The organism is Pseudomonas sp. P1_F1_2, from assembly GCF_056405815.1.
The window spans coordinates 1-57671 of the sequence record NZ_JBFUBK010000012.1; the positions used below are offsets into that span (position 1 = coordinate 1).

At 59.5% G+C, this 57671-nt stretch carries 53 protein-coding genes (1 of these 53 running past the window's edge); 41 read left to right on the plus strand and 12 right to left on the minus strand.

The genetic code is table 11. From position 1 onward, the window contains the following. Positions 1–89: 89 nt before the first annotated feature. From AC1D2P_RS05470 to AC1D2P_RS05495, 6 genes are all read right to left on the minus strand, one after another. Complete coding sequence (locus AC1D2P_RS05470) at positions 90–1430, minus strand: sensor histidine kinase (RefSeq protein ID WP_109786376.1); 1341 nt, start codon at positions 1428–1430, stop codon at positions 90–92. Positions 1431–1543: 113 nt separating this feature from the next. Further along, entirely contained in the window at positions 1544–1993 is a 450-nt protein-coding gene (locus tag AC1D2P_RS05475) for a Spy/CpxP family protein refolding chaperone (RefSeq protein ID WP_109786377.1), read from the minus strand. Between the two features lie 301 nt (positions 1994–2294). After that, on the minus strand, positions 2295–2972 hold the full coding sequence (locus AC1D2P_RS05480) for a response regulator transcription factor (RefSeq protein ID WP_223522567.1): 678 nt from the start codon (positions 2970–2972) through the stop codon (positions 2295–2297). A 7-nt stretch (positions 2973–2979) separates the two neighbouring features. After that, positions 2980–3393 carry an SH3 domain-containing protein gene (locus tag AC1D2P_RS05485; protein ID WP_477811338.1) on the minus strand — a complete coding sequence of 138 codons (414 nt, stop codon included), beginning with the start codon at positions 3391–3393 and terminating at the stop codon, positions 2980–2982. A gap of 122 nt (positions 3394–3515) precedes the next feature. Then, complete coding sequence (locus AC1D2P_RS05490; protein WP_007984134.1) at positions 3516–3815, minus strand: YciI family protein; 300 nt, start codon at positions 3813–3815, stop codon at positions 3516–3518. A 1-nt stretch (position 3816) separates the two neighbouring features. Further along, entirely contained in the window at positions 3817–4413 is a 597-nt protein-coding gene (locus AC1D2P_RS05495; protein WP_046032779.1) for a septation protein A, read from the minus strand. An 87-nt stretch (positions 4414–4500) separates the two neighbouring features. On the opposite strand from AC1D2P_RS05495, the gene AC1D2P_RS05500 reads away from it, so the two are divergent. The 7 genes from AC1D2P_RS05500 to arfB all read left to right on the plus strand — a co-directional run bounded on the left by AC1D2P_RS05500 (position 4501) and on the right by arfB (position 12211). Continuing rightward, a complete protein-coding gene (locus tag AC1D2P_RS05500) occupies positions 4501–5364 on the plus strand; it encodes a PHP domain-containing protein (protein ID WP_477758180.1) in 864 nt (287 codons plus the stop codon). Between the two features lie 13 nt (positions 5365–5377). Continuing rightward, positions 5378–6007 (plus strand): L-threonylcarbamoyladenylate synthase, encoded by a 630-nt coding sequence (locus AC1D2P_RS05505; RefSeq protein ID WP_477811339.1) that lies wholly within the window; start codon positions 5378–5380, stop codon positions 6005–6007. Beyond that, complete coding sequence (locus AC1D2P_RS05510; protein WP_046032782.1) at positions 6008–6829, plus strand: segregation and condensation protein A; 822 nt, start codon at positions 6008–6010, stop codon at positions 6827–6829. It begins immediately after the preceding gene. Positions 6830–6840: 11 nt separating this feature from the next. Then, positions 6841–7818 carry an SMC-Scp complex subunit ScpB gene (scpB, locus tag AC1D2P_RS05515; RefSeq protein WP_223522570.1) on the plus strand — a complete coding sequence of 326 codons (978 nt, stop codon included), beginning with the start codon at positions 6841–6843 and terminating at the stop codon, positions 7816–7818. Between the two features lie 292 nt (positions 7819–8110). Beyond that, positions 8111–9376 carry a 23S rRNA pseudouridine(2605) synthase RluB gene (gene rluB / locus AC1D2P_RS05520; RefSeq protein ID WP_046032784.1) on the plus strand — a complete coding sequence of 422 codons (1266 nt, stop codon included), beginning with the start codon at positions 8111–8113 and terminating at the stop codon, positions 9374–9376. 786 nt (positions 9377–10162) lie between these two features. Beyond that, positions 10163–11575 (plus strand): amino acid permease, encoded by a 1413-nt coding sequence (locus tag AC1D2P_RS05525; RefSeq protein WP_109786380.1) that lies wholly within the window; start codon positions 10163–10165, stop codon positions 11573–11575. A gap of 222 nt (positions 11576–11797) precedes the next feature. Next, positions 11798–12211: an alternative ribosome rescue aminoacyl-tRNA hydrolase ArfB gene (gene arfB, locus AC1D2P_RS05530; RefSeq protein ID WP_046032786.1), complete on the plus strand. Its 414-nt coding sequence runs from the start codon at positions 11798–11800 to the stop codon at positions 12209–12211. Here the strand turns inward: arfB and AC1D2P_RS05535 are convergent. From AC1D2P_RS05535 to phhA, 6 genes are all read right to left on the minus strand, one after another. Next, complete coding sequence (locus AC1D2P_RS05535) at positions 12208–13407, minus strand: MFS transporter (protein WP_077430674.1); 1200 nt, start codon at positions 13405–13407, stop codon at positions 12208–12210. The two genes, arfB and AC1D2P_RS05535, sit on opposite strands and share 4 nt — an antisense overlap. Positions 13408–13512: 105 nt before the next feature. Continuing rightward, positions 13513–13695 carry a hypothetical protein gene (locus AC1D2P_RS05540; protein ID WP_077430673.1) on the minus strand — a complete coding sequence of 61 codons (183 nt, stop codon included), beginning with the start codon at positions 13693–13695 and terminating at the stop codon, positions 13513–13515. A 77-nt stretch (positions 13696–13772) separates the two neighbouring features. After that, positions 13773–13907: a hypothetical protein gene (locus AC1D2P_RS05545; RefSeq protein WP_256577151.1), complete on the minus strand. Its 135-nt coding sequence runs from the start codon at positions 13905–13907 to the stop codon at positions 13773–13775. A 293-nt stretch (positions 13908–14200) separates the two neighbouring features. Further along, positions 14201–15394, minus strand: coding sequence for an amino acid aminotransferase (locus tag AC1D2P_RS05550; protein ID WP_477811340.1), 1194 nt, complete (start codon positions 15392–15394; stop codon positions 14201–14203). Further along, positions 15394–15750, minus strand: coding sequence for a 4a-hydroxytetrahydrobiopterin dehydratase (locus AC1D2P_RS05555; RefSeq protein WP_046032790.1), 357 nt, complete (start codon positions 15748–15750; stop codon positions 15394–15396). The genes AC1D2P_RS05550 and AC1D2P_RS05555 overlap by 1 nt, the downstream gene beginning before the upstream one ends. A 104-nt stretch (positions 15751–15854) precedes the next feature. Next, the gene (gene phhA, locus AC1D2P_RS05560; protein WP_027922317.1) at positions 15855–16640 is read right to left on the minus strand and encodes a phenylalanine 4-monooxygenase; all 786 of its coding nucleotides are present in this window, start codon (positions 16638–16640) and stop codon (positions 15855–15857) included. A 415-nt stretch (positions 16641–17055) separates the two neighbouring features. Between phhA and AC1D2P_RS05565 the strand changes: the two genes are divergently transcribed. The 34 genes from AC1D2P_RS05565 to fliD form a co-directional block, all read left to right on the plus strand. Continuing rightward, positions 17056–18615: a sigma-54-dependent transcriptional regulator gene (locus AC1D2P_RS05565; RefSeq protein WP_109786383.1), complete on the plus strand. Its 1560-nt coding sequence runs from the start codon at positions 17056–17058 to the stop codon at positions 18613–18615. A gap of 166 nt (positions 18616–18781) precedes the next feature. Then, positions 18782–18949, plus strand: coding sequence for a periplasmic nitrate reductase, NapE protein (locus AC1D2P_RS05570; RefSeq protein WP_046032791.1), 168 nt, complete (start codon positions 18782–18784; stop codon positions 18947–18949). Positions 18950–18988: 39 nt separating this feature from the next. Then, positions 18989–19255 carry a chaperone NapD gene (locus tag AC1D2P_RS05575; RefSeq protein ID WP_109786384.1) on the plus strand — a complete coding sequence of 89 codons (267 nt, stop codon included), beginning with the start codon at positions 18989–18991 and terminating at the stop codon, positions 19253–19255. Then, positions 19246–21750 (plus strand): nitrate reductase catalytic subunit NapA, encoded by a 2505-nt coding sequence (napA, locus tag AC1D2P_RS05580; RefSeq protein WP_109786385.1) that lies wholly within the window; start codon positions 19246–19248, stop codon positions 21748–21750. The genes AC1D2P_RS05575 and napA overlap by 10 nt, the downstream gene beginning before the upstream one ends. An 11-nt stretch (positions 21751–21761) precedes the next feature. Further along, entirely contained in the window at positions 21762–22253 is a 492-nt protein-coding gene (locus tag AC1D2P_RS05585; protein ID WP_046032794.1) for a nitrate reductase cytochrome c-type subunit, read from the plus strand. A 9-nt stretch (positions 22254–22262) separates the two neighbouring features. Further along, complete coding sequence (locus AC1D2P_RS05590; protein WP_046032795.1) at positions 22263–22859, plus strand: cytochrome c3 family protein; 597 nt, start codon at positions 22263–22265, stop codon at positions 22857–22859. Between the two features lie 214 nt (positions 22860–23073). After that, positions 23074–23814, plus strand: a complete 741-nt coding sequence (locus AC1D2P_RS05595) for a flagellar basal body rod protein FlgF (protein ID WP_109786386.1) — start codon at positions 23074–23076, stop codon at positions 23812–23814. Positions 23815–23859: 45 nt separating this feature from the next. Beyond that, the gene (gene flgG / locus AC1D2P_RS05600; RefSeq protein ID WP_109786387.1) at positions 23860–24645 is read left to right on the plus strand and encodes a flagellar basal-body rod protein FlgG; all 786 of its coding nucleotides are present in this window, start codon (positions 23860–23862) and stop codon (positions 24643–24645) included. Between the two features lie 52 nt (positions 24646–24697). After that, entirely contained in the window at positions 24698–25393 is a 696-nt protein-coding gene (gene flgH, locus AC1D2P_RS05605) for a flagellar basal body L-ring protein FlgH (RefSeq protein ID WP_109786388.1), read from the plus strand. A 27-nt stretch (positions 25394–25420) separates the two neighbouring features. Beyond that, positions 25421–26509 (plus strand): flagellar basal body P-ring protein FlgI, encoded by a 1089-nt coding sequence (locus AC1D2P_RS05610; protein ID WP_109786389.1) that lies wholly within the window; start codon positions 25421–25423, stop codon positions 26507–26509. Between the two features lie 12 nt (positions 26510–26521). Then, on the plus strand, positions 26522–27817 hold the full coding sequence (gene flgJ, locus AC1D2P_RS05615) for a flagellar assembly peptidoglycan hydrolase FlgJ (protein WP_223522571.1): 1296 nt from the start codon (positions 26522–26524) through the stop codon (positions 27815–27817). Positions 27818–27840: 23 nt separating this feature from the next. Continuing rightward, positions 27841–29907, plus strand: coding sequence for a flagellar hook-associated protein FlgK (gene flgK / locus AC1D2P_RS05620; protein WP_109786390.1), 2067 nt, complete (start codon positions 27841–27843; stop codon positions 29905–29907). 13 nt (positions 29908–29920) lie between these two features. Further along, positions 29921–31486, plus strand: a complete 1566-nt coding sequence (locus AC1D2P_RS05625; RefSeq protein ID WP_477758178.1) for a flagellar hook-associated protein 3 — start codon at positions 29921–29923, stop codon at positions 31484–31486. Between the two features lie 93 nt (positions 31487–31579). Then, positions 31580–35152, plus strand: a complete 3573-nt coding sequence (locus AC1D2P_RS05630) for a glycosyltransferase (protein ID WP_477758177.1) — start codon at positions 31580–31582, stop codon at positions 35150–35152. A gap of 1802 nt (positions 35153–36954) precedes the next feature. Next, positions 36955–37728 carry a glucose-1-phosphate cytidylyltransferase gene (gene rfbF, locus AC1D2P_RS05635; RefSeq protein WP_046032804.1) on the plus strand — a complete coding sequence of 258 codons (774 nt, stop codon included), beginning with the start codon at positions 36955–36957 and terminating at the stop codon, positions 37726–37728. Then, entirely contained in the window at positions 37710–38792 is a 1083-nt protein-coding gene (gene rfbG, locus AC1D2P_RS05640) for a CDP-glucose 4,6-dehydratase (protein ID WP_477758176.1), read from the plus strand. Before rfbF ends, rfbG begins: the two co-directional genes overlap by 19 nt. Next, the gene (locus AC1D2P_RS05645) at positions 38789–39349 is read left to right on the plus strand and encodes a dTDP-4-dehydrorhamnose 3,5-epimerase family protein (RefSeq protein WP_477758175.1); all 561 of its coding nucleotides are present in this window, start codon (positions 38789–38791) and stop codon (positions 39347–39349) included. The genes rfbG and AC1D2P_RS05645 overlap by 4 nt, the downstream gene beginning before the upstream one ends. Further along, entirely contained in the window at positions 39346–40572 is a 1227-nt protein-coding gene (locus tag AC1D2P_RS05650; RefSeq protein ID WP_477758174.1) for a methyltransferase domain-containing protein, read from the plus strand. Before AC1D2P_RS05645 ends, AC1D2P_RS05650 begins: the two co-directional genes overlap by 4 nt. Next, positions 40569–41426 carry an NAD-dependent epimerase/dehydratase family protein gene (locus AC1D2P_RS05655; protein ID WP_477758173.1) on the plus strand — a complete coding sequence of 286 codons (858 nt, stop codon included), beginning with the start codon at positions 40569–40571 and terminating at the stop codon, positions 41424–41426. Before AC1D2P_RS05650 ends, AC1D2P_RS05655 begins: the two co-directional genes overlap by 4 nt. After that, positions 41416–42486 carry a class I SAM-dependent methyltransferase gene (locus tag AC1D2P_RS05660; RefSeq protein ID WP_477758172.1) on the plus strand — a complete coding sequence of 357 codons (1071 nt, stop codon included), beginning with the start codon at positions 41416–41418 and terminating at the stop codon, positions 42484–42486. The genes AC1D2P_RS05655 and AC1D2P_RS05660 overlap by 11 nt, the downstream gene beginning before the upstream one ends. A 17-nt stretch (positions 42487–42503) precedes the next feature. Further along, the gene (locus AC1D2P_RS05665; protein ID WP_007948882.1) at positions 42504–43241 is read left to right on the plus strand and encodes a cephalosporin hydroxylase family protein; all 738 of its coding nucleotides are present in this window, start codon (positions 42504–42506) and stop codon (positions 43239–43241) included. Positions 43242–43292: 51 nt separating this feature from the next. Continuing rightward, entirely contained in the window at positions 43293–46226 is a 2934-nt protein-coding gene (locus tag AC1D2P_RS05670) for a TIGR00180 family glycosyltransferase (RefSeq protein WP_477758171.1), read from the plus strand. A gap of 30 nt (positions 46227–46256) precedes the next feature. Then, a complete protein-coding gene (gene pseB / locus AC1D2P_RS05675; protein ID WP_109786398.1) occupies positions 46257–47258 on the plus strand; it encodes a UDP-N-acetylglucosamine 4,6-dehydratase (inverting) in 1002 nt (333 codons plus the stop codon). Continuing rightward, complete coding sequence (gene pseC / locus AC1D2P_RS05680; RefSeq protein WP_109786399.1) at positions 47255–48412, plus strand: UDP-4-amino-4,6-dideoxy-N-acetyl-beta-L-altrosamine transaminase; 1158 nt, start codon at positions 47255–47257, stop codon at positions 48410–48412. The genes pseB and pseC overlap by 4 nt, the downstream gene beginning before the upstream one ends. A gap of 31 nt (positions 48413–48443) precedes the next feature. Next, positions 48444–49064 (plus strand): pseudaminic acid biosynthesis-associated methylase, encoded by a 621-nt coding sequence (locus AC1D2P_RS05685; protein WP_109786400.1) that lies wholly within the window; start codon positions 48444–48446, stop codon positions 49062–49064. Then, positions 49061–49762: a pseudaminic acid cytidylyltransferase gene (gene pseF, locus AC1D2P_RS05690; protein WP_109786401.1), complete on the plus strand. Its 702-nt coding sequence runs from the start codon at positions 49061–49063 to the stop codon at positions 49760–49762. Before AC1D2P_RS05685 ends, pseF begins: the two co-directional genes overlap by 4 nt. Beyond that, entirely contained in the window at positions 49759–51264 is a 1506-nt protein-coding gene (pseG, locus tag AC1D2P_RS05695) for a UDP-2,4-diacetamido-2,4,6-trideoxy-beta-L-altropyranose hydrolase (protein WP_477811341.1), read from the plus strand. The genes pseF and pseG overlap by 4 nt, the downstream gene beginning before the upstream one ends. Next, entirely contained in the window at positions 51257–52309 is a 1053-nt protein-coding gene (pseI, locus tag AC1D2P_RS05700; protein WP_223522582.1) for a pseudaminic acid synthase, read from the plus strand. Before pseG ends, pseI begins: the two co-directional genes overlap by 8 nt. A 229-nt stretch (positions 52310–52538) precedes the next feature. Next, the gene (locus AC1D2P_RS05705) at positions 52539–53465 is read left to right on the plus strand and encodes a ketoacyl-ACP synthase III (protein WP_109786403.1); all 927 of its coding nucleotides are present in this window, start codon (positions 52539–52541) and stop codon (positions 53463–53465) included. A gap of 96 nt (positions 53466–53561) precedes the next feature. Beyond that, complete coding sequence (locus tag AC1D2P_RS05710) at positions 53562–54854, plus strand: motility associated factor glycosyltransferase family protein (protein ID WP_477758170.1); 1293 nt, start codon at positions 53562–53564, stop codon at positions 54852–54854. Further along, positions 54851–55120, plus strand: a complete 270-nt coding sequence (locus tag AC1D2P_RS05715; RefSeq protein WP_109786405.1) for a hypothetical protein — start codon at positions 54851–54853, stop codon at positions 55118–55120. Before AC1D2P_RS05710 ends, AC1D2P_RS05715 begins: the two co-directional genes overlap by 4 nt. 254 nt (positions 55121–55374) lie before the next feature. Further along, a complete protein-coding gene (locus AC1D2P_RS05720; protein ID WP_109786406.1) occupies positions 55375–56226 on the plus strand; it encodes a flagellin domain-containing protein in 852 nt (283 codons plus the stop codon). A gap of 74 nt (positions 56227–56300) precedes the next feature. After that, on the plus strand, positions 56301–56666 hold the full coding sequence (locus AC1D2P_RS05725) for a flagellar protein FlaG (protein ID WP_477758169.1): 366 nt from the start codon (positions 56301–56303) through the stop codon (positions 56664–56666). Between the two features lie 82 nt (positions 56667–56748). After that, positions 56749–57671 carry the 5' portion of a flagellar filament capping protein FliD gene (gene fliD / locus AC1D2P_RS05730; protein ID WP_109786408.1) on the plus strand. 484 nt of this gene lie beyond the right edge of the window, so only the first 923 of its 1407 coding nucleotides appear in the window; it begins with the start codon at positions 56749–56751; its stop codon lies beyond the right edge, outside the window.

The window sequence follows — 57671 nt, forward strand, 5'->3', positions numbered from 1 at the left end:
TCACTCGACAGCTGCTACAGAGATATGTGTACACCTGTAGCAGCTGTCGAGTGAAACGAGGCTGCGTGCTTTTTGCATCATCACTGCATTTATGGCTGGACGACAGCACCCGGCACCAACGGCAGCTCCAGGCTGGCAATAAACCCGCCCTGCGGATGATTGGCCAGCACCAGGCTCCCGCCGTGCCGTTCTGCCGCGCGGCGCGCAATGGCCAATCCAAGGCCATGCCCGGCGGCTGTCTGCCCCGGAGCCCGATAAAACGGCTCACCCAACTGGTTCAAATACTCGGCGCTTACACCCGGCCCATGGTCACGCACGCTGACCACAATCCGCTCGCCCTGACGCACGGCCTGCATTTCAATCGACTGCCCAACCGGGTTAAAACGCTGAGCATTGCGCAGCAGATTGTCGAGGGCGCGCTCGATCATCGTCGGCCAGCCTTTGAGGTTCAGTTGCGGCTCAGCCTCAAGACGCACGTTCTGCTCCGGCGAGCCCAGTTGCGCATCTTTGTGTAGCGTATTGAGTAGCGCGCTGAGGTCGACCTCTTCGGCGCTGGCGTTGTCGGCGTCGACCCGCGCCAGCACCAGAATTTCGCTGATCAACGCTTCCAGCCGGTCACATTCTCGGGTCAGGCGCGGCCAGAGTTTCTCCCGTTCTTCAGGGGTGGCCCGTTCAGCCAGCGCCAGTGCAATGCGCAGCCGGGCGAGCGGAGAGCGCAATTCGTGCGATACATCGCGAAGGAGTTGCCGTTGGCTACCGATCAGACTTTGCAGGCGTGAGCCCATGCGATTGAAGTCGTTGGCCAGTACGCCGAATTCATCGCGGCGATTGGCCAGTTTCACCAGGCTGTTCTGCTGATAGGTGGTTTGCCCCAGGTCATGCACTGCGCCGCGCAGACGACTGAGCGGGCGGGTGATCGACAGCGTGACGAACAAGCTGAACAAGGTCAGCACCACCAGCGCTATGCCCAGCGCACTCAACGGCCACAACAGGCTTTCGCGGTGCCATGAATCCAGTTCGGGGTGCGGGATGCGATAGATCAGCAGGTAGGTATCGCCGGTCTTTTCGCTGGTGTATTCCGCGGTCAAACGACGCCATGGCAGGCGCCGGTCATCGTTGTTCTGCCGCGCTTCGAACGCCGCAGCACGACGAGGGAAGGTGCCTCGAACTACCGGGTCACCGCTCTCGTTCAGCACCTGAACGTCAATGTGATATTGACGTTTACGCTGTTCCAGAATGTCCTGAGCGGCTTCTTCACCCTGGGATTCGTAGGTTTGTGTCCATTGTTCGGCCAAGGTATTGAGGCCCGGATGGCGACTGAGAATCCACGCGTCCTGGTTGAGCATATGCCCCAGCAGAATGGAAAGCCCTGCCACCAGAGCGATGGCCAGCCAGAAACTGGCCAGGATACGCCAGAACAATGAGCGCACAGAAAATCCTCAAACAAACGCAAATCCATGTGGGAGCGAGCAAGCCCGTTCTCACATTTGACTAAATGGAGCAGACCCAACGGGGTTGAGCCGTTGGGTCCGGGGTTAGCGCATTATTGCGCTTTTTGCGGTTGTTGCGCTTTCCAGGCCTTGAATTCGGCCCATTCGGCGCGACGCTCAGCCTGCTTTTTCTGGATCTCGTCGAATTTCTTCTGTTGATCCGGCTTCAGTACGGCGCGCACATCGGCTTCGGCTTTCTGATGTTTGGCGGTCATTTCGTCTTTCAAGGCTTTCTGGTCAGCCGGGGAGAGTTTCTCCAGGTATTTGTCGACCAGTTGCTTACGCTCGTGCATCTGTTCGCCCATGATCTTGCGGATCTGCTCGCGCTGTTCGCGGCTCAGGTCCAGCTGGCTGTACGGGCCTTTACCGTGCATGCCGTGCATCTGACCGCCGTGGCGCGAGCCGTCCATCGAGCCATCCATCGGGCCGGTGCCTTCAGGCATGGCCATGGCAACGGTCGGCAGGGCGGCAGCAAACATCAGAGCGATAAGAGTCTTGCGCATGGTGAATCTCCTTGTCTCGTTCCCGGTACGTTCCGGATGAGTACAGATTACGCAGATCAAGGTCAGCGGCGGTCAGCGGAACGTAAAGCTTGGGTAAAGACGGGGTTGTACTGACCTGACAACTCCACCACCTTTTGCACACGCACGCCCCGTGTAGCAGCTGTCGAGCCTGCGAGGCTGCGTTCGGCGGCGTAGCCGTCGTGAAATCAGGCGCTACATTTTTCAGGTAAACCGCGTTGTCGGGTTTACGACTGCTGCGCAGCCGAACGCAGCCTCGCAGGCTCGGCAGCTGCTACACGCTTCAGAGGCTGTAGTAGTAGCCGCGGCTACGCAGGGCAACGATGCGAGGACGGCCGTCGGGGTGTGGGCCGATTTTTTTACGCAGGTTACTGACGTGCATGTCCAGACTGCGGTCGTACAGGGTCAGCTTGCGGCCCAGGGCAATCTGCGCCAGCTCCTGTTTGTCCAGCGGCTCGCCGGGTTGCTTGAGCAGGGCTTCAAGCAGGCGGCTTTCGGAGACGGTGAGGGTGAACTCCTGTTCATCGATGCTGACCACGCCACGCACCGGGCTGAAACACAGATCTCCCAGTTCCATCTGGCTGGACACGGCCGCCGGATGGCTGCGGCGCAACACGGCGCGCAGACGGGCTGTCAGTTCTCGTGGGTCGCAGGGTTTGGCCAGATAATCATCGGCGCCCAGTTCCAGGCCGAGAATGCGGTCCAGTGGCTCACCGCGTGCTGAAAGCATCAGCACCGGCAAGTCCGGGTGATCGCTGCGCAATTGCTTGAGCAATTCCAGACCGCTGCCGTCCGGCAGCATGACGTCCAGCACCACGGCGGCCGGGGAGGTTTCGGCCAGCGCGCGGCGGGCACTATGGCCATCGTGGCAAGCGCGGACCTGAAAGCCTTCCTGGCTCAACCAACTGACCAGGAGCTCGCACAGTTCCTGGTCATCATCAATTAGTAACAGCTCGCTCATGAATCACTCAATTCAGCCATTGCCGACGTTTTCTGGTGGCACCACTGGCGAAGATACCGCAGAGCAGGGCCAATAGCGCTACTCCACCGCCGATAACAAACCACTGCTGCTGATCAGACAGAAAGCGTGGCAGCGGACTGCTGGCCTGCGCTTCCTTGAGTTGCAGCTTGAGGCGCTGATTCTCCTGGYGCAACCGGCTCAGTTGAGCGCTTTCGCGTTCGCCATCGGTAGTTTGCAATTGTTTGCTCAGTTCTTCTCGTTGTTGTTCGCTTGCCTTCAAGCGCTGCTGCAACTCGCTGATCTGGCTGCCGGCGCTCAGGGACAGCGGCGTCGAATTACCGCCCTCGACGCCTTCTTCACCATGAGCCGGGGCCATGATCGACAACGTCACCAACAACAGACACAACGGACCCTTGCGCATCGCGACTCCTGATTCCAATCGAGTAATTGGGCAGGTTATCGGCAGGCAAACGAGAATAATGAGCGATTGAGAGCGCGATGAACCGACAAGGTTCACCGCGCGGGGGCATTTGTGGGGGAAAGTTACGGCAGGACTTGCTTGAACGGCTTGACCAGAACGTTGGCGTAGACGCCTGCCGCGATGTACGGATCTGCGTCGGCCCAGGCCTGTGCGGCGCTCAGGGAATCGAATTCGGCAACGATCAGGCTGCCGGTAAAACCCGCCGCGCCCGGATCATTGCTGTCGACCGCCGGGTGTGGACCGGCCAATACGATGCGGCCTTCGCCCTTGAGCACTTGCAGGCGCTCAAGGTGGGCAGGGCGCGCGGCCAGTCGGGCTTCCAGGGAGTTGGCGACGTCTGTGGCAATGATTGCGTAAAGCATGTCAGTCCTCGGTTTTTGGCGTTGTGGTATCGGCGTCGTGCAGGTGGCGGGACAGGTAAATGCCCTGGCCGACCAGGAACAGCAGCGTCATGCCCAGGCTGCCGAAGACTTTGAAGTCGACCCAGTAGTCCTGATAGGTAAACGCGACGAACAGGTTGGCGGCACCGCAAAACAGGAAAAAGGCGATCCAGGCGATGTTCAGACGCGTCCAGACCGGTTCCGGCAGGGTCAGCGCGTGGCCCATGATGCGTTTGATCAACAGGCTGTCACCGATGAAATGGCTGCCAATGAATGCCAGGGCAAACAACCAGTTCACCACCGGCGCTTTCCACTTCAGGAAGGTTTCGCTGTGGAACGCCAGGGTCAGGCTACCGAAGACCAGGCAGGCGATGAGCGTCAGCCACTGGCTCTTTTCAAGCTTGCGCTGCTTGATGAACAGCGTGCCGTAAACCACCAGGGAGCTGATGATCAGCATCGCGGTGGCGCTGTAAATACCGCCTACAGTCAATTCATGACCGCCGATGTCGACGACCCGTGGATCGAGTTTGAAGACGATGAAAAACAGCAGAAGCGGGATGAAATCGATGAATTGTTTCACAGTGGCAGCCAGAAGCAGGATGTGGCGGCATAATAACAAACATATGGGCGCGCGATAGCGCCAGCTGATTTGAGGTAACAAAGTCCTGTGAATGTTGATTTGCACTGCCATAGCACGGCCTCCGATGGCGCCCTGGCGCCTGCGGTACTGGTTGCGCGTGCGTTCGAGAAAGGCGTGCGAGTCCTGGCCTTGACCGATCACGATACCCTCGAGGGCCTTGATGAGGCCCGCACCGCGGCGACGGCGCTGGGGATGCAGCTGGTCAACGGCGTCGAATTGTCCTGCACCTGGGGCGGCGCGACCATTCACGTATTGGGTTACGGGTTTGATGTAAACGCGCCGGCGTTGGTCGAGGCGATTGCAAAGTTGCACGATGGCCGATGGCTGCGATCCGAGGAAATTGGCCGAAAACTCGCATTGAAAGGCATGCCGGGCGCGCTGGACGGTGCCCGGGCTATACAGCAGGAACTGGGCGACAGCGGCAACGCGCCGGCCCGCCCGCACTTCGCCGACTGGATGGTGCGTGAAGGGTATGTAAAGGATCGCGCCGAAGCCTTCCGCAAATGGTTGGGCGCCGGCAAGCTGGGCGACGTCAAGCAACACTGGCCGACCCTGGAAGAGACCGTCGAAACCCTGCGCGCGGCGAAGGCCTGGGTCAGCCTGGCGCATCCCTGGCATTACGATTTCACACGCAGCAAGCGTCGTCGGCTGATTTCTGACTATATTCAAGCCGGGGGCCATGCGATTGAAGTGGTCAATGGCCATCAGCCCGCCGAGCAAGTGGGCAGCCTGGCGATTCTTGCTCGCGAGTTCGGTCTGCTGGTCAGCGCCGGCAGTGATTTTCATGGCCCTGGAGGCTGGTCCGAGATCGGTGAATACCGACCTCTGCCGGAGGATCTGCCACCACTGTGGTGTCGATTCAAACATGACCCAATTATTGCCGCCGTCTGAACAGGTAGAAAATGTGAGTCAATTTTTCCAGATTCATCCGGAAAATCCGCAAGTGCGCCTGATCAAACAGGCGGTCGAGATCATCCGCAAGGGCGGGGTGGTGGTTTATCCCACGGACTCTTCCTACGCCATTGGTTGCCAGATCGGCGACAAGGTGGCCGTAGAGYGCGTGCGCCGTTTACGCGGGCTGGATGAAAAGCACAATTTCGCGCTGATTTGCTGCGACCTGTCGCAACTGGGCCTGTTTGCCAAAATCGATACCGGCACGTTCCGCCTGCTAAAGGCTCATTTGCCAGGGCCGTACACCTTTATTCTCAACGCCACCCGCGAAGTCCCGCGGCTGTTGTTGCACCCGAAAAAACGCACCATCGGCCTGCGTGTGCCAAGCCATCCGATTGCCCTGGCGCTGCTGGAGGAGCTCGGTGAGCCGTTGATGAGTGTGAGCCTGATCATGCCCGGTGAAACCGACCCGATGTTTGATCCCTATGAAATGCGCCAACTGCTTGAACATCAGGTCGACCTGATCATTGACGGCGGTTTCGGCGGGATCAAGGCGTCCACCGTGATCAATCTCGCCGACGGCGAGCCGGAAGTGATCCGCGTCGGTTGCGGCGACCCTGTGCCGTTCATGGCCGAGGCGTAGATGTCTGCAGTAGAACCTGTTGTCGACAGTCAAGCCGGAGCCCAGCAAGAGCTGCCCTTCGCGATGGTCTATGGCCAGGCAGTTCTGGAAATGCCGCTGGACCTGTACATCCCGCCGGATGCGCTCGAAGTGTTTCTCGAAGCCTTCGAAGGCCCGCTCGACTTGTTGCTGTACCTGATCCGTAAACAGAACATCAACATCCTCGACATCCCGGTGGCGGAAATTACCCGTCAGTACATGGGGTATGTCGAGTTGATGCAGTCGGTGCGCCTGGAACTGGCCGCCGAATACCTGGTGATGGCCGCGATGCTGGCCGAAATCAAGTCGCGGATGCTCTTGCCCCGCGCCGAAACCATTGAAGACGAAGAAGACGACCCGCGCGCCGAGCTGATCCGTCGTTTGCAGGAATACGAGCGCTTCAAGGCGGCCGCCGAAGGCATCGACGGCCTGAGCCGGGTCGGTCGCGATGTCGTCGTGCCCAAGCTGGATGCCCCCGAAGCCCGGGCGCGCAAGCTCTTGCCGGACGTGCGTCTGTCGGAGTTGCTGTTGTCCATGGCCGAGGTCCTGCGCCGGGGCGACATGTTCGAAAGCCACCAGGTCAGCCGCGAGGCGTTGTCTACCCGCGAGCGCATGAGCGATGTGCTGGACCGGCTCAAGGGCGGTGGTTTCGTGCCCTTTGTCGAGCTGTTCACGGCGGAGGAAGGGCGGCTCGGGGTAGTGGTGACCTTTATGGCAATCCTCGAACTGGTCAAGGAATCCTTGGTCGAGCTGGTGCAGAATGAGCCGTTCGCAGCGATCCATGTGCGGGCCCGAGCCGAATAACGAGTTGAATCATGAACCTGACTGAACCCCGCGAGCTGGCGCCACTGCTTGAAGCCTTTCTGTTGGCCTCGGGAAAACCGCAATCGCTTGAACGTCTGTTCGAACTCTTCGAAGAGGGCGAGCGACCAGAGCCGCCGGTCTTCAAGAAAGCGCTGACGATTTTGGCCAAGTCCTGTGACGGCCGCGCTTTCGAGCTGAAGGAAGTGGCGTCGGGCTACCGCCTGCAAATCCGCGAGAAATTTTCGCCGTGGGTCGGGCGCTTGTGGGAGGAGCGCCCGCAGCGTTATTCCCGCGCCATGCTCGAAACCATTGCCCTGATTGCCTATCGCCAGCCGATCACCCGGGGCGAAATCGAAGACGTGCGGGGCGTGGCGGTCAACAGCCAAATCGTCAAGACGCTGCTGGAACGTGAGTGGATTCGCATTGTTGGCTACCGCGATGTGCCCGGCAAACCGGCGATGTTTGCCACCACCAAGGCATTTCTCGACCACTTCAACCTGAAAAACCTCGACGATCTGCCGCCGCTGGCCGAACTGCGTGAGCTTGAACCGGACCCGGTTCTCGATTTCGACGACGCACCCGTGCCTGCCAGCCTGCAGGAATTGGCGGACGCCAGCGCCGAGCCGGAAGAACCCAAGGAAGAAACCAGTTTCCACACGTTGTTGCTGGAACTGGACACCATGGAGGAGGGGCTCAAGACTGATTTCGATGATTTGTTGCGTGACGGCGAGATGACCGCGGTTGAGCCGCTAATCGACAATGAGCTTCAGGTAGGGCCAGAAGCCACAGTCGAAGAAGAGCCGGAGCCGGAGCCAGAGCTTGAAGACGACGTGCTAGGCGTCGCCGAAGCTCGCGAAAAACTCCTGGCTGCCGTCGCGGCCCTTGAACAGCCGAAACCCGAGCCTGAGCCCGAGTTGAGCGACGAAGAAGCCGAAGCCCGGGCACTCGCCGAAGCCATCGAAGCCGAACGCCGCGAATTCGACGACTGACCCCAGTCCTGTAGGAGCCGAGCTTGCTCGCGATGACGTCAGCACATTCAACATCAAAGTGAATGGACGTCCGCTATCGCGAGCAAGCTCGGCTTCTACACAAGCTCAATACGCGTACGGTGCCACCGGTCGGCGGAAAAACCAGTAACGCTGTGATCATCAGCTAGTCTCTGATGCGAAATCGCCCGCATGAGCGTATGATTCGCGACCCTTCGGCGATCCCTTCGCCCAAGTGCACAGATTTACATCGCTTCAGGCAAAGCCTGAACAGACCACACCGGGAGGTGCCCAGATGAGTATCAACGACCAGAAAGACGACCAGGAAATCGGCCCAGCAGGCGAAAAACTGCAGAAAGTCCTCGCCCGTATCGGCGTCGGCTCGCGCCGTGACGTGGAAGCCTGGATCAGCCACGGCCGCATCAAGGTCAACGGCAAAGACGCCACGCTCGGTCAGCGTGTCGACATGCATGACGCCATCACCATTGATGGCAAGGTGATCAAGCGCGAAGAAGCCGCCGAGTCGGTACGCCGCGTGATCATGTACAACAAGCCCGACGGTGAAATCTGCACCCGTGTCGACCCCGAAGGCCGTCCGACCGTATTCGACAAGATGCCGCGCCCGAAAGAAGGTCGCTGGATCAACATCGGTCGCCTGGACATCAACACCACCGGCTTGCTGATGTTCACCACCGACGGTGAATTGGCCAACCGCCTGATGCACCCTTCCTATGAGATGGATCGTGAATACGCGGTACGTGTACGTGGCGAAGTTGATGACGAGATGATCGAGCGTCTGAAAGCAGGCGTTGTCCTCGAAGACGGCCCGGCCAAGTTCACCGACATCAAGCAAGCGCCAGGTGGTGAGGGTTTCAACCACTGGTACCACTGCGTGGTGATGGAAGGTCGCAACCGCGAAGTACGTCGCCTGTGGGAATCCCAGGGCCTGGTGGTCAGCCGTCTGAAGCGCGTGCGCTTCGGTCCGGTGTTCCTCAACTCCGACCTGCCGATGGGCCGCTGGCGCGAAATGAGCCAGTACGAAGTCGACATTCTGAGTGCCGAGGTTGGCCTGACGCCGGTCGCGATGCCACAGTTGAACGCCAAGAGCAAAGACAAGCTCGATCGTATGCAGCGTAAATCGTCGCGTCCGATGGGCAAGACCGAGCGCGTGCGTACGTTGCGTCCAGCGGCGGGTGCCCCGGCCACGGCGCGTGATTCTCGCGAGCCGCAGATCGAAGGCGAGCGCCCGGCCCGCAAACCTGCTGCACCTCGTGCAGACGGCGAGCGCGGTCCACGCACTCCACGCCCGGCCAACGGCCGCACTGAACGTGGCGAAGGCCGTGGTGCGCCAAGCGGCGGCCGCAGCGATCGCGGTGCTCCAGCCGGTCGCGGAACGCCAGTGGCAGACCGTCCTGCTGACACCAAGCGCCCGGCCAAGCCTGCGCCGAAGAAACGCCCGGGCATCGTCCTGGTCGACAAGGACGCACCATCGGGCAAGCGCCGCGGCGCGCCAGCCGGTTCGGGCCAGCGTCCGGGTTTCGGTCGTCGCAAACCTGAGTAATCGGTAAGCGCTGCATAAAAACGCCATCCCTCGGGATGGCGTTTTTTTTTGGCTGACTGATCGTTCCCACGTTCCGCGTGGGAATGCAGCCCGTCCCTTCAAAGCCGAACGCGGAGCCTCCGGTGAGCCATTCCCACGCGGAGCATGGGAACGATCGCGCCAATTGTGGGAGCGGGCTTGCCCGCGAAGGCGTCAGCTCAGGCTCCGCCATTTCCAGAATGGAAAACCGTCGTTACGCCCTGTAACGAATACTTTACGAAAACCACCCATTAACCCCATGAAACTCCCATCTCCCGGGAACTGTAAGAAAATTCTTCCATTTCGTGACCGCTCCATTCTCGCTCCAAGGCTCTCCCCCGCTTGTTTCAGCACGCCATGCAGGGTCAGATGCGCCGCATGCCTGTCGTGCAGGTGCATAACAAGAAGGAGGCGCAATGTACGCCGTGATTCATCTCCATCTCTCCCCGTGGGGCGATTTTTCAATCGTTCCCGTCGATGGCCCGCAAGGGTCTGACTCTCTATTTGCAGCCGCCCGGGACACTCGGGGCGGACACAGGCAATCCCGGCTTACAACACGCTGATCCAGCGGGTCTGGCAGCAGGGGGTTACGGGTGTACAATGCGCCGCGTTTTAACTGTGACCTCCTGCGCAAATGCGCAAACCTCAAGGCTACCCGTCTTGTTCACTCCGCCACGCCACGAGTGTGTCGGGTTCGATTTCGTCACAGATAAAAACAAACAGGTGACGCATGACCGTTGTAACTATGCAGAACGTGAGAGCCTTTTCATGAGTGGACAAAACTCGAATTCAGGCGAGCTGAAGCGCGGCCTGAAAAACCGCCACATTCAATTGATTGCCCTCGGTGGCGCGATCGGCACCGGTTTGTTCCTCGGCTCGGCCGGGGTGCTGAAGTCCGCCGGCCCGTCGATGATCCTCGGCTACGCCATCTGCGGCTTCATTGCCTTCATGATCATGCGCCAGCTCGGCGAAATGATCGTCGAAGAGCCCGTGGCCGGATCCTTCAGCCACTTCGCGCACAAATACTGGGGTGGTTTCGCCGGCTTCCTGTCGGGCTGGAACTGCTGGATCCTGTACATCCTGGTGGGCATGTCGGAGCTGACCGCAGTCGGCAAATACATCCACTACTGGGCACCGGACATCCCGACCTGGGTTTCGGCAGCCGGGTTCTTCGTCCTGATCAACCTGATCAACCTGGCTAACGTCAAAGTCTTTGGCGAGGCCGAATTCTGGTTCGCGATCATCAAGGTTGTGGCCATCGTGGGCATGATTGCCCTGGGCAGCTACTTGCTGGTCAGCGGTAACGGCGGCCCGCAAGCGTCGGTCAGCAACCTGTGGTCCCACGGTGGTTTCTTCCCGAACGGTGTCAGCGGTCTGGTGATGGCCATGGCGATCATCATGTTCTCCTTCGGTGGCCTGGAAATGCTCGGTTTCACCGCAGCAGAAGCGGACAAGCCGAAAACCGTGATCCCGAAAGCCATCAACCAGGTGATCTACCGGATCCTGATTTTCTACATCGGCGCGTTGGTCATTCTGTTGTCGCTGACGCCATGGGACGCCCTGCTGACCACCCTGAATGCATCAGGTGATTCCTACAGCGGCAGCCCGTTCGTACAAGTGTTCTCGATGCTCGGCAGCAACACCGCCGCGCACATCCTCAACTTCGTGGTATTGACCGCGGCGTTGTCGGTGTACAACAGCGGCACCTATTGCAACAGCCGCATGCTTCTGGGCATGGCCGAGCAGGGCGATGCGCCGAAAGCCTTGTCGAAGATCGACAAGCGCGGCGTGCCGGTGCGTTCGATCCTCGCTTCGGCCGCGGTGACGCTGATTGCGGTGTTGCTGAACTACCTGATCCCGCAAAATGCGCTGGAACTGTTGATGTCACTGGTCGTCGCGACCCTGGTCATCAACTGGGCGATGATCAGTTTCTCGCACTTCAAATTCCGCCAGCACATGAACAAGACCAAACAAACGCCGCTGTTCAAGGCGCTGTGGTACCCGTACGGGAACTACATCTGCCTGGCGTTCGTGGTGTTTATCCTGTGCGTGATGCTGCTGATTCCGGGGATCCAGATCTCGGTGTACGCGATTCCGGTGTGGGTCGTGTTCATGTGGATTTGCTACGGCATCAAGAACAAGCGCAGTGCGCAGCATGCGCTCCAGGCTTCAGTGAAATAACGCCGTACGCAAAAACAATAAACCCGGCCAATGTGCCGGGTTTGTTGTTTTCAGGGTTCACACAAAACCCCTGTAGGAGCATGGCTTGCCCGCGATTCAGGCACTGCGGTTTACCAGGTACACCGCGTTTTCGTTCATCGCGGGCAAGCCATGCTCCTACAGGGGCGCGTTGCACCGGTCTATTCGCGGTATCCTGCGCACTCTGAACCCGGACGCTTTTACATGCTGGTAATTTCCAACAACGTGCATCTGCCGGATGCCGAGATCGAGTTGACGGCCATTCGCGCTCAGGGTGCCGGCGGGCAGAACGTCAACAAGGTTTCCAGCGCCGTGCATCTGCGTTTCGACATTCCGGCCTCGTCCTTGCCCGAGTTCTACAAGGAGCGGTTGCTGGCACTGCGCGACAGTCGCATCACCAGCGAAGGTGTGTTGATCATCAAGGCCCAGCAATACCGCACGCAGGAGGCCAATCGCGCCGATGCGCTGGAACGGCTGACCGAACTGATCCTCAGCGCGACCAAAGTCGAAAAGAAGCGCCGCCCGACCAAACCGACGCTGGGTTCAAAAAAGCGTCGGCTCGAATCGAAGAGCCAGCGCGGGAGTATCAAGGCCGGACGCGGCAAGGTCGATTTTTAACGCGACTCACGCGCTTCGCGTTGCTTCGGTGCTTGCCGGTACAAGTAAATGCTCAGCATCAAACCGCTCAACGCGGCGAGGGCGGCGAACAGGAAGATCGAGGCAAAACCAAATCCGGCCGCAATGGCCCCCGCCAGCGGTCCGGTAATCCCCAGCGACAAATCAATGAACAACGAATAAGCACCGACGGCCGCGCCACGGCTGGAGGCCGGCACCAGGTTGACCGCTTCCACGCCCAGCGCTGGAAACACCAGCGAGAACCCGAAACCGCTCAGCGCCGCGCCAGCCAACGCCCAATGGGCGTCCGGTGCCAACCACAGTAGCAACAAGCCCAGGGTTTCCACGGACAGGCAGGCAATCGCCACGCGAAAGCCGCCGAGGCGGTTGATCAAGTTGCCGAACAGCAAGCGTGCACCAATGAAGCTGGCGCCAAACAAACTCAGGCACAACACCGCGTTGTCCCAGTGTTGCGTGGCGTAATACAAGGTGATGAAGGTGGCGATGGTGCCGAAGCCAATCGAGCCCAGCGCCAGGCCGCAACCATGCGGCAACACGCGCCCCAGCACATGCATGAACGGCAGGCGTTCGCCGACCACGATCGGCGCAGCGGTTTTTGGCCAGGCCAGTGCCAGGCCAAGAATGGCCAGCAGCACAATGCTCACGCCCATGCTCCACAAGCCCAATTGATGGACCAACAGCACACCCAACGGCGCGCCGACGGCCAATGCGCCGTAGCTGGCGATGCCGTTCCAGGAAATCACCTTGGCGGTGTTCGCCGCGCCAACCCGGCCGATGCCCCAGCCAATCGAGCCTGAACCGACCAGGCTTTCCGCGCTGCCGAGTACCAGGCGGCCGATCAGCAGGCTGATCAGGCTCAGGGTCGGCAAGCTCTGGGTCCAGGCCGAAATCAACATGAACACGCCGCTCAAGCCGCAACCGGCGAGGCCGTACATCACCGCCAGTTTGCTGCCCTTGTTGTCGATGATTTTCCCGGCGTAAGGGCGGCTGAGCAGGGTGGCCAGGTATTGCACGCTGATTACCAGGCCGGCGATGACTGCGCCGAAACCCAGGTCGCTGTGGACGTAGCCGGGCAATACGGCCAAGGGGATGCCGATATTCAGGTAGCCGATGAAGGTAAACAGAACGATGGAAACGACTTGCAGCGTGACCGCCAGGGGGCGCTGGTTTTCAGACATGGGTAAAGGTCCACGGGGAAAGCAGGATAGATAGGCTGCTTATGATAGCGGCGCGAGCGGCTGCGGGTCGTGGAAAAAGTAAAACTATTTGCCGGGCGGGGTGAATCAGGGCTTGGCGGGGGCAACCAGTTGCGTCGTGACCAGGGCGGCCAAGGCGTTTTCTTCGCTGCCGAAACGGGCGAGCAACGCGGCTTGTTTCTCGGGGGAAAGGCGATTCCAGATCTCGATCATCTTCTCGGCGGTGCCGATCAGGACGCTGGCTTGGGTCTCGCTGAATTCATCGGTCATGGTGTGCGGCTCAAGGGTTCAGGCGGTGTGGAAAGCGCATGTTAGCGCTTTCCACACGGTCTGGCATTGCAGGTGTTTCAGTCTTCGCTGTCGGCCTGGCGGCGTTCAGTGGCTTCTTTTTTTGGCTCGGGCTGTTGGGCGCCGGCTTGTTGCGTGGTTGTCTGCTCAGTTTCGTGCAGGCTTGGGAAGGGGAGATTAGGAATCTCGTGCATGTTTCGCGCTCCTCGCAAAGTCTGTTGATAGATCTGGTAGATCCGCGCTTTTAAAAAGCTTGGGCAGAATACAGCAGTAAAAATGACAATCGGACTTTTATATCCAATTGTTGCGACGGAAGGGGTTGTCTAGACAGGTCTGTGTAGGAGTTGGCGCAGCCTGCGCTGATCGTTCCCACGCCCTGCGTGGGAATGCCTCAACGGACGCTCCGCGTTCGGCTCTGGAAGGGACGCGGAGCGTCCCGGGCTGCATTCCCACGCAGAGCGCGGGAACGATCAGCGTAAGGCGGGGGTTATTTGCAAACCTTGGCGATTGCCTCGGCCAACAGATCCAGACGCGTAGCATCGATGCCCGCCACGTTCGCCCGGCCCGAGTTGACCATGTACACGCTGTGATGGTCCCGCAGGTTTTTTACTTGCTCCGGCGACAGCCCGGTGTAGGAAAACATCCCGCGTTGCACGCCGATGTGGGCAAAGCGCTCGCGCAAGCCATGTGGCTCCAGCGCTTCGACCAGGCCGCTGCGCAATTGGGCGATGCGCAAACGCATGGCTTCCACTTCGTCGGCCCAGAGGCTTTTCAGCTCCGGATCGCCAAGAATGGTCGCGACTACGGCCGCGCCGTGATCCGGTGGTGTCGACCACAGGTTGCGCGCGAGGTTGGCCAGCTGGCTGCGGATGTCCACGAGTTTGTCAGCGGTTTTTGCACAGACAATCAGTGCCCCGGTGCGGTCGCGGTACAAGCCGAAGTTCTTCGAGCAGGAACTGGTGATCAGCACTTCCGGCAACGCCGCGGCGAACAACCGGGTCGACCAGGCATCCTGCTCCAGGCCATCGCCGAAGCCCTGGTAAGCGAAGTCGATCAACGGCAACAGGTCTCGACTGCGCACCACGTCCAGCACTCGGTGCCAGTCGTCGTGGGACAAGTCGAAACCGGTCGGGTTGTGGCAGCAGGCGTGCAGCAACACCACGTCGCCCTTCGGCGCTTCGCTGAGTACCGCGARCATGGCGTCGACGTCGAGGCGGTTGTCGCTGCCCACGTACGGGTAGTGACGGACCTTGACCCCGGCCGCCGCGAAAATCGTTTCGTGGATCGGCCAGGTCGGGTTGCTCAGCCACACGCCACGGCCCGGCAGGCACTGGGCGATGAAGTCGGCGCTCAAGCGCAATGCACCGGTGCCGCCCGGGGTCTGGGTCGCCCCGGCCCGTTGCCCGGCGATCAAGGCGGAATCGGCACCCAACACCAGCTCATTGATGGCTTTGCCGAAGGCCGGTTCGCCGTGACCGCCAATGTAGGTCTTGGTGGTTTGACGATCCACCAGACGCTGCTCGGCAAGCTTCACCGACTGCGGAATCGGCGTCAGACCCTGGGCATCTTTATAGACGCCCACGCCGAGGTCGAATTTGCGCGGGTTGGGGTCCTGCGCATAAGCCTCCATCAAGCCGAGAATCGGGTCGCCGGGGACTCGACCTATGGCGTCGAAATGCATTATTTGCGGCCCTCGGCGTCCTTGGCCACTTCGTCAGTGCGCGCAGCCATGATGAAGTCGTTGCGGTGCAGGCCCTTGATGGAGTGGCTCCACCAGGTGACGGTGACTTTGCCCCATTCGGTCAGCAGGCCCGGGTGGTGACCTTCGGCCTCGGAGATCTCGCCAACGGCATTGGTGAACGCCAGCGCGTGTTTGAAGTTTTTGAACAGGAACAGCTTTTCCAGCTGCATCACGCCGTCGCGTACTTCGATGTTCCAGTCTGGGATCTGCTTGATCAGTACCGGCAACTCTTCGTCGCTGACCTGAGGGGCACCGGCTTGGCAGGCTTCGCAGTGGGCTTGGTTCAATGTGGACATGATGTGTACCTGAAATCGAATGATTGGAAATCGGCCGTCAGTAACACCACGCTAAACCAAAGCGTCGGTTCCTGACAGGCTCACTTGTTTCTAAAAGCAGCGGATCACGCAGCCTTTGGCGGAAATTTCGGGGTGTGCAAGCCCAGCTGCATGCCTTGTTTGACCATGCTCATGATGTCTTCATGAGCCACATCAAACAGACGCTTGAGGTTCGGCAGGACAAAGTACAGCGGTTGCAGGATGTCGATGCGATACGGCGTGCGCATGCATTCCAGCGGATCGAACGCCTGATGCTCAGGTTCGTTCGACAGGCAGTAAACGGTTTCTTTTGGAGAAGAAAGAATGCCGCCGCCGTAAATGCGCAGGCCTTCAGCGGTATCGACCAGACCGAATTCGATGGTCATCCAGTACAGGCGCGCCAGGTAAACGCGTTCTTCCTTGGTCGCTTGCAGGCCCAGTTTGCCGTAGGTGTGGGTGAATTCGGCAAACCAAGGGTTGGTCAGCAGCGGGCAGTGCCCGAAAATCTCGTGGAAAATGTCCGGCTCTTGCAGGTAATCCAGCTCTTCGCGGGTACGAATAAACGTCGCCACCGGAAACTGCTTGTTGGCCAGCAACTCGAAAAAAGTCTGGAAGGGGATCAGCGCCGGAACCCGGGCCACTTGCCAGCCGGTGGTTTCACCGAGGACTTTGTTGATCTCGCCCAGTTGCGGAATGCGGTCGTGGGGCAGGCCGAGTTTTTCGATACCGTCCAGGTACTCCTGGCACGCACGACCCTCGATCACTTTCAGTTGACGAGTAATCAGCGTGTTCCACACCGCATGCTCTTCAGCGGGGTAGTCGATAAAACCTTGCGCATCGGGCTCGCGAGCCACGTATTGCGTCTGCTTCATGCTGCTCTCCTGCGAGGGGATTCGTTCTTGTTATGTACTGCTATGGACCTAGAAATACCCCAAGGATTGCGGCGTTGCAGCAGGGTGACGGCTTGCTGCGTAGGAAAATTCGCCATTTTTCGTAAAGAATTCGTTACGGATTGGCGGCTATGGCCTAGCTGTTGAGATTCGCGGGTTTGAAATGGTGCAAAGGTGTCACATAATCTTGACGACTATCTTCACGCGCGACAGAAAAATTCTGCCGGCACGTTCAGTTGAGCGCTGCGATTCCCCTGTAGGCGCTGAGCTTGCTCGCGATGAGGGGGCCACATTCAGCATGGATGTCGGCTGGTACACCGCTATCGCGAGCAAGCTCGGCTCCCACAGGGAATGTGTGCAGGCACTGACCTCATTTATCGTTTTTCGGGCCATTTATATGCGTATCAAAGTCCACTGCCAGAACCGTATCGGTATCCTGCGCGACATTCTCAACTTGCTGGTTGAGTACGGGATCAACGTCGCCCGCGGTGAGGTCGGCGGCGAACATGGCAACGCGATCTACCTGCATTGCCCGAACCTGATCAACATTCAGTTCCAGGCGCTGCGTCCGAAATTTGAATCGATTGCCGGCGTATTTGGCGTCAAGCGCGTAGGGCTGATGCCCAGCGAGCGTCGGCACATGGAACTCAATGCGTTGCTCGGTGCCCTGGAGTTTCCGGTGTTGTCGATCGACATGGGCGGTTCCATCGTTGCGGCCAACCGCGCGGCGGCGCAGTTGCTCGGGGTGCGGGTGGATGAAGTGCCGGGGATTCCGCTGTCGCGTTATGCCGAGGATTTCGATTTGCCGGAACTGGTGCGCGCCAACAAATCGCGAATCAACGGGCTGCGGGTCAAGGTTAAGGGCGACGTGTTTCTGGCTGATATCGCGCCGCTGCAATCGGAACATGACGACAGCGAAGCCATGGCCGGCGCGGTCCTGACGCTGCACCGCGCGGACCGGGTAGGGGAGCGCATCTATAACGTGCGCAAGCAGGAACTGCGTGGGTTCGACAGCATCTTCCAAAGCTCGAAAGTCATGGCGGCCGTGGTGCGCGAAGCCCGGCGCATGGCGCCGCTGGATGCGCCGCTTTTGATAGAAGGCGAGACCGGCACCGGCAAGGAATTGTTGGCCCGGGCCTGTCATTTGGCCAGCCCGCGCGGGCAATCACCCTTGATGGCACTCAACTGCGCCGGGCTGCCGGAGTCGATGGCCGAGACCGAATTGTTCGGCTATGGCCCCGGTGCCTTCGAAGGCGCACGCGCCGAAGGCAAGCTCGGGCTGCTGGAACTGACGGCGGGCGGTACGCTGTTTCTCGATGGCGTGGGAGAAATGAGCCCGCGCTTGCAGGTGAAATTGCTGCGCTTCCTGCAGGACGGCTGCTTCCGTCGTGTGGGCAGTGATGAAGAGGTCTACCTCGATGTGCGCGTGATCTGCGCGACCCAGGTGGATTTGTCCGAACTGTGCGCGCGGGGCGAGTTTCGCCAGGACCTTTATCACCGCTTGAATGTGTTGTCGCTGCACATCCCGCCACTGCGTGAATGCCTTGATGGTTTGACGCCGCTGGTGGAGCACTTCCTCGATCAGGCCAGCCGGCAAATCGGATGCCCGCTGCCGAAACTGGCACCGGCCGCGATGGAGCGGCTCAGTCATTACCACTGGCCGGGTAACGTCCGGCAATTGGAAAACGTGTTGTTCCAGGCGGTTTCGTTGTGTGAGGGCGGGACGGTCAAGGCCGAACATATTCGTCTGCCGGATTACGGTGTGCGTCAGCCGCTTGGCGATTTTTCGCTGGAGGGCGGGCTTGACGAGATCGTCGGGCGTTTCGAGAAAGCGGTGTTGGAGCGACTTTATTCGGAGCATTCCAGCAGCCGGCAATTGGGCAAGCGCCTGGGTGTTTCTCATACAACCATTGCCAATAAGTTGCGTGATTATGAAATTGGCAAACTTGAGCGTTAACGTTATTCGGCGAGCAGCCAAGACAAGAATAATTATCGGCTGTTAGTTGTTCTCTAGCGCCTCTAAATCGCATTGGAAGCGCTTTACCCTTACCGTTGATCCGAATCGTAGAGCTTCCCAGGCAGGCCATCTAGGCTCAATTCAAAGTTTGGCAGGAGCGATCACCATGCCATCAGCGGATGACTCTACCCAGCAAGTGCGCAAAGAAACTCGCCTGTTCTTTTTTCTGATTGTTGTTCTTTTTCCAGTGCTGTCGGTGGCGATAGTGGGTGGTTACGGTTTCTTTGTCTGGTTTCTGCAAATGCTGCTTGGCCCTCCCGGACCACCCAATTGATTGTTGTCCCTCTTAGTGGCATGACGGGGAGTACTGATCATGGAAAAGACGCTGCATATTGCCAGTCTGGTAGTGCTTGCTCGTCCTGAGTTGTTCAAGGCGGTGAAGGCCAATTTACGTTTGCTCAATGGCGTTGAACTGCATCAGGAAAGTCCCGCCGGCAAACTGGTGGTGGTGCTGGAGATGGAAAAAGAAAGCGAGATTTCCCAGCGCATAAACCAGATCAACAACTTGCCGGGTGTGCTCAATGCCTCCCTCGTTTATCACGAGATTCTCGATGTGACGGGAGAAAGCACATGCCTATGACGCGGCGAGAATTTGTCAAAGCCCAGGCTGCCGGGATTGCTGCGGCGGCTGCGGGACTTCCGGTATTTACCTCTGCCAGTAATCTCATCACCGAAGAAGACCGGGTGGCCCTGGACTGGAACAAGGCACCCTGCCGTTTTTGCGGTACCGGGTGCAGCGTGATGGTGGCGACCAAGGACAATCGGGTGGTCGCCACTCACGGTGATGTGAAAGCCGAGGTCAATCGCGGGCTGAACTGCGTCAAAGGCTACTTCTTGTCAAAGATCATGTACGGCGTTGATCGCCTGACTCAGCCACTGTTGCGCATGACCAACGGGCAGTATGACAAGCAGGGCGAGTTTCAGCCGGTGTCCTGGGATCAAGCGTTTGATGTGATGGAATTGAAGTTTAAGGAAGCGATAAAAAACAAAGGGGCCGAATCAATCGCCATGTTCGGTTCTGGCCAGTGGACTGTCTGGGAAGGGTATGCGGCCAACAAGTTGATGAAGGCCGGGTTTCGCTCAAATAACATTGATCCCAATGCACGTCATTGCATGGCGTCTGCGGTCATGGGGTTTATGCGTACGTTCGGTATCGATGAGCCGATGGGCTGTTATGACGATATCGAAGTCACCGACGCGTTCGTGTTGTGGGGTTCAAACATGGCGGAGATGCATCCGATTCTTTGGAGTCGGGTGACGGATCGCCGATTGAGCCAGCCCAACGTCAAGGTCGCGGTGCTTTCTACCTTCGAGCATCGCAGTTTTGAGTTGGCCGACATTCCCATGGTGTTCAAGCCACAGACTGACCTGTTTATCCTCAACTACATTGCCAATCACATTATTGAAAGCGGCTCGGTCAACAAGGACTTTGTCAGCAAGCACACTAAGTTCGCCAAAGGTACGGATGACATCGGCTACGGCCTGCGTGCCGATAATCCGCTGGAGATGAAGGCGCGCAATGCCGCCAAGGCGAATACCTGGACCGATATCGATTTTGAGCAATTCGCGGCGTTCGTAAAACCTTACACGCTTGAGCGCACGGCCAAGGAAACCGGCGTGCCGGCCGAGCGCCTCAAGGCGTTGGCCGAACTGTATGCCGACCCCAAGCGCAAAGTGGTTTCGTTCTGGACCATGGGCTTCAACCAGCACACGCGTGGCGTGTGGGCCAATAACCTGATTTACAACATCCACCTGTTGACCGGAAAGATCAGCGAGCCGGGCAACAGTCCATTCTCCCTGACGGGCCAGCCTTCGGCCTGCGGGACGGCGCGCGAAGTGGGCACGTTCTCCCATCGCTTGCCCGCCGACCTGGTGGTCACCAACCCGGCGCATCGCGCCAAGGCCGAGCAGATCTGGAAAGTGCCGCCGGGCACCATCAATGAAAAGGTCGGGTTTCACGCCGTGCAGCAGAGCCGCATGCTCAAGGACGGTGTGCTCAACGTGTATTGGACGATGGCCAGCAACAACATGCAGGCCGGCCCCAACATCATGCAGGAAGTGTTGCCGGGCTGGCGCAACCCCGAGAACTTTGTGGTGGTCTCGGACGTGTACCCCACGGTCTCCGCCCAAGCGGCCGATCTGATTCTGCCCACCGCGATGTGGGTCGAGAAAGAGGGCGCTTATGGCAATGCGGAGCGGCGTACGCAGTTCTGGCATCAGTTGGTTTCGGCGCCGGGTGAGGCCAAGTCTGATCTGTGGCAACTGGTCGAGTTTTCCAAGCGCTTTAAAACCGATGAGGTCTGGTCGGCAGAGGTGTTGACCACGTCACCGCAGTACAAGGGCAAGACCCTGTATGAGGTGCTGTTCAAGAACGGTCAGGTCGATCAGTTCCCACTGGATCAGATGGCGGCGGGTTATCAAAACGACGAGGCCCGGGATTTTGGCTTTTACCTGCAAAAAGGGCTGTTCGAAGAATATGCCCAGTTCGGCCGTGGCCACGGTCATGACCTTGCCCCGTTTGATCGCTATCACACCGAACGTGGATTGCGCTGGCCCGTCGTCGAGGGCAAGGAAACACTCTGGCGTTTCCGGGAGGGGTATGACCCTTACGTGGAGAAGGGCAGCGGTGTGCAGTTTTATGGCTATCCCGACAAGAAAGCGATCATCTTCGCGCTTCCTTACGAGCCGCCAGCAGAGTCCCCGGACGCGGACTTCCCGTTCTGGCTCAGCACCGGCCGGGTCCTTGAGCACTGGCACACCGGGACCATGACGCAGCGCGTTGAGGAACTCTATAAAGCGGTCCCCGACGCCTTGGTCTACATGCATCCGGCGGATGCGAAAGCCTTGAATGCCCGCCGTGGCAGCGAAGTGAAACTGATCAGTCGGCGCGGTGAGATGCGTGCGCGCATCGAAACCCGAGGGCGTAACAAGCCACCCGAAGGCCTGGTGTTTGTACCGTTCTTCGATGCCAACAGGCTGATCAACAAAGTCACGCTCGATGCGACGGACCCTATCTCCAAACAAACTGATTACAAAAAATGCGCGATCAGGATTGAAGTGATCAAGACGGCATAAGGAGAGCTCTGATGAATTGTCGTTCGCTGTCCTTGCTTGCTGCTCTGCTGGTTGGGTTGCCAGCGGCATTCGCGGCGCAGCCGGGTTACCCGCTGGACGCCCCGGCGCCGGATGGTCGGCGACCCGGAGGGACCTTGACGCAGGAGTTCCCGGCCCCGCCGATAGCTGAAGACGAGAACAAGGACCTCAAGCGCGAGCGCAATTATCCCGAGCAACCGCCCACCATCCCGCACAGCACTCGGGGATACCGCATCGACAAGAACAGCAACAAGTGCCTGTCTTGTCATAGCCGCGCCAATAGCGCTCGCACTCAGGCGCCGATGATCAGCATCACCCACTACATGGATCGTGATGGTCAGGCGCTGGCCGCGGTATCGCCACGCCGGTATTTCTGCAATCAGTGCCATGTGCCGCAAAAAGACGTGAAACCTCTGGTGAACAACAGCTTCAAGAACATTGACCAGGTGCTGCAAGACGAAATCAACGGCCAGTCGAAACCCTGAGGAGAGGACATGAAATCGTTGCTTGCCCTGCTCAAGGATTATTGGGGTGTTCTGCGTCGGCCCAGCGTGCATTACAGCCTGGGCTTCCTGACGCTTGGCGGGTTTATTGCCGGGGTGATTTTCTGGGGCGGTTTCAACACCGCGCTGGAAGCGACCAATACCGAGAAGTTCTGTATTTCCTGCCATGAAATGCGCGACAACGTTTTTGTCGAGTTGCAGGAAACCATTCACTACACCAATCGCTCCGGCGTTCGAGCCACGTGCCCGGACTGCCATGTTCCCCATGAATGGACGCACAAGATTGCCCGCAAGATGCAGGCCTCCAAGGAAGTGTGGGGCAAGGTGTTCGGCACGATCGATACCCGTGAAAAGTTTCTCGATATGCGGCGTGAGTTGGCCGAACACGAGTGGGGGCGGCTCAAGGCCAACGACTCCCGGGAGTGCCGCAATTGCCATAACTTCGAATTCATGGATTTCACCCGTCAGGGCAAACGCGCCGCCAATATGCACTCCACGTCACTGGCCAGCGGCCAGGCGACCTGTATCGACTGCCACAAAGGCATTGCCCACCAGTTGCCCGACATGAGCGGAGTCAAAGGCTGGTAGCAAATCCGGCCGAGGGCTTTCACCGTATTGCCGCGAAGCGGCATATCCGCGCCGGTTTTTCGACTTTGACACAATCCGTCATCCTCCCCTGATAACCCTCAAGCCCAGTGTTTTAAAGGGCTTTGAGCCTCTGCGTGCAAGTTGGTCTGCAAATTGCTACAGCCTGCGAAGTACAGCGGTGGGCGGCAAACGTCCGGCATGCAGAGGAAAGAGTGTGGACAAGTACCTTTATGTGGCAATGACCGGCGCCAGCCAGAATGCACTGGCGCAGAAGGCTCATGCCAACAACCTGGCAAACATCTCCACCAACGGTTTTCAGAAGGACCTGGAACAGGCCCGTTCGATGCCGGTGTTTGGTGACAGCTTTCCGGCGCGTGCGTTTGCCATGACCGAACGCCCGGCCACCGACTTCTCCCCTGGCTCGCTGGTCGAGACCGGCCGCGACCTCGATGTCGCCGTGCAAGGCAATGGCTGGATCGCCGTGCAGAACCCTGGGGGTCAAGAAACCTACGTGCGCACTGGCAGCCTGAACGTGGACGCCCTGGGCGTGCTGCGGGCTGGCAACGGTATGCCGGTGATGGGCAATGGCGGACCGATCGCCGTGCCGCCCGAGCAGCAAATCGAGGTGGGCGAGGACGGCACCATCAGCATCCGTGCGATGGGCGAAGGCCCGCGCGTGATGGCTGAAGTCGACCGCATCAAGCTGGTCAACCCGGACATGAAGAACATGACCAAAGGCCTGGATGGTTCGATCCACACCAAGGACGGCAAGCCGGCGCAAGCCGACTCCGGCGTCAAACTGGTGTCCGGGTTCCTGGAGTCGAGCAACGTCAACGCCGTGGAAGAAATGACCTCGGTGTTGGCTTTGTCCAAGCAGTTCGAGCTGCACATCAAGATGATGAACACCGCCAAAGACGATGACCAGGCCATGGCTCGGGTCTTGCAGATCAGCTAATTATCAGAACGTCGCGCCGTAAAACAGGCGCACGAGGAGAATCGAATGCTTCCGGCTCTATGGGTTGCCAAAACAGGTCTGTCCGCCCAGGACACCAACCTGACCACCATTTCCAACAACCTGGCCAACGTGTCGACCACGGGTTTCAAACGTGATCGTGCCGAATTCCAGGACTTGCTCTATCAGATCAAGCGCCAGCCAGGCGCCCAGTCGACCCAGGACAGCGAACTGCCGTCGGGTCTGCAAGTGGGTACCGGTGTGCGCATCGTCGGCACCCAGAAAAATTTCACCGCCGGCAGCCTGCAAACCACTGAACAGCCGCTTGACCTGGCGGTCGACGGTCGCGGTTTCTTCCAGATTCTGCAGCCGGACGGCACTACGTCGTACACCCGTGACGGTACGTTTCACCTCGACTCCAACGGTCAGGTTGTGAACGCCAGCGGTTTCGCCCTTGAGCCAGCCATTGTCATTCCCAGCAACGCGCAGACCTTCACGGTCGGTCGCGACGGCACCGTGTCCATCACCGTTCCGGGTAACCCGGCCAACCAGGTGATCGGCAACCTGCAAACCGCCGACTTCATCAACCCGGCCGGTCTGCAAGCAGTGGGCAACAACCTGTTCCTGGAAACCGCGGCCAGCGGAGCACCGCAAGTCGGTACCCCGGGCCTGAACGGTTTCGGTACCACGCTGCAGAACACCCTGGAAACGTCCAACGTCAGCACTGTTGAAGAGATGGTCAACATGATCACCACTCAGCGTGCTTACGAGATGAACTCCAAGGTGATCTCCACCGCCGACCAGATGCTCTCGTTCGTAACGCAGAATCTGTAATCAAGTCTATGAGGCGGCCATGAGGTCGCCTGCAACACCGTGAGGTAGGGTCATGAATCGCTTTGTATCTGTTCTGGCACTGAGTGGGGCTGTTGTGCTCGCGGGCTGCGTCCCAACGACGCCCAAGCCCAATGACCCTTATTACGCCCCGGTGTTGCCGCGCACGCCGTTGCCGGCGGCCGCGAACAATGGCTCGATTTATCAGGCCGGTTTCGAACAGAACCTGTACAGCGACCGCAAGGCGTTCCGGGTGGGTGACATCATCACCATCACGCTGAACGAGAAGACCCAGGCCAGCAAAAACGCCAACTCGCAAATTGGCAAGAACAGCAAAACCAGCATCGGCCTGAGTTCGCTGTTCGGCTCTACCCCCAACACCAACAACCCGTTTGGCAGTGGTGACTTGAGCCTGGACGCCAGCTATGAAGGCGACCGCGCGACCAAGGGTGACAGCAAGGCGGCGCAGGGCAACACCCTGACCGGCTCGATCACCGTCACCGTTGCCGACGTGTTGCCTAACGGCATCATCGCCGTACGTGGCGAGAAGTGGATGACCCTTAACACGGGCGATGAGCTGGTGCGGATTGCCGGACTGGTGCGCGCCGATGACATCTCGACCGATAACACTGTGTCGTCGACCCGTGTTGCCGATGCGCGCATCACCTACTCGGGCACCGGTTCGTTTGCCGATGCGAGTCAGCCAGGCTGGTTCGACCGTTTCTTCCTCAGCCCGCTGTTCCCTTTCTAGGTGGCTACGTTGAATTTCAAAAGCCTTATGGTGGCTGCGTTTTTGCTGTCGGCAGCCTTCAACGTTCAAGCCGAGCGGCTGAAGGACATCGCCAGTATTTCCGGCGTACGCTCCAACCAATTGATCGGTTACGGTCTGGTGGTGGGGCTTAACGGCACCGGTGACCAGACAACGCAAACCCCGTTCACCCTGCAGACCTTCAACAACATGCTCTCGCAGTTCGGCATCAAGGTGCCGCCGGGTTCGGGCAACGTGCAGTTGAAGAACGTGGCCGCGGTATCGATCAGCGCGGACCTGCCGCCGTTTGCCAAGCCGGGTCAGCAAGTCGATATCACCGTGTCGTCCATCGGTAACTCCAAGAGTCTGCGCGGCGGTACCCTGTTGCTGACGCCGCTCAAGGGTATCGACGGCAACGTCTATGCCATCGCCCAGGGCAACCTGGTGGTGGGCGGTTTTGATGCCGAAGGCCGTGACGGTTCGAAGATCACCGTCAACGTTCCGTCGGCCGGTCGTATCCCTGGTGGTGCGTCGGTCGAGCGTTCAGTGCCGAGCGGTTTCAACCAGGGCAACAGCCTGACGCTGAACCTCAACCGTTCGGACTTCACCACCGCCAAGCGCATCGTCGACAAGATCAACAACATGCTCGGCCCGGGCGTTGCCCAGGCCATCGACGGCGGTTCGATCCGCGTCAGCGCACCGCTTGATCCAAGTCAGCGGGTCGACTACCTGTCGCTCCTGGAAAACCTTGAAGTCGATCCGGGGCAGGCGGTGGCGAAAGTCATCATCAACTCGCGTACCGGCACCATCGTGATCGGCCAGAACGTCAAGGTTTCGCCGGCCGCCGTGACGCACGGCAGCCTGACCGTGACCATTACCGAAGACCCGATTGTCAGCCAGCCCGGCCCTCTGTCCAATGGTCAGACGGCGGTTGTGCCGCGCTCGCGGGTTAACGCACAGCAAGAAGCCAAGCCGATGTTCAAGTTCGGTCCGGGCACCACTCTCGACGAAATCGTGCGTGCGGTGAACCAGGTCGGCGCGGCACCGGGCGACTTGATGGCGATCCTCGAAGCACTGAAACAGGCTGGCGCATTGCAAGCCGACCTGATCGTGATCTAAGGGACCGTCGTCATGGATATGCGCAAGAGCGGTCTGGTCAGCAGTAGCGACTCCGGTTCCTATTCGGACTTGAATCGCTTGAACCAGCTCAAGGTGGGCGACAAGAACAGTGACGGCAACATGCGCAAGGTTGCGCAGGAATTCGAGTCGCTGTTCCTTGGTGAAATGCTCAAGTCCATGCGCTCGGCCACCGAAGCGTTGGGCAAGGACAACCCGCTCAACACGCCGGCGGCCAAGCAGTATCAGGAAATGTACGACCAGCAGTTGGCCATTTCCATGTCCCGTGAGGGCGGTGGTATTGGTCTGGCAGACGTGCTGATGCGTCAGATGTCGAAGAACAAACCACTGGCGCCGGGTGAGGCGGCAGCGGCATCCGCGGCCAAGCAGGAAGCGGCGAAAGCCGCCGTGCCGACGCCGATTGCAGCGGGCACCGTGGCCACCGACGGTCCGCTGTCGCGGCTCAATGGTCAGCGTCCGTTGTGGGCTTCGCGCTCGGTGAAAGCGCCGGCAGGCGAGGGCACGCATCGCAATGACATGGAGCTGATCAATCAGCGTCGTCTGGCCTTGCCACCGAAACTGGCGGATCGCTTGCTCGCCGGTCTGGTGCCTTCGGCAACGACTGCTGCGACCGCCAACAAACCGTTGTTGCCTGAGCGTGGCGTCGCGACGCCTGCGGCAGCGACCGGTGCCGGTCCGCTGTTCAATGGTGACTGGCTGGCCTCGCAAACGGACACGAAATCGAGCGGACGCCTGCAGATTTACGGCCGTGCCATGGCGCAGATTCCCCTGGCACCGCCGAAGAAAGCCTTCAGTTCCGCCGACGAATTCGTCAACACCATGCTGCCGATGGCCAAGGAAGCCGCCGAGCGCATTGGCGTCGATCCGCGTTACCTGGTGGCCCAGGCGGCGCTGGAAACCGGTTGGGGTAAATCGGTCATGCGCGCCCAGGATGGCAGCAGTAGCCACAACCTGTTCGGCATCAAGGCCGGCACCAGTTGGAAGGGCGATTCGGCGCGGGCCATCACCAGTGAATTCAGGAATGGCGAGATGGTCAAGGAGACGGCCGAGTTCCGTTCCTACGACTCGTACAAAGACAGCTTCCATGACCTTGTGACTTTGCTGCAAACCAACAATCGCTATCAAGATGTTGTGAAGTCGGCCGATAACCCAGAACAGTTTGTACGCGAGTTGCAGAAAGCCGGGTATGCAACCGACCCGGATTACGCAAGCAAGATCTCGCAGATAGCCAAGCAGATGACGAGTTACCAAAACTACGCTGCGGCGGGCGCTTCCACCACGCCTCTATAGGCACAAGGCATAAGGTCTGAACCATGAGTTTGCTCAATATCGGGATGTCGGGTCTGGCCGCTGGCCAATCCTCGTTGATGACTACCGGCAATAACATTGCCAACGCCGACACCGCCGGTTATTCGCGTCAGCAAACCGTGCAGAGCAGCAAAGCCTCGAATCAATTCGGCAACGTCTACATCGGCACCGGCACGACCCTGGCCGATGTGCGTCGGGTGTACAACAGCTACCTCGATGCACAACTGCAGACCACCACCTCGCTCAACAGCGATGCGGCCGCGTACGCCGGGCAGATCAGCCCGCTCGATGCCTTGCTGTCGGACAGCGGCACCGGCCTCAACGGCGCGCTGACCAAGTTCTTCGCCTCGGTGCAGAACGTCAACGCCAAGCCGGGTGACGATGCGTCTCGTCAATTGCTGCTCAGCGATGCTCAGGCCTTGAGCGCCCGTTTCAACTCGGTGTCCAGCCAGTTGACCGCGCAGAACGCGAGCATCAACGGCAACCTGACGAACATGGCCGACCAGATCAACAAACTGGCCGCCACCGTGGCCCAGATGAACCAGAAAATCTCCGAGGTTTCCAAGGCCGGCGGCATGCCGAACGAGTTGCTCGATGCGCGCAACGAAACCGTGCGTCAGCTCTCCACCTTCACCGGCGCGCAAGTCATCGAGCGCGACGGCAACCTTGATGTGTATCTGGGCAGCGGCCAGCCGCTGGTCATGGGCGGCACCGCCAGCACCCTGCAAGTGGTGCCGAGCCTGGCCGATCCTTCGCGCATGGGCATTCAGCTCAACCGTGGCGGTAGCACTGTCGACATCACCTCGGTGATCACCGGTGGCGAGATTGGCGGTCTGCTGCGCTACCGCAGCACCGTGCTCGATCCGGCCATGAACGAGCTGGGGCGCGTGGCGCTGGTCGTCGCCGATCAGATGAACGGCCTCCAGGCCCAGGGCATCGACAAGAACGGTGCGTTCGGTTCCAACCTGTTCAACAGCGTCAACAGTGCCGCACAGATGGCCGATCGCAGTGTTGCCACCGTCGGCAACAGCGCCGGTTCAGGCGACTTCGATGTGAGCATCGAGGACAGCGGCAAACTGACCATCAACGATTACAAAGTCACCTTCACCAGCGGCACCAACTACACCGTACAACGTCTGCCGGACGGCACGTCCATGGGCGCATTCAGCACCCTGACCACGCCGCCGCCAGTGATTGACGGTTTCTCGTTGACGCTCAGCGGCGGTACTGCTGCCGCCGGTGACACGTTCAAGATCACCCCGACCCGCAACGCGGCGGCGAACATCAAGACCGAGATGACCGACTCCAAGCGTCTGGCGATCGCGGCACCGTTGAGCGCGGCCATTGCGCCGGGCGGCAGCGGTACCCTGACCATTTCGTCCAGCGGTCAGCCAACCGTGACCACGAAGTTCGACATCTACGACACGGCCACCACCGCACTCATCCAGAACGGCATGAAAACCTCCATGCCGGTCAAAGTGGTGTTCGGTGCCCCGGCGGCCGGTGGTGCCAGCCAGCCTTACCAGTTGCTCGATGCCAAAGGCGTGCAGATCAGCACCGGCACCATCATACCGAACCAGAACAACACCCTGAGTCTGACCGTGCCGCTGCAAGATGGCACGGGTGCGCCGATCATGGATCCGGGCCCACCTGCCGTGCAGCGTACGGTCAGCTTCGACATGACCGTGGCCGGTTCGCCGGCCACTGGCACTGCGGTGGACATCAACATCGCGCAACCAGGCACGATGGATAACCGTAACGGCACCGCACTGGCCGGCTTGCAGACCAAGCAGGTGGTCGACACCGGCTCCGCGAGCAAAGGTATTTCCCTGACCGACGCCTACGGCAAACTGGTCGAGGGTGTGGGCGCCAAAGCTGCTCAGGGCAAGCTCGACAGCGCCGCGACCGGCGCCATCCTGGACAACGCCAAGGGCGCTCGCGATTCGCTGTCCGGTGTCGACCTCGATGAAGAAACCGGCAACCTGGTCAAGTATCAGCAGTACTACACCGCCTCTTCGCAGATCATTAAAGCTGCGCAAGAAATCTTCAGCACACTGATCAACAGTCTTTAAGGAGTCGTAGCCCATGCGCATTTCTACCGCCCAGTTTTACGAGTCCTCTGCTGCCAACTATCAGAAGAACTTCTCCAACGTGGTCAAGAGCAGCGAAGAGGCCAGCAGCCTGGTTCGCATCAACACTGCTGCGGATGATCCGGTTGGCGCTTCGCGTTTGTTGCAGCTCGGCCAACAGGCTTCGATGCTCGACCAGTACAAAGCCAACACCAATACCCTGAAGTCGACCCTGGGTCAGACCGAATCGGTCATGACCAGCATCACCAACGTACTGCAGCGCGCCCAGGAATTGGCGATCGGTGCCGGCAACGCCGGTTACACCGACGCCGACCGTCAGGCTAACGCTTCGGAGCTGGGGCAGATCGAAGAGCAGTTGCTGAGCCTGATGAACAGCCAGGACGAGAATGGCAAGTACATCTTCTCCGGCTCCAAGGGCGACACCGTGCCGTTCACTCGCAACGCCGATGGTACCTACAGCTACAACGGCGACCAGGTCACCCTCGACCTGAAAGTGGGCGACACCATGTCGATGGCCACCAATAGCACCGGTTGGGAAGTGTTCCAGCAGGCCATCAACACCAGCCGCAGCCAGGTCACCATGACCGCGCCGGCCGTGGATGACGGTCGCGTGGTTCTGTCCAATGGCCAGGTGTCGTCGAGCGTGACCTACAACAGCAAGTTCCGTTCGGGCGAGCCGTACACCGTCGATTTCGTCAGCGGCACCCAGTTGAAAATCACCGACTCGGGCGGTAACGACGTGACCGCTGAAGCCAGTCAGGGTGGCGCGTTCAACCCGGCGACCACGGTTGGCCAGACCGTGTCGTTCCGTGGCGTCGACCTGAACCTGAACATCAATCTGGCGGTCGGTGACAACGCAGCCACCGTGCTGCCGGGCCACAGTTTTACGCTTGCGGCCAAGCCTGACACCTTCACGGCAACCCGCAGCCCGGGCAACCCGACAGCCACTCAGGTCACTGGCAGCAGCATCACCAACCCAGTGGCTTATCACGCCAGTTTCCCTACGGGATCGGCAGTGATGAAGTTTACCAGCGCCACGGCGTTCGACCTGTACGCAGCACCTTTGACCGCCAACAGCCAGCCAGTGTCTTCCGGCACTGTAGCGGCTGGCATCGCCACCGCTTCGGGCGTGAGCTTCACCCTGGCCGGTACGCCGGGCGCGGGCGATCAGTTCAGCGTGGCCGTCAATACCCACGAAACCCAGAACATCCTGGATACCGTGAACCAGTTGAAGACTGCGCTGAATACGCCAATCAGCGGCAATCCGATCCAGATTCAGAAATTTCAGGCTGCGTTGGCCTCGGGCATCGGCAACCTGGCGAGCGGCAGCGATCAGTTGTCCAGCTCCCTGAGTTCGGTGGGCGGTCGTGGTGCAGCCCTGACTACCCAGAGCGAAACCAATCAGAGTCTGGTCATGGCCAACACCCAGACCCAGTCGGCGATCCGCGATTCTGATCCAGCCGAAGTCATGACCCGCCTGACCTTGCAGCAAACCATGTTGCAAGCGTCGCAACTGGCTTTCAGCAAGATTGCTCAACTGGGCTTGTTCAACAAAATCTGAGTCTGTGGCTGCCGAGCTACCAGCCGTCTTTTCCTAAGCGGTTCCGCAGCCTCTGCCTGAAAGGGCAGAGGCTCGCCGCTCGAGAGTTCTGTCGTGAATCAACGCCCTCTAGTCAGTATCGTCATCCCTGCCTTCAACCCGCGCTTCTTCAGTCAGGCGCTGGAAAGCTCGCTTGCTCAAACTTACGAGAACGTTGAAATCGTCATTTGTGACGATTCGTCCTCCGCCGAGATTCAGCGCATCGTCGAGTCGTTTGCCGACCCTGCACACACCGTTCGTTACTTGCGCAACCCAAAGCGTCTGGGCCTGCAAAAGAACGTATTGCGCTGCGTCAAGGAAGCTCGAGGCGAGTTCATCAAAGTGCTGTGCGACGACGACCGTCTGTTTGCGCCGAGCATCGAGTTGCAGGCCCGGGTACTGATCGATCATCCCGAGGTCAACCTCGTTTGCGGTCTGCGCATGTTGAGCGATGCCGGTAACTTCATCCTGCCGCCGCGGCTCGATAACTGCCGTTTCACGTATGGTGATGCGTTGCTCAAGGGCGATGACATGTTGGCCATTTTCGAGAACACGACGAAGAATTTCATCGGCAACTTCAGCTCGACCCTGATGCGCCGTGCCGATGTGCTGGAAGTGTTGCCTGCGCTGGTCCAGGAAGGCACCGGTTTTGTCGCGATGCTCGATTTCGCTTTATTCGTGTGCCTGCTGCGACGCGGCAATATGGCAGCGCTCAACACGGTAATGAGCACCGAGCGTATGTACCCGGAACGTCTGAGCAAGACGTCGGAAATGGTCCGCGCCGGCGCTCAGGAACTGGAATGGTTGATTCAAATGCTCATCTCGCGAGGGGGGGAGTCGGCACCGGCCTCGGGTTGGGTGCGCATGGTTGATTTAAACAAGGCTGCTGATGAGCCTCGTCAGTGGGAAGAGTTGTGCGTGGTACGCGTGCTGGGCGGTCGCAACACCGTGGTCAATGGCCGAGTCGGCGGGCAGAGCGACAGCTATGCCGAGTTCTATCGCGAATGGCTGGCAAGCCGCCGATTTACCTCGGCGGAAACGCGGCACATGCCGCAAACAATCAGCCGCTGGGCTGTGCGTCCGAACCTGGTGCCAATCATCATCGACACCGAGTCGGATGGCGTTGCGCTGAAAGCCACGCTGGACAGCCTCGCCACTCAACTCTACGCACCGCAAGCCATCGTGGTGTTGTCCAACACGCCATTCGATGCCGCCGATAACGTGCTGCCATTGCCGCTTGAGGCAAATTGGTCGCGCCAGCTCAATGCTGTGATACCGCAGCTGGAAGGCGCGCACTGGTTCTACTTGCTGCGCGCCGGCGACACGTTGCGTGAGTCGTCACTGGTGGTGCTCGCGGAACGCATTGCCGGTACGCCGGGCATGCTCTGCGCCTACAGTGACGAAGGCGCGTTGGTGGAAGGGGAGTCCGTGGAGCCAGTGTTCAAGCCAGGCTTCAATCTCGACCTGATGCGTTCCTACCCATACGTCGGGCGCACCCTGGCGTTTGAGCGCCAGCGCTTTTTGGCGGTGGGCGGTTTCGATTCGGCTCATGGCGAATTGGCGCCGCATGATTTGCTCTGGCGGCTGGTGGAAGAGGCCGGGTTGCACACCATTGAGCACATCAGCGAGATTCAGGTGGAGTCGACACAGACCTACGCCGATTGGCTGTCGTTGCCTGAAGTGATCGAAGGCAGTGAGGCGCTGGTCAGCGCGCACCTGACCCGCATCGGTCTCGAACACCGGATTCGCGATCAAGAGTTGCCGCTGCTAAAACGCATCGATTACCTGCACACTCACCGACCTGTGGTCTCGATCATCATTGCGGCGGGCGCCTCGCTGTCCGCCTTGCAACGCTGCACGGAAAGCCTGATCGAGCAGACGACGTACGCCGAATACGAAATCCTGATTGCCGATGAAGGGCGCGGCGATTCGGCGATGGCCGATTGGCTGGGCGCGATGTCTCAGCTGGGCGCCGCGATGTTGCGAGTGCTGCCTTTTGACGGTCGTACCGGTGAAGCGTCCCTGGTCAACTTCGCAGCCAGCCAGGCGCGTGGCGAGTATCTGCTGACGCTCAACCCGCGCAGTGTGATTTGCGCCGGCGACTGGCTCGCCGAACTGCTCAACCACGCCCAGCGTCCGGAAGTCGGCGTGGTCGGCGCGCGCCTGATGAACCCCAGCGGTGCGATTGTCTCCGCCGGTTTGATTCTGGGGCTGGCCGGACCCGCCACCTCGCCGTTCCTTGGCGAACATGTCAGTGCGCGTGGCTACATGCAGCGTCTGCAAGTAGTGCAGAACTGGAGCGCGGTCAGCAGTGATTGCCTGATGGTGCGTAAAGAAGTGTTCGACAGCCTGGGTCGGTTGGATGACGCCGAATTCAATCTGGAGCTCGGCGCAACTGATCTGTGCCTCAAGGCGGATAAAAACGGCTACTTGATCGTCTGGACGCCTTTTGCGAGCGTCGTGATAGGGGAGGACACCTCGCCAGCAGCGTCGCCGGGCGATGTGCAGGCGCTGGTACTTGAGCAGGAAATTTTCTACCAAAAGTGGTTGCCGAAAATATCTCGCGATCCGGCCTACAATCCGGCGCTGACACTCGGTGTATCGAGCTTCAGTCTGGAGCCTTCGCTGCGCAATAACTGGAATCCGTTCTGCCATCGCGACCTGCCGGTGATTCTCGGGTTGCCGGTCAACGAGTCGGCGATCGGGTATTACCGCGTGACAGCACCCCTGGCGGCACTTGAGTCGGCTGGGCGAGTCATTTCACGTGTGGCCTACGAGTCGCCATCGACCGTGGAAATCGAGCGCCTGTCGCCTGACACTATTGTTTTGCAGGGGCGCTACGGGGAAGGCTCGGCGGCAGACATTCTGCGCATAAAGAAATTCTCCAACGCCTTGCGAATTTTCGAGCTGGACGACTACATCGTCAGCACGCCGAAAAAGAACACTCATGCGCGCAACAAGCCGGTCAACACCGAGCAGTTGCTGCGTGAGGGCATTGCCCAATGCGACCGCGTGGTGGTGACTACCCAGGCACTGGCGGATGCCCTGTCGAGTATGCACAGTGAAATTCGCGTGGTGCCTAACATGCTGCCACCCGAGCCGTGGGCGACGCTGACCAGTCAACGCCGCACGTCGAAAAAACCACGGGTTGGCTGGGGTGGCGGCACCAGCCACACCGGTGATCTGGAAATCATTGCCGAGGTCGTCCGCGAGCTGGCCGATGAAGTGGAGTGGGTGTTCTTCGGCATGTGCCCGGACGCCTTGCGCCCGTACGTTCATGAGTTTTATGGCACCATCGATCTGCAAAACTACCCGTACAAACTGGCGAGCCTGAACCTCGATCTGGCACTGGCTCCGCTGGAGTTCCATATCTTCAACGACTGCAAAAGTAACCTGCGGTTGTTGGAATATGGCGCGTGCGGTTATCCGGTGATTTGCACGGATACCCGTGCTTATGACGGTTTTTTGCCGTGCACCAAGATTTTGAGCAATAGCACCGATGAGTGGTTGCAGGCGATTCGCATGCATCTGGCTGATCCGGATGCCAGTTATCGCATGGGTGATCAATTGCGTGAGGCGGTGCATCGGGACTTCATGTTGCGGGGGGATAATCTTCAGCATTGGTTGTGGGGGTGGTTGCCGGACTGATTTTCTGCGTTCGGTCCATGGGGGGCGAATCAAAATCAAAGGCTTCGTGTGTGCGCTTTGGTCTGAGTGAATATCCGTTTCTGCGGTAACGGCGGCTTATGGTTTCGCTCTTACAGCGACTCACTTTTTCAGACGCCAAAAAGTAAGCAAAAGGCTTCGCCCCGGCGTACGGCACTTCGCTAAGGCTCAGTGTTCCCTCGCTCCGGTATTCATCGGGGGGCATCGCCTACGGTCTGCTTCGCGACGACCTCCTCTCGATGTGTGCGGCTCCGCCGCACGGCGCTACGCGCCTAACCCCCTGATGAACACCTACGCTCGGCCTGCCGAAGGGGCGAAAGATCAAAAGCAGATCAAGATCAAGATCAAGATCAAGATCAAATGCTTCGCGAGCGGGTTCACTCCGACAATGGATCGGCATACGACTTCGTTTTTCACCATTCTGTTTGGGTGTTTAGGCAGATCAAAATCAGTGGCTTCGTGTGTAAGCGTTGGTCTGTGCGTATATCCGTTTCTGCGGTAATGGCGGCTGGCGGTTTCGCTCTTACAGCGACTCACTTTTCCAGACGCCGAAAAGTAAGCAAAAGGCTTCGCCCCGGCGTACGGCACTTCGCTAAGGCTCAGTGTTCCCTCGCTACGGTGTCCATCAGGGGGCATCGCCTACGGTCTGCTTCGCGACGACCTCCTCTCGATGTGTGCGGCTCCGCCGCACGGCGCTACGCGCCTAACCCCCTGATGAACACCTACGCTCGGCCTGCCGAAGGGGCGAAAGATCAAAAGCAGATCAAGATCAAGATCAAATGCTTCGCGAGCGGGTTCACTCCGACAATGGATCGGCATACGACTTCGTTTTTCACCATTCTGTTTGGGTGTTTAGGCAGATCAAAATCAGTGGCTTCGTGTGTAAGCGTTGGTCTGTGCGTATATCCGTTTCTGCGGTAATGGCGGCTGGCGGTTTCGCTCTTACAGCGACTCACTTTTCCAGACGCCAAAAAGTAAGCAAAAGGCTTCGCCCCGGCGTACGGCACTTCGCTAAGGCTCAGTGTTCCCTCGCTCCGGTATCCATCAGGGGGCATCGCCTACGGTCTGCTTCGCGACGACCTCCTCTCGATGTGTGCGGCTTCGCCGCACGGCGCTACGCGCCTAACCCCCTGATGAACACCTACGCTCGGCCTGCCGAAGGGGCGAAAGATCAAAAGCAGATCAAAATCAAAAGCGAGGCGGCCTATGGGCCGGCCTGAGCTCAGAGCACGCATCTCCGTGTGCGAGTGAGACTGCTCGCGAAGCTTTTGATTTTGCCGTTGCCGTTGCCGTTGCCGTTGCCGTTGCTTTTGCTTTTGATCTTTTGCCCCTTTCCCAGAGGCCGAACGCAGGCTTTGCGTAGGGGGCACCGCGGCAAGGATGCCGCGGTAGCCGCCCCCGGCCATGGATGGCCGATGGCGGCGGGCCCCCGGAGCAATGCCGGAGTGAGGGCATGCCGAGCCTAGGCGAGGCACCGAATGGAGGGGCAAAGCCTTTTGGTTCCTTTTCGGCGTTTGGAAAAGGGACTCGCTGTAAGAGCGAAACCGCCAGCAGCCATTACCGCAACAACGGATATGTACTCCAGCCCCGAAAAACCAACAAAGCCCCATCAGTCGCCCACCCCAAGCAATTGGCTCACTTCCTGCAAGTCCCCCGTATATCGCCATAAATCCTTCACCTCAAAGGCGTGAAGGCCCCAGTGGCTGCGGGTTAATGATGTGCATCTGACGGTTCGCCAACCCTTGCGGGGGTGGCCAAGCCGCGTGAAGAGCAAGAGGACAGCGATGAAGGCAGTAATTCTGGCGGGTGGTCTCGGTACGCGGATCAGCGAAGAGTCGCACCTCAAGCCCAAGCCAATGATCGAAATCGGCGGCAAGCCAATTCTTTGGCACATCATGAAACAGTACTCCGCCCACGGGATTCATGACTTCGTGATTTGCCTTGGCTACAAGGGCTACGCGATCAAGGACTTCTTCGCCAACTACTTCCTGCACACCTCCGATGTCACCTTCGACATGTGCAACAACCGCATGGACGTTCACCAGAACTACAGCGAACCGTGGCGCGTGACCCTGATCGACACCGGCGAAGACACCATGACCGGTGGCCGCCTGCGTCGTGCCGCCCGTTACCTGGAAGGCGAGCAAGCGTTCTGCTTCACCTACGGCGATGGTGTCTCGGACCTGAACATTGGCGCTTTGGTGGACTTTCACCTGACCCACGGCAAGCTCGCGACCGTGACCGCCGTGCAGCCACCGGGACGCTACGGCGCCCTGGAGCGTGACGGTGACAGCGTCAAGGGCTTCATTGAAAAACCGCGCGGTGACGGTGGCTGGATCAACGGCGGCTTCTTCGTGCTGTCGCCCAAAGTGCTGCCGTACATCGCCGACGATCAAACCTCCTGGGAAGCCGAGCCCTTGGCCGCGCTGGCCAACGAACAACAGTTGCAAGCGTTCCAGCACGATGGCTTCTGGCATCCGATGGACACCCTGCGCGACAAAAACCACCTCGAGCATCTGTGGCAGAGCGGGGAGGCCCCATGGAAGCAATGGGACTGAGCCAGGACTTCTGGCGCGGCAAGCGGGTTCTGCTGACCGGCCATACCGGTTTCAAGGGCAGTTGGCTGACGCTGTGGCTGCAAAGCCTGGGTGCCGAGGTCAGCGGGTTTTCGCTGGACCCGTCCACCGAGCCCAGCCTGTTTGAATTGGCGCGCGTGCACGAAGGTATCAACGATCAGCGTGGCGACTTGCGCGACTTGGGCGCGTTGCTGGAGCTGATCGCCGAGACCCAACCGGAAATCGTCCTGCACCTGGCGGCCCAGCCGCTGGTGCGCGAAGGTTATCGTGACCCGCTGGGGACTTACTCCAGTAACGTCATGGGCACGCTCAATCTGCTCGAAGCGATCCGTCAGGTTGGCGGTGTGCGCGCCTGCGTGCTGGTGACCACCGACAAGGTCTACGCCAATCAGGAATGGGCGTGGCCGTACCGCGAAAACGAAGCGCTGGGCGGGCATGACCCTTACAGCAGCAGCAAAGCCTGCTGCGAGTTGCTGGCGCAGTCTTACGCGGCTTCGTTCTTCCCGGCTGAAAAATATGCCGAGCATGGTCTGGCCCTGGCCACGGCCCGTGCCGGCAATGTGCTGGGCGGCGGTGATTTTGCGCCTGAGCGTTTGATTCCCGATGTGCTCAAGGCCTGGTCCGCTGACGAACCGGTGACCCTGCGCTACCCGCAAGCCGTGCGCCCGTGGCAGCACGCGCTGGAGCCGCTGGCCGGTTACCTGCAACTGGCGGCCGGCCTCTACGAAAATGGCCCCAAGTTTGCCGGTGCGTGGAACTTCGGCCCGAGTGAAACGGACATGTGCAGCGTCGGCGAAGTCGTCGAGTTGCTCGCCAACCGCTGGCCGCAAGCCCGTGGCTTGCGCATCGAACCGAGTGAGTTGCATGAAGCCGGCCTGCTGCGCCTGGACAGCAGCCGCGCACGTCAACTGTTGGCCTGGCAACCGCGCTGGTCGTTGCAGCAGTGCCTGACCCACACGCTGGACTGGCACCTGGCCTGGCAAAACGGCGACGAAATGCGCGCCATCACCCTGGCTCAGTTGAACCTGTATCGGGGCGCGTTGTGAGCGAGTTTCTGTTAAAGCCATTGCCGCTGGCCGGTCTGTTCAGCGTGCAGCACAAACGCTTCGAGGATGAGCGCGGGCACTTCGCGCGCCTGTTCTGCGAAGGCAGCCTGAGCGCCTTCGGCCAGCCGTTTCATATCCGTCAGATCAACCATTCCTGCACCCGCGAGCGGGGCAGTGTGCGAGGCCTGCATTTTCAAAATGCGAGTGCGCCGGAAGCCAAGCTGATCACCTGCCTGCGTGGCGAAGTCTGGGACGTGGCGGTGGATTTGCGCCCTGATTCCGCGACCTTCCTGCACTGGCATGCCGAGCACTTGCGTGCCGGCGACGGACGCAGCTTGCTGATCCCGGCCGGTTTCGCCCACGGCTTCCAGACCCTGACTGACGATGCCGAATTGCTCTACCTGCACAGCGCCGATTACACGCCTGCGCATGAGGGTGGTTTGAGTGTGAACGATCCACGGCTGGCGATAACCTGGCCGTTGCCTGTCAATAATCTGTCGGCCCGGGATTCCAGCCATCCCATGCTCGATGAACACTTCGCTGGAGTGCGTGTATGAACTGCCGTGGTTGCGGGACTTCCCTGGCCTTGCCGCTGATCGACCTCGGCACCTCGCCGCCGTCCAACGCTTACGTGCGTGCCGATCAACTTGAGCAAGCCGAGCAATGGGTGCCGCTCAAGGTCGCGGTCTGTCAGCAATGCTGGCTGGTGCAGACCGAGGATTACACCAGCGCCGACAGCCTGTTCGACGCCGAGTACGCCTACTTCAGTTCGTTCTCCACAACCTGGCTGGCCCATGCCGAGCGCTATGTCGCCGAGATGACTGAGCGCTTCGGCCTGACGGCGGACAGCCGCGTGGTGGAGATCGCCGCCAACGACGGTTACCTGTTGCAGTACGTCGCCGGTCGCGGCATCCCGTGCCTGGGCGTTGAGCCGACCCGCAGTACCGCGCAAGCGGCGCGGGAAAAAGGCCTGGAAATTCGTGAACTGTTCTTCGGTCGCGGCACCGCATCGCAGCTGGTCAGCGAAGGCTGGTCCGCCGACCTGATGGCCGCCAACAACGTGTTGGCCCATGTCCCGGACATCAATGATTTTCTTGGCGGCTTTGCGACCCTGCTCAAGCCGACCGGTGTGGCGACGTTCGAGTTTCCGCAACTGCTGACGCTGATGGCCGGCCAGCAGTTCGACACGCTCTATCACGAACACTATTCCTACTTGTCACTGACGGCCGTGCAGACCTTGTGCGAGCGCAACGGTCTGCACGTGTTCGACGTCAGTCAGTTGTCGACCCATGGCGGGTCGCTGCGGGTTTTCGTCCAGCGTGCCGATGGCGTGCGTCGCGACGTGCAGCCAGCGGTTGCACAGCAACTGCAAGCCGAACTCACCGCCGGGGTGAAAACCGCCGAGTACTACGCGACCCTCGCGCCCGCCGCTGAACGCATCAAGCACGAACTGCTGCGCTTCCTGTTGCAGGCCAAGGCCGACGGCAAGCGTGTGGTCGGTTATGGCGCCGCCGCCAAGGGCAACACCTTGCTCAATTACGCCGGGGTCAAACCTGACTTGCTGGCGTGGGTGGCCGATGCCAACCCGCACAAGCAGGGCAAGTACTTGCCGGGCAGCCGCATTCCGATTGTGTCGCCGGCGCAGATCGATCTTGAAAAGCCCGATTACGTCCTGGTGCTGCCGTGGAACCTGCTGCACGAAGTCAGTCAGCAACTGGCGCAGGTGCGCCAGTGGGATGGCCGTTTTGTCATCGCCGTGCCTGAGTTGACCGTCCTGTGAAAGTGCTCGTGACCGGTGCCACCGGGTTTGTCGGCCGCCATGTGGTCCAGGCCTTGCTCGCTCGTGGCTGCGAAGTCCGCGCCGTGGCGCGTAACGCCGAGACCGCTGCGGATTTGTCGTGGATCAATGCGGTGGAGTTCATTGCGGCGGATATTCACGCCCCGACACTGAACATCCAGGCACTGACCGATGGCGTCGATGCGCTGGTGCATCTGGCGTGGCCGGGCTTGCCGAACTATCAGGCGCTGTTTCACTTCGAGCACAACCTGATGGCCGATTACCGGTTCATCAAGGGCGCGGTGGAGGCGGGGATCTCGCAAGTATTGGTCACCGGAACGTGTTTCGAATACGGCCTGCAAAGCGGCCCGCTCAGCGAGCAAACCGCACCGCAACCCATCAACCCTTATGGGTTGGCAAAAAATACGCTGCGTGTGTTTTTGCAAAACCTGCAGCAGGCTCAACCGTTCACCCTGCAATGGGCGCGGCTGTTTTACCTGCACGGCGAAGGGCAAAACCCGAACAGTTTGCTCGCCGCGCTGGACCGCGCCATCGACGCGGGCGATGACAGTTTCAACATGTCGGCCGGTGAGCAATTGCGTGATTACCTGGCGATTGAAACCGCTGCCGGTTACCTCGCCGCGATCCTGCAACAACGCGAATTCGATGGCGTAATCAATTGCGCCAGCGGCCAGCCGATTTCGGTGCGGGCGCTGGTCGAGCAACGGCTACAGGCGCGTGGTTCATCGATCCGGTTGAACCTCGGTCATTACCCATACCCGACTCACGAACCGATGGCGTTCTGGGGCGTGACGGACCGTTTGCAACAGCTACTGGGAGCAGAGCATGAGGCATGAGTTGTATCGGGTCGCCGACCTGCCGGTGTTGCAAAACCGCACCTTCGCCGACCCCGCGTCAGCCAGGGCTTCGGCCAGCGCCGACATGCTGCTGGTGCAGGACGAAAAGAGCGGGTTGATCTTCAATCAGGCCTTTGACGCCAACAAGCTCAGCTACGACGCCGACTATCAGAACGAGCAGGCGCATTCAGGCCAGTTCCAGAAGCACTTGAACGATGTCGAGGGCATCATTGCCCGCCACTTCAAGGGCCAGGAACTGATCGAAGTCGGCTGCGGCAAGGGCTACTTCCTCGAACTGCTCAAAGGCCTGGGCTACGCCATCACCGGCATCGACCCGGCCTACGAAGGCAGCAACGCCGACGTGATCAAGGCACCGTTCACCCGTGGCCTCGGTCTGGCGGCGGACGCCATCGTGCTGCGCCATGTACTGGAACACATTCAGGACCCGGTGAGTTTCCTCGCCGAGATCGCCGACGCCAATCAGGGCGGGCAGATCTACATCGAAGTGCCGTGCTTCGACTGGATCCTGGAGCACAAAGCCTGGTTCGACCTGTTCTACGAGCACGTCAATTATTTCCGCCTCGATGACCTGCGCCGGATGTTCGGCACCGTGCATGAGGCCGGCCATCTTTTCGGTGGCCAGTACCTGTACATCGTTGCAGACCTTGCAACCTTGCGCCTGACTCCGGAACAACCGGTGCCACGCCTGGACCTGCCTGACGGTTTCACCGCGAGCCTTGAGCGTGCGGTGCAGATTGTTCAAGCCGCGCCGCAGCAAGGTTCGGCGATCTGGGGCGCATCATCCAAAGGCGTGATCTATTCGCTGTTCCTGCAACGGGCCGGCGTGGCGGTGGACCGCGTGGTGGATATCAACCCGGCCAAACAGGGCCGGTATCTGCCCCTCAGTGGCGCGCGGGTTTCCTCACCGCAAGAGGCCATGGATGCACTGCCCGAAGGCGCCAACCTGTTTGTAATGAATTCCAACTACCTCGAAGAGATCAAGCGGATGACCGGTGGACGCTACGTCTATCACGCCGTCGACAGCGCTTCGTTCCAGTGACTATTGAGATTAGAAAAATGACTGACAACACCATCAATAAAGCCTTCGAAGCCGAATGCGCAGAACAAATCGCCGCTCAGGGCGACGACCAGAAACTCACCGGCCTGGCCCAGGATTTCTTCAATCAGTCGGCCAAGCACAAGTACAGCTACCACTTCTCGTGGATGGGCCGTCCGATCATCCAGTTGCCGCAAGACATGATGGCCATGCAGGAAATCATTTGGCAGGTCAAACCGGACCTGGTGATTGAATGCGGCATCGCTCACGGCGGTTCGATCATCTACTACGCCTCGTTGCTGGAACTGCAAGGTCACGGCGAAGTGCTGGGCATTGACCTCGACATTCGCCCGCACAACCGCGAAGCCATCGAAAGCCACCCGATGAGCAAGCGCATCAAGATGATTGAAGGTTCGAGCATCGACGCCGGCATCGCCGCGCAAGTCCGCGCTGCCGCCGAAGGCAAGAAAGTCATTCTGGTCCTCGATTCCAACCACACCCACGATCACGTGCTCGAAGAGCTGCGCCTGTACGCACCACTGGTGTCGGTGGACAGCTACTGCGTGGTCATGGACACCGTGGTTGAAGACATGCCGGCCGACTTCTTCCCAGACCGTCCATGGGGCCCGGGCGACAACCCGAAAACCGCGGTATGGAAATACCTGGAAGAAAACGCTGACTTCGAAATCGACCGTCAGTTGCAGAACAAACTGCTGATCACCGTGGCGCCGGACGGCTACCTGCGTCGCGTTCGTTAATCATTATTGAAAGTAGGTTCTCGGCGTCTGGCCGGTTGTGGGGATAGAAATATGCGCGTTCAAAACACTGCTCGAAATGATGTGGCACCGCTGAATGAACGATTGACGGTGGTGGTGATTTCCCACAACCGCAACGCCTACCTGCGGCGCACCTTGCAGTATTACAGCAGCTATCCCTGCCAGATCCTGGTGCTGGACTCTTCGCTGAAAATCGACGAGAACATCGCCCGTGATTACCCGATGGTTGATTACCGGCATCTGCCGCAATTCACCTATACCGGGTTGCAGGAAAAACTCGCCTTTGGCGTCAATCAGGTCACTACGCCGTACATGGTGCTGTCGGCCGACGATGATTTCCTGATTCACGACGCGGTGACCGAGTCCCTGGAGTTTCTGGAAGACAACGCCGACTACGGCATGTGCCACGGCTACGGGATCATGTACCTGGCGCGCGCCACGCAAGTGGATTATTTCCGCCGTGACCGCAAGGGGCCGGAAGATTACTGCTCGGATAACGCCCAAGAGCGCCTGATGCAATTCATGGGGCACTTCCTGCCGCCGTTCTACGCGGTCAGCCGTACCGAGTTGCTGCAGGACTGGCACAACACGTTACTGCCGGGCACCAGCTTCGAGTGGCAGGAAATCGGGCATGCCTATTACATGCTCGCGCGTGCCAAGGCGCGGATCCTGCCGATTCCGTTCGCTGTGCGGGAAATCACTTACGGTGCCACGGAGCACAACACCAACGTACTGACGGTGTTGACGCTCAAGGACGCCAAAACCGTTGCCGACCGCGAGCGCTTTGCCGAGTTTCTGGCGTCGCTACCGACCGGTATGAGCCACAAGACTCTGGCCGAGGGCAAGCAGGTTGCGCTGGACAGTTTCGCCACCATGGCTGACTGCCTGAGTAACACCCGCTCGCTCAAGGGAACGGCCATTTTCAATTCGGCCTGGCATAAAGCCGGCGAAGAGCCGGAGCGTCTGTTTGGTCAACTGCAATTTGTCGAGATGCCGTTCTATAACCAGCCGGTTTTCGATCTGCTGACTGAGTTCGAATTCCTTCTGCACACCATGCCTGCCGCCAATTATCAGTTGCAGGAACTGGAAGGCATTTTGCTCAAACAGCATGAGTTGATGCGCGTTCATCCCAACGACAACGAGCGCACTTTGCGCAGTCGTTTGTGGGAGGCCTTGAGCCTCTATGCGTTCAACCGCACGGTGGTTTCGCGTCTGGTCGAGTCGCTCAAGGGCACAGAAGAAGCGGAAGAAGGCCTCAAGCTGCAAGCCTGGGCAGACCGTCTGGCGTCGGTGCCGGCACAGGACGAACAATCGTTGTTCGAAAACATGCCGTCCGGGCGTCTGCTGAACTGGCTGGAGGCTCGCAACCCGGATGCCAAACAGCTCAAAGTGATTGCGGCGCAGCTGCGCAAACGCAATGGTGGCCCGCAGTTCGGCATCATGCTGTTGGATCTCGATGCGGACATGGTCAAGTTGCAGGCCACCTTCGACAGTCTGGCCGGAGGTCACTGCAAGGCGTTCAAAGTCGTGGTGTTCACCACCGGCGATTTGCCGGCGACCACCACGTCGCGTGACACTGTGCACTTCGTCAAAGTCACGGCCAACAACTACGTCGAACGCCTCAACCAGAGCGTTAACCAGTCCACCGCCGACTGGCTGGTACTGGCCGAGGCTGGTGATCAGTTCACCGCCAGTGGCCTGCTGCGCGCCAGCCTCGAACTGATGGGTGCCGAAGGCGTTCGTGCGGTGGCGATGGACGAAATCCAGCGCCAGGACAATGGTTCCCTGGCGGATGTGTTCCGTCCGGGCGTCAATCTTGATCTGCTGCAAACCGTGCCGTCGATGATGGCCCGGCACTGGTTGATCCAGCGTGACGTGTTGGTGGGCGCCGGTGGCTACTCGGCTGAATACATGTCGGCGCTGGAGTTCGACCTGCTGTTGCGCCTGATCGAAGACGGCGGGCTCGGTGGCCTGGCGCATCTGGCTGAGCCGCTGCTGATCTGCAATGCACCGTCCGCAGAGGAAAACCCTCACGAGCGTCAAACCCTGACCCGACACCTGACGGCCCGCGGCTACCGCGGTCAAGTCAGCTCCGAGCTGGCGCAGACCTGGCAGATCGATTACCAGCACAGCGAGCGGCCAAAGGTCTCGATCATCCTGCACAGCCAGGACAATTTGGAGACGCTGCAACGCGCCGTGGTCAGCGTGCTGCAACGTACCCGTTACCAGCAGCACGAAATTCTGATCGCCGACAATCACAGTCAGTCCGAAGAACTGGCAGCCTGGCTGTCCAGCCTGGACGGCAAGAGTGATCGCTTGCGCATATTGCGCACCGGTGAACGTCTGAGCGCCTCGGCGCTGCACAACTTCGCGGTCGCTGAAGCCAAGGGCAAGTATGTGGTGTTGATGTCGGCCCAGGTTGAAGTGGTCAACTCCAACTGGCTCGACAGTTTGCTGAACCAGGCCCAGCGTCCGGAAGTCGGGATCGTAGGCGCCAAACTGATGGATTTCCGTGGCGTCACCACGCAAGGCGGTCTGGTGCTGGGCTTTAATGGTGTGGTCGGTTCGGTGTTTGTCGGTGAGCGCAAAGACGCCAAGGGCTACATGAACGGCCACCAGGTCGAGCAGAACTACTCGGCCGTGTCCGGGGCTTGCATGATGATTCGCAAGGATCTGTATGAAGCCGTCGGTGGGCTGGACGAAGAACATTTCGATGAAGCGTTTGCCGACATCGACCTGTGCCTGAAAGCCGCAGACGCCGGTTACCTGATTGTCTGGTGCCCTCAAGCCCAGATGCTGCACCCGGGCCTGTTGCCGGATGCACCGCAAACGGCTGCCGCCCTGCAAGACAAGTGGCGCGCACGCTTCACTCAGGATGTGGCGTACAACCAGAACCTGGCCTTGACCGGCAAGGGCTTTACCCTCGGCGCAGCGTCCAGTGTGAACTGGGCGCAGTTGCTCGCTTAAGCCTGGCTGACAGGTACAAGGACTCAAGGCATGTTTAACGGTAAATCGATTTTCATCTCCGGCGGCACCGGCTCGTTCGGGCGCAATTTCATCCGTCGCCTGCTGGAGCAATACCAGCCCAAGCGCGTCGTCGTGTTCTCGCGCGACGAGCTCAAGCAGTACGAAATGCAGCAGACGTTCAATGCCCCGTGCATGCGCTACTTCCTGGGTGACGTGCGCGACGCCGACCGTTTGCGCCAGGCCATGCGCGGCATCGATTACGTGGTGCATGCCGCCGCCCTGAAACAAGTGCCGGCAGCCGAGTACAACCCGACCGAGTGCATCCGCACCAACGTCAACGGCGCAGAAAACATCATCGCCGCAGCGATCGATAACGGCGTGAAGAAAGTCGTGGCGTTGTCCACGGACAAGGCGGCCAGCCCGATCAACCTGTACGGCGCGACCAAGTTGCTGTCGGACAAACTGTTCGTTGCGGCCAACAACATTGCCGGCGAACAGCAAACCCGGTTCGCCGTGGTTCGCTACGGCAACGTTGCCGGTTCGCGGGGCTCGGTGGTGCCGTTTTTCAGCAAGCTGATCAACGAAGGCGCAACCGAACTGCCGATCACCGATGAGCGCATGACCCGCTTCTGGATCACCCTGGATCACGGCGTGCAGTTTGTACTCGACAGCTTCGCGCGCATGCACGGTGGTGAAGTGTTCGTGCCGAAGATCCCGTCGATCCGCATTGTCGATCTGGCGCTGGGCATGGCTGAACACTTGCCGCACAAGCACGTCGGGATTCGACCGGGTGAAAAACTCCATGAGCTGATGGTGCCGCTGGACGACGCGCGGATGACCCTGGAATTCGCCGACCACTACACGATTCAGCCATCAGTGCGCTTCACCAGCGTCGATGTGGATTTTGCCGTGGACAAGCTGGGTGAGCAGGGCAAGCCCGTGAGCGAAGACTTCGAGTACCGCTCTGACACCAATCCACATTTCTTGTCCGTGGGCCAGATCGCTGACCTGCACGCAGAGCTGCCGGCATGATTCCCTACGGTCGGCAAAGCCTCGATCAGGCAGACATCGACGCGGTGGTTGCCGTGTTGCAGTCTGACTGGCTCACGCAAGGGCCGACCATCGAGCGTTTCGAGCAGGCCATGGCCGAACGTTGCCAGGCCGATTTTGCCGTCGCGGTGTGCAACGCCACAGCGGCGCTGCACATTGCCTGTCTGGCGGCAGGGCTTGGGCCGGGTGACCGTTTGTGGACCACGCCGAACACCTTTTTGGCCTCGGCCAACTGCGGCCGTTATTGCGGTGCGGAGGTGGATTTCGTCGACATTGATCCGCTGACCTGGAACCTTGACACCCACGCCCTGAAAGCGAAACTGGAAACCGCTGAAGAGAACAATACGCTGCCTAAAGTGCTGGTGGCGGTAGCGTTCTCGGGTCAAAGCTGTGACATGCGCATGATCGCCGAACTGGCTGAGCGCTACGGTTTTACGGTCATCGAAGACGCTTCCCACGCGGTCGGCGCTTCCTACGCCGGGCGCCCGGTGGGCTGTGGTGAGTTTGCCGCCATGACGGTGTTCAGCTTCCATCCGGTCAAGATCATCACCAGTGCCGAAGGTGGCATGGTGCTGACCAATCGGCCGGAACTGGCCGAACGCTTGCAGCGTCTGCGCAGCCACGGCATGACCCGCGACCCGCAGCATATGACCGAGCCCAGCCACGGCCCCTGGTATTACCAACAAGTGGAACTGGGCTTCAATTACCGAATCACGGACCTGCAAGCAGCGCTGGGTTTGTCTCAGTTGAGCAAGCTCGACGGGTTTATCGAGCGTCGTCGTGAACTGGTGGCGCGTTATGAGCGTTTGCTGGCGCACCTGCCGCTGACCTTGCCCGGTATTCAGCCTGAGGCCGAGTCCGCATGGCATCTGTACGTCGTTCGCTTGCAGACAGATCGGATCAGTCTCAGCCATCGCCAAGTGTTCGAAGGGTTGCGAGCGGCCGGGGTTGGTGTGAACCTGCACTACATACCCGTGCATTTGCAGCCGTACTATCGTGACCTTGGATTTGCCGAGGGTGACTTCCCGCAAGCGGAGCGTTATTACGCCGAGGCCATCAGCCTGCCGCTGTTCCCCTTGCTAAGCGATGAGCAGCAAGATTATGTGGTCGAGCAATTGCGACGATTGACTGAGTAAACACTGCGAAAGCGGCTGATGAGAATGTGTGATGCGTGGACTGACCGAGCAGGAAAAATTCTGGCAGGGCGATTTTGGTAACCAGTACGTTGACCGCAACGTCGGGCAGCCGCTGGTGGCGGCTAACCTGGCGCTGTTTGCCAAGGCACTGACCCGGGCCGGGCGGATCGACAGCCTGGTGGAGCTGGGCACCAATGCCGGCAACAATTTGCAGGCGCTGCGTCAACTGTTGCCCCGGTGCGAGCTGTTTGGTGTGGAGATCAATGCCAGCGCCTGCACCCAGGCCCAGGCGTTGGACATTGCGCAGATCTGGCATGGATCGCTGTTCGACTTCCCCCGGACACGCCGCTATGACCTGACCTTGAGCAAGGGTGTGCTGATTCACTTGGCGCCCGAGCTGCTGCCCGCCGCCTATGCACAGTTGTATGAACTGAGCGAGCGTTACATCCTGATCGCCGAGTACTACAACCCGGCACCGGTGGAGGTGTCTTATCGCGGCAACAGCGGCAAGCTGTTCAAGCGCGATTTCGCCGGTGAAATGCTTGATCGTTACAGCGACCTGCAATTGCTGGACTATGGTTTTGGCTATCATCGCGACCCGCAATTCCCGGTGGATGACATCACTTGGTTTCTTCTGGAAAAACGTCCTTGAACAGCGTCGCGATCATCCCGGCCCGAGGCGGCAGCAAGCGTATCCCGCGCAAGAACCTCAAGCCGTTCGATGGCGTTCCGATGATTGCCCGCTCGATTCAAACCGCGCTCGATTCCGGTTTGTTCACTCAAGTCGTGGTCAGCACTGACGACGAGGAGATTGCCGAGCTGGCCCTGGCGTGCGGCGCTCAGGTGCCATTCATGCGGCCCGCAGAACTGGCTGATGACTACACCGGCACGGCGGCGGTGATTGCTCATGCCTTGCAAGCGTTACAGGGCCTGGATTTTGATTTTGCCTGTTGCATCTACGCCACTGCGCCACTGCTGCAAGCCCGGTTTTTGCAACAAGGGCTGGCGCTTCTGCAGCAGCACCCGGCCAAGTCTTTCGCGTTTTCGGTGTGCGATTTCGGTTTCCCGGTACAGCGTGCTTTAACCGTCGACGACCAAGGGGCCTTGACCGCGTTGTACCCAGAGTTTCGCAACACCCGTTCCCAGGACTTGCCGCCGGCCTATCAGGACGCCGGCCAGTTTTACTGGGGCCGCCGCGAGGCATGGTTGCGGGGCGACACCTTGTACTCGCCACAAAGCTTGCCGGTGATTCTGCCACGCTATCTGGTGCAGGACATCGACACCCCTGAAGACTGGAAACGCGCCGAATATTTGTACGCCGCGTTGAAAGCCGGCGGTGAATTGCAATGAGAGTGCTGATTCGTTCCRACGCCTCGCCGACTATTGGCAGCGGGCATATCGCCCGTTTGTTGCCACTGGCCAGAACCTTGCGCAAGCAGGGGGTGTACGTGGCGTTTGCGTGCCGGCGGCTGCCGGGACATCGGTTGGACATGCTGGCGGGCGAAGGCTTCGAAACCTTTGCGTTGCCCGATCGCTATCCCGATGAAGACCCGCAGCAAGCCATCGAGTCCATGCTGCCGTGGCAGGCCGACATCGACGCGTTGGCGCAGGCACTGGAAAACCAGGCGGTATTCGACTGGATCGTCGTCGATCACTATGGCCTCGACCATCACTGGCAGCGCGCAGCACGGCGCTGGGCGCCCCGGATTGCGGCCGTGGATGACCTCGCGACGCGCACCTACGATGTCGATCTGCTGCTCAATCAAAACCTGTCCGGTACACCTGAGGCTTACGCCTCGCTGCTATCGCCCGGTTGCCAGGCCTTGCTCGGCCCACGGTTTGCGATGCTGCGCGAAGAATTCAGCTGCCCGGCCATCGAGATCAAACCGCAGGCCAAACGCGTGCTGGTGAACTTCGGTGGTTTCGATGCCGCCATGCAGACTCACCATGCGATGTTGGCGCTGACGGATTTCCATGACTTGGAAGTCGATTTTGTTGCCGGTGCCGATAACCCGGCCTGGGAGCCAATGCAGGCGCTGGCGGCCAAGCGTCCGAACTGGCGATTGCACAGTTTCGTCAGCGACTTCTATCGGTTGATGACCGAAGCGGACCTGTTTATCGGAGCCGGTGGCGGCACCAGTTGGGAGCGGGCGGCCCTGGGGCTGCCGACGATTTGCATTGCCGTGTCGAATAATCAGCAGGCCAACGGCGAGGTGATGGCGACGGCGGGCGCCCATGTCTATCTGGGGCCTCGCGAGCAGGTCAGCGTTGAACAGTTGCGTCAGGCCATTGGCTTTGTCGCTGGCAATCAGGGGCTGCGCCAGAGTCTCGCGCAACATTCCCGGCAACTGGTCGATGGCCGGGGCGCGCAACGCGTGGCTGCCGCATTGGCCGGTGCTGTTTTGCAGATGCGCCCGGCGACACCGGCCGATGCCCGGTTGCTGTTCGAGGGGCGCAATGCCGAGGCCGTGCGACGCTGGTCGCTGGAGACCGGGGTCATCGACTGGCAATCGCATCAAAACTGGCTGACCGCCAGCTTGAGCAACGCCCAGCGCTTGTTGTTGATCGCCGAGGCGGATGACGGCCCGGTGGGTGTGCTGCGATATGACCGGCGCGGCGTTGAAGCCGAAGTCTCGATTTATCTGTTTGAAGGCCGTTTCGGGCAGGGCTGGGGCAGGGCGCTGCTGGCGCGGGGCGAAACGTTTGTGAAGGCCCACTGGCCGCCATTGCAGGTGATTACCGCCCAGGTAGTGCCGACCAATCAGCCGTCGCTGAAAGTCTTTCGCGAAGCCGGTTTTACCCAGAGTGCCTGCGCGTTTACGCGCGTTTTGAAGGATCACTGCAATGACTAGTTTCAAGATCGGCAACCGCTTGATCGGTGCGGATGCGCCACCCTTCATCATCGCTGAGATGAGTGGTAACCATAACCAGTCGCTGGACATGGCCTTACGCATCGTCGAAGCGGCGGCCAAGGCCGGCGCCCATGCCTTGAAACTGCAAACCTACACCGCTGAAACCATGACCCTGGATTTATCGGAAGGCGAGTTCTTCATCAAGGATCCAAACAGCCTGTGGGCTGGTTCTTCGTTGTATGCGTTGTACGAGAAGGCGCATACGCCGTGGGAATGGCATGCGCCGATTTTCGCCCGGGCCAAAGAGCTGGGGATGCTGGCCTTCTCCACGCCGTTTGATGACACCGCCGTCGACTTCCTTGAAAGCCTCGATGTGCCAGCGTACAAAATCGCCAGTTTTGAAAACACTGACCTGCCGCTGATTCGCCGGGTCGCCGCCACTGGCAAGCCATTGATCATCTCCACCGGCATGGCCAGCATCGCCGAGCTCGATGAAACCGTGCGTGCCGCCCGCGAGGCCGGTTGCAAGGACCTGATTCTGCTCAAGTGCACCAGCACGTATCCGGCGACACCGGCCAACAGCAACGTGCGCACGATTCCTCATCTGCGCGAATTGTTCGGTTGCCAGATCGGTTTGTCCGATCACTCCATGGGTGTCGGGGTGTCCGTGGCGGCGGTGGCGCTGGGGGCGACAGTGGTGGAGAAACATTTCACCCTCGACCGCGCGGCCGGTGGCGTAGACGCGAGTTTCTCGCTGGAACCGGCCGAACTCGAAAGCCTGGTGATCGAAACGGAACGCGCCTGGCAGGCGATGGGGCAGGTGCATTACGGCGTGACTGACGCCGAGCGCAAATCGCTGGTGTACCGCCGATCGCTGTATGTCACCCAGGACATGGCCGCCGGCGAGCCATTCACCACAGCCAACCTGCGAGCCATCCGTCCTGGCCTGGGGCTGGCCCCCAAACACGCTGAAACCCTTCTGGGCCGCCGCGCCCGCCACGCCATCACGCGTGGAACCCCGCTGGATTGGTCGCTGGTCGAATAACAGCTTATCGGGTTGATTCGGCAAATTAGCGTGACCTGCGAGTCATAACGCGCATCTTCACTGTATTGTATTAATCGGGAAGGTGGCGYCTGGCCTGCTTTTTGGCCCAGTGACAGCCTTTTATTCTTCCCGCCGTCGCCTTTTCGGGGCGACGTATTTCTCTGCTTGTCGGCGCCCCTCGAATCATTACGAGCGGTGGTATTGGGCTGTTTATTATTGGGAAGCCGTAATGATTGGCATAAAGAGCATTGCGAGCTACGTTCCTGTAGCCGGCATAGACAATTACGCACAAGGTGCAAAATTCGAGAAGGATGAAGAGTTCATCCTCGGCAAAATCGGTTCGGCTTTCTTGCCGCGCAAAGGCGACGGGCAAGAGACTTCGGACCTGTGCGTCGAAGCTGCCAACGCGCTGTTCGCCAATAACCCTGATTTGAAACGTGAAGCGATCGACGCGCTGATCGTGGTCACCCAGAACGGTGACGAAGAAGGCCTGCCACACACGGCGGCCATCGTTCAGGACAAATTGGGCCTGCCAACGACTGTGGCAGCGTTCGATATTTCCCTGGGCTGCTCCGGCTACGTCTATGGCATCTACGCGATCAAGGGCTTCATGGAAGCTGCGGGCCTGAAGAATGGCTTGCTGATCACCGCCGATCCGTACTCCAAGATCGTCGACCCGGAAGACCGTAACACCACCATGCTGTTCGGCGATGCCGCCACCGCGACCTGGATGGGCGAAAACGCCCCCTGGCAGTTGGGCAAGGCCAAGTTCGGCACCGACGGTTCTGGTGCTCCGCACCTGAAAGTGACCGATGGCGTGTTCTTCATGAACGGTCGTCAGGTGTTCAACTTTGCGTTGCTCAAAGTTCCGGCGCATTTGCATGAGCTGCTGACCGATTCGCAACTGACCGCCGACGACATCGATGCCTTCTGCATTCACCAGGGCAGTGCGGCGATTGTCGACGCCGTGGCACGCCGCTTCGAAGGCGAGCCGGAGAAGTTCATCAAGGACATGGTCGAGACCGGCAATACCGTGTCGTCGAGCATTCCGTTGCTGCTGGAAAAACATGTACTGGATTCCAGCTGGAAGCGTGTCGCACTGAGTGGTTTCGGTGTTGGATTGTCATGGGGTTCGGCGATTCTTTATCGCCCGTGACGGCGGCGCTTCAGTCATAGAAAGCCAGACACAAAAATAGCGCTCAAGGTGTAATCTTGAGCGCTATTTTTTTGCCCGAACGAAAAGCGAGGCTGCATGAGCGAGTTCTTTGAGCGCAACGTCGACGTCATCCAGCAGCGTTGGCCGGCACTGGCTGTGCGTTTGCTGGTTGAAGACACGAGCCTGTTGCAGGCTGATCTGGTGGAAGGCCTGGGTTCGACGTTGAGCATCAACGGCATTCAATTGACCAGCCGCCACGATCGCACTCGCGAGGCCAGGGTCCAGGCCGATAGCTTGCCCGTCGACAGTGCGGTGCTGCATGTCTACGGCACCGGGCTTGGCGATCTGCAGGTCGAGTTGCTTGAGCGCGCCAGTCTGCAGCGATTGTATGTGCACATTCTCAATGGCGCGGTGTTTGCGCTGGTGTTGCAGTTGCTCGAACAACATCAATGGCTCAGCGACCCTCGCGTCGAGCTGTTGTATGCCGGCGACCTGGCGGAAATCCAACTGCCGTTTTTTGCCTTGCCGTCCGAGCTGGTGCTGGCGGATGACTTCAATGCCAAGATCCGCGACCGGTTGATCAGCGAAACTCATCTGACGTTCAATAATCGTGAGTTCAACCCGCAGTCGCCTGAGATCATCGAACGCTTGCAGGCCTGTTTGCCGCTCGCGACCGCCGATGCCGACGTGGCTGAACTGTTTGGCTCGCAAGCGGGGCGGGAGGTCTTTGTGATTGCCACCGGCCCAAGCCTGGAGCAGCACTTCGATACGTTGCGCGCGATTCGCGGGCAGGAAGGACGGCCGTTGTTCATTTGCGTCGATACCGCTTACCGACCCTTGCTTAAACACGGGATTCACCCGGATATAGTGGTCAGCATCGATCAACGCATCTCGGCTCGCCATCTGCCTTCTGAAGATTCGGCCGGCATTCGCCTGGTGTACATGCCCATGCTGGACCCGTTGGTACTTCAAGCCTGGCAGGGGGCGCGGTATGCCGCTTACTCCACCAGCCCCATCTACCAATCGTTGCGCGAACAATTGCCCAAGGGCGAGTTGTATGTCGGTGGCAGCGTGATTCATCCGGCGGCAGACCTGGCGGTGAAAATGGGAGCGGCGCAGATCACGCTGTTTGGCGCCGATTTCGCCTTCCCCGGCGACAAGACCCACGCCGGCTGGAACGATGGCGATCTGGGGCCGCAACTGGGCGCGGCCAAGCACTGGGTGCTGGATGGTCACGGTCAGCGGATCAAGACGCAGCTCAACTTCCGCAGCTACTTGTGTGAGCTGGAGCGGTTTATTGCCGGCCATCCGCAGGTGCGCTTCTATAACAGCAGCCGGGCAGGGGCGACTATCGTCGGGACCACGTTTCATCCGGAGTTTGCGTCATGAGCGTTCGTGAGTCCTTCATTGCCAAGGCGCAACACTGCGCCACCTTGTTCCGTCTGGGGAGTGACGTCGAAGCCGGAATAGAGATGACCGACCTGGTCGGTGAGGTCCACCCGGCATTCGATTCGGCGTCGCAGCAAGCGCAGCAGCAGTGGGTATCTCTKCTCGGCCAGCTGTCTGCGTGTCAGGAAGCGCAGAACTGGCTCGCACTGGCCGATTATCTGGAATACGAACTGGTCGAGTTGTTGACCGAAAGCCTGTCCATTTAAGCAATTTTCTCTTCTTTCGGTGCCGGCGAACGCTCGCCAATCTGTCGCCGACGTTTCCCTGACGTCATTTTTTCGCAATCAAATCGTTGCCAACCCCTTGATTTGTGGGGGGTGGCAACGTGATGGCAAATATTTTTGAAAATCCCCTAAAGCAAGTTGCATTGGCGACGATAACTATTACGAAGGTTCTCTAGGCCATACCCGGCGGTTGCCAGGGCCGGAAGCCGCAGTACCCAACCAACGAGGAATTCGTCATGGCTTTAACTGTAAACACCAACACCACGTCGTTGAACGTTCAGAAAAACCTGAACCGCGCTTCCGATGCCCTGTCGACTTCGATGTCCCGCCTGTCTTCCGGCCTGAAAATCAACAGCGCTAAAGACGACGCCGCCGGCCTGCAGATCGCTACCCGTATGACCTCGCAAATCCGCGGTCAGAACATGGCGATCAAAAACGCCAACGACGGTATCTCGATCGCTCAGACCGCTGAAGGCGCGATGCAGGAATCGACCAACATTCTGCAGCGTATGCGTGAACTGGCTGTTCAGGCACGAAACGACTCGAACGGTACTGCTGACCGCACCGCTCTGAACAAAGAGTTCATGGCTCTGTCGGACGAAGTGACTCGTATCGCCCAGTCGACCAACCTGAACGGCAAAAACCTGATCGACGGCACCGCCGGCACCATGACCTTCCAGGTTGGTTCCAACAGCGGTACTGCTAACCAGATCACTCTGACTCTGGCCAGCGGCTTCGACGCAACAACTCTGTCCGTTAACTCGGCTGCCCTGCAGATCACTGGTAACAGCTCGGCTACTGCTCAGGCTTCGTTCACCGCTGCTGTGACCAAGATCGACGCTGCTCTGGCAACAATCAACGCCAGCCGTGCTGACCTGGGTGCTGCACAAAACCGTCTGACCAGCACCATCTCCAACCTGCAGAACATCAACGAAAACGCCGAAGCTGCTCGTGGTCGCGTACAAGACACCGACTTCGCTTCTGAAACTGCACAGCTGACCAAGCAACAAACTCTGCAACAAGCTTCCACCGCAGTTCTGGCTCAGGCCAACCAACTGCCATCCGCTGTACTGAAACTGCTTCAGTAATAGCTGATTGAGTTTTGGCGAGGGGTGCGCGCTGTTGGCGCCCTCTCGCTTTTTCACTTTTAGAGGTGATGGACATGGATATGAGCGTGAAGCTGAACTTGTCTTATCCGGCGGCCAAGCAGGCGACGACCGTTGCCGATAAGCCTGCGGAAAAGCCTCGAGCGGAGCCCGCGAAAGTGGTCGACGTCAAGGGCGCGCGCCAGACTGCCCAGACTGAACAGGACAAGCTGAAGATGGCTGTCGAGGAAATTGAAAAGTTCGTTCAGTCGGTCAAGCGTAACCTGGAATTCTCGATTGATGAGCCTTCCGGGCAAGTGGTTGTGAAAGTCATTGCCAGTGAGTCGGGTGAGGTGGTTCGCCAGATCCCCAACGAAGAAGTCCTGAAGCTGGCCAATAGTTTGAATGATGCAAGCAGCTTGTTGTTCAGCGCTAAAGCCTGACAGCTGGCACGAATTTTGTTGCTATGTTCTTTTGGGCGTTGTAGTGGTCAAAAGACCGGCGACACACTGAAGGGAGTTCCACATGGCAAGTCCAATTTTACCGGGCACGGGTTTAGGTTCAGGTATTGATACCGGTGCTATCGTCAAGGCCTTGGTGAACGCTGACAAAGCGGCCAAGCAAGGTCAGATCGACCGTGGGACCACTACCAATACCGCGAGCATCTCTGGGATCGGTACCCTGAAGTCGCTTCTGGCCACGTTCCAGAAAGCGCTCGCCGATCTGGGCAGCACGACAACCCCTCAGTTCACGGGGTATGCGGCCACGTCGTCCGACGCCAAGGTGCTGACCGCCACGTCCAGTAACACGGCTGTTGCCGGCAACTACGTCGTCAACGTCACCAGTCTTGCCACTGCGTCCAAAGTAGCCTCTGCGGCATTTGCCGGCGGTGCGACCAGTGCGATCACTCCGGGCACGCTGACCATTACTCAGAACGGCACCAGCTACCCTGTTACCGTCGGTGCGGGCGCCACGCTGCAATCGGTGCGTGACTCGATCAACAGCCAGTACCAGGCCAGTGGTCTGAGCGCCAACATCGTGACCGACAGTTTCGGTTCCCGCCTGGTGTTGGGCTCTACCACGACCGGTGCAGGTTCTGATATCTCTGCCAGCGGCATTGCGGAACTGGCAATCAACGGGTCGCTCCCAATGGGCGCCACCCCGACGGCGACGTCTTCGGGTGCCATTAGTGCCCTTGCCAAGGATGCGGTGTTCTCGGTCGACGGTCTGGCAATGACCAGCAAGTCCAATACCATCGACAAGACGATCTCTGGTCTGAGTCTGAACCTGGTCGCCGTAGGTACATCGACTGTAACCGTCGCTTCCAACAACGATGGTCTGAAAGCGTCGATCCAGAAGTTTGTCGACGCCTACAACGCAGTCGCCAACGCTGTGACCTCGCTGACCAAGCCGTCCCTGGACGACGATGGCAAGCCAACCGTACCGGC

Bases quoted from the DNA above. Each gene is read 5' to 3' on its own strand.
- AC1D2P_RS05535 (WP_077430674.1), bottom strand. From the start codon at position 13,407: ATGTCTGAAAACCAGCGCCCCCTGGCGGTCACGCTGCAAGTCGTTTCC.
- phhA (WP_027922317.1), bottom strand. From the start codon at position 16,640: ATGAAGCAGACGCAATACGTGGCTCGCGAGCCCGATGCGCAAGGTTTT.
- AC1D2P_RS05525 (WP_109786380.1), top strand. From the start codon at position 10,163: ATGAGTGGACAAAACTCGAATTCAGGCGAGCTGAAGCGCGGCCTGAAA.
- AC1D2P_RS05650 (WP_477758174.1), top strand. From the start codon at position 39,346: ATGAACTGCCGTGGTTGCGGGACTTCCCTGGCCTTGCCGCTGATCGAC.
- AC1D2P_RS05705 (WP_109786403.1), top strand. From the start codon at position 52,539: ATGATTGGCATAAAGAGCATTGCGAGCTACGTTCCTGTAGCCGGCATA.
- AC1D2P_RS05590 (WP_046032795.1), top strand. From the start codon at position 22,263: ATGAAATCGTTGCTTGCCCTGCTCAAGGATTATTGGGGTGTTCTGCGT.
- arfB (WP_046032786.1), top strand. From the start codon at position 11,798: ATGCTGGTAATTTCCAACAACGTGCATCTGCCGGATGCCGAGATCGAG.
- AC1D2P_RS05625 (WP_477758178.1), top strand. From the start codon at position 29,921: ATGCGCATTTCTACCGCCCAGTTTTACGAGTCCTCTGCTGCCAACTAT.
- AC1D2P_RS05565 (WP_109786383.1), top strand. From the start codon at position 17,056: ATGCGTATCAAAGTCCACTGCCAGAACCGTATCGGTATCCTGCGCGAC.
- AC1D2P_RS05490 (WP_007984134.1), bottom strand. From the start codon at position 3,815: ATGCTTTACGCAATCATTGCCACAGACGTCGCCAACTCCCTGGAAGCC.
- AC1D2P_RS05540 (WP_077430673.1), bottom strand. From the start codon at position 13,695: ATGACCGATGAATTCAGCGAGACCCAAGCCAGCGTCCTGATCGGCACC.
- pseB (WP_109786398.1), top strand. From the start codon at position 46,257: ATGTTTAACGGTAAATCGATTTTCATCTCCGGCGGCACCGGCTCGTTC.
- AC1D2P_RS05670 (WP_477758171.1), top strand. From the start codon at position 43,293: ATGCGCGTTCAAAACACTGCTCGAAATGATGTGGCACCGCTGAATGAA.
- AC1D2P_RS05555 (WP_046032790.1), bottom strand. From the start codon at position 15,750: ATGTCCACATTGAACCAAGCCCACTGCGAAGCCTGCCAAGCCGGTGCC.
- AC1D2P_RS05570 (WP_046032791.1), top strand. From the start codon at position 18,782: ATGCCATCAGCGGATGACTCTACCCAGCAAGTGCGCAAAGAAACTCGC.
- AC1D2P_RS05575 (WP_109786384.1), top strand. From the start codon at position 18,989: ATGGAAAAGACGCTGCATATTGCCAGTCTGGTAGTGCTTGCTCGTCCT.
- AC1D2P_RS05610 (WP_109786389.1), top strand. From the start codon at position 25,421: ATGGTGGCTGCGTTTTTGCTGTCGGCAGCCTTCAACGTTCAAGCCGAG.
- AC1D2P_RS05475 (WP_109786377.1), bottom strand. From the start codon at position 1,993: ATGCGCAAGACTCTTATCGCTCTGATGTTTGCTGCCGCCCTGCCGACC.
- AC1D2P_RS05585 (WP_046032794.1), top strand. From the start codon at position 21,762: ATGAATTGTCGTTCGCTGTCCTTGCTTGCTGCTCTGCTGGTTGGGTTG.
- AC1D2P_RS05660 (WP_477758172.1), top strand. From the start codon at position 41,416: ATGAGGCATGAGTTGTATCGGGTCGCCGACCTGCCGGTGTTGCAAAAC.
- flgK (WP_109786390.1), top strand. From the start codon at position 27,841: ATGAGTTTGCTCAATATCGGGATGTCGGGTCTGGCCGCTGGCCAATCC.
- AC1D2P_RS05510 (WP_046032782.1), top strand. From the start codon at position 6,008: ATGTCTGCAGTAGAACCTGTTGTCGACAGTCAAGCCGGAGCCCAGCAA.
- flgH (WP_109786388.1), top strand. From the start codon at position 24,698: ATGAATCGCTTTGTATCTGTTCTGGCACTGAGTGGGGCTGTTGTGCTC.
- AC1D2P_RS05725 (WP_477758169.1), top strand. From the start codon at position 56,301: ATGGATATGAGCGTGAAGCTGAACTTGTCTTATCCGGCGGCCAAGCAG.
- pseC (WP_109786399.1), top strand. From the start codon at position 47,255: ATGATTCCCTACGGTCGGCAAAGCCTCGATCAGGCAGACATCGACGCG.
- rluB (WP_046032784.1), top strand. From the start codon at position 8,111: ATGAGTATCAACGACCAGAAAGACGACCAGGAAATCGGCCCAGCAGGC.
- rfbF (WP_046032804.1), top strand. From the start codon at position 36,955: ATGAAGGCAGTAATTCTGGCGGGTGGTCTCGGTACGCGGATCAGCGAA.
- scpB (WP_223522570.1), top strand. From the start codon at position 6,841: ATGAACCTGACTGAACCCCGCGAGCTGGCGCCACTGCTTGAAGCCTTT.
- AC1D2P_RS05665 (WP_007948882.1), top strand. From the start codon at position 42,504: ATGACTGACAACACCATCAATAAAGCCTTCGAAGCCGAATGCGCAGAA.
- AC1D2P_RS05480 (WP_223522567.1), bottom strand. From the start codon at position 2,972: ATGAGCGAGCTGTTACTAATTGATGATGACCAGGAACTGTGCGAGCTC.
- AC1D2P_RS05545 (WP_256577151.1), bottom strand. From the start codon at position 13,907: ATGCACGAGATTCCTAATCTCCCCTTCCCAAGCCTGCACGAAACTGAG.
- AC1D2P_RS05720 (WP_109786406.1), top strand. From the start codon at position 55,375: ATGGCTTTAACTGTAAACACCAACACCACGTCGTTGAACGTTCAGAAA.
- AC1D2P_RS05685 (WP_109786400.1), top strand. From the start codon at position 48,444: ATGCGTGGACTGACCGAGCAGGAAAAATTCTGGCAGGGCGATTTTGGT.
- flgG (WP_109786387.1), top strand. From the start codon at position 23,860: ATGCTTCCGGCTCTATGGGTTGCCAAAACAGGTCTGTCCGCCCAGGAC.
- AC1D2P_RS05710 (WP_477758170.1), top strand. From the start codon at position 53,562: ATGAGCGAGTTCTTTGAGCGCAACGTCGACGTCATCCAGCAGCGTTGG.
- rfbG (WP_477758176.1), top strand. From the start codon at position 37,710: ATGGAAGCAATGGGACTGAGCCAGGACTTCTGGCGCGGCAAGCGGGTT.
- flgJ (WP_223522571.1), top strand. From the start codon at position 26,522: ATGGATATGCGCAAGAGCGGTCTGGTCAGCAGTAGCGACTCCGGTTCC.
- pseI (WP_223522582.1), top strand. From the start codon at position 51,257: ATGACTAGTTTCAAGATCGGCAACCGCTTGATCGGTGCGGATGCGCCA.
- napA (WP_109786385.1), top strand. From the start codon at position 19,246: ATGCCTATGACGCGGCGAGAATTTGTCAAAGCCCAGGCTGCCGGGATT.